The 57,671-nt window shown below is 33.7% G+C and carries 49 protein-coding genes and 3 pseudogenes (1 of these 52 running past the window's edge); 7 read left to right on the top strand and 45 right to left on the bottom strand.

Annotated features, from left to right (window positions below):
• Positions 1–162: 162 nt before the first annotated feature.
• The 14 genes from ADH81_RS01125 to ADH81_RS01190 form a co-directional block, all read right to left on the bottom strand.
• On the bottom strand, positions 163–420 hold the full coding sequence (locus ADH81_RS01125) for a DUF896 family protein (RefSeq protein ID WP_000187071.1): 258 nt from the start codon (positions 418–420) through the stop codon (positions 163–165).
• A 29-nt stretch (positions 421–449) separates the two neighbouring features.
• Complete coding sequence (glyS, locus tag ADH81_RS01130) at positions 450–2,486, bottom strand: glycine--tRNA ligase subunit beta (protein ID WP_049525896.1); 2,037 nt, start codon at positions 2,484–2,486, stop codon at positions 450–452.
• A 264-nt stretch (positions 2,487–2,750) separates the two neighbouring features.
• Complete coding sequence (glyQ, locus tag ADH81_RS01135; RefSeq protein ID WP_049525898.1) at positions 2,751–3,674, bottom strand: glycine--tRNA ligase subunit alpha; 924 nt, start codon at positions 3,672–3,674, stop codon at positions 2,751–2,753.
• A gap of 457 nt (positions 3,675–4,131) precedes the next feature.
• On the bottom strand, positions 4,132–5,319 hold the full coding sequence (locus ADH81_RS01140; protein WP_049525899.1) for a tyrosine-type recombinase/integrase: 1,188 nt from the start codon (positions 5,317–5,319) through the stop codon (positions 4,132–4,134).
• Entirely contained in the window at positions 5,291–5,560 is a 270-nt protein-coding gene (locus ADH81_RS01145; protein WP_000450956.1) for a DUF3173 family protein, read from the bottom strand. Before ADH81_RS01145 ends, ADH81_RS01140 begins: the two co-directional genes overlap by 29 nt.
• 658 nt (positions 5,561–6,218) lie before the next feature.
• Complete coding sequence (locus ADH81_RS01150) at positions 6,219–6,629, bottom strand: hypothetical protein (protein WP_022524909.1); 411 nt, start codon at positions 6,627–6,629, stop codon at positions 6,219–6,221.
• 180 nt (positions 6,630–6,809) lie between these two features.
• Entirely contained in the window at positions 6,810–7,337 is a 528-nt protein-coding gene (locus ADH81_RS01155) for a hypothetical protein (protein ID WP_049525902.1), read from the bottom strand.
• Entirely contained in the window at positions 7,338–8,429 is a 1,092-nt protein-coding gene (locus tag ADH81_RS01160) for a hypothetical protein (protein ID WP_152904366.1), read from the bottom strand.
• 10 nt (positions 8,430–8,439) lie between these two features.
• Entirely contained in the window at positions 8,440–9,669 is a 1,230-nt protein-coding gene (locus tag ADH81_RS01165; RefSeq protein WP_022524912.1) for an ATP-grasp domain-containing protein, read from the bottom strand.
• Positions 9,670–9,693: 24 nt separating this feature from the next.
• Positions 9,694–10,533 (bottom strand): bis-aminopropyl spermidine synthase family protein, encoded by an 840-nt coding sequence (locus ADH81_RS01170; protein ID WP_049525906.1) that lies wholly within the window; start codon positions 10,531–10,533, stop codon positions 9,694–9,696.
• Between the two features lie 22 nt (positions 10,534–10,555).
• Positions 10,556–11,095, bottom strand: a complete 540-nt coding sequence (locus tag ADH81_RS01175) for a hypothetical protein (protein WP_022524914.1) — start codon at positions 11,093–11,095, stop codon at positions 10,556–10,558.
• A 7-nt stretch (positions 11,096–11,102) separates the two neighbouring features.
• Entirely contained in the window at positions 11,103–12,314 is a 1,212-nt protein-coding gene (locus ADH81_RS01180; RefSeq protein ID WP_049525908.1) for an ATP-grasp domain-containing protein, read from the bottom strand.
• A 17-nt stretch (positions 12,315–12,331) separates the two neighbouring features.
• Entirely contained in the window at positions 12,332–14,032 is a 1,701-nt protein-coding gene (locus tag ADH81_RS01185; protein ID WP_022524916.1) for an ATP-binding cassette domain-containing protein, read from the bottom strand.
• A 3-nt stretch (positions 14,033–14,035) separates the two neighbouring features.
• A complete protein-coding gene (locus ADH81_RS01190; RefSeq protein ID WP_049525909.1) occupies positions 14,036–15,784 on the bottom strand; it encodes an ATP-binding cassette domain-containing protein in 1,749 nt (582 codons plus the stop codon).
• 301 nt (positions 15,785–16,085) lie between these two features.
• Here ADH81_RS01190 and ADH81_RS01195 point away from each other — a divergent pair, with 301 nt between their 5' ends.
• The 4 genes and pseudogenes from ADH81_RS01195 to ADH81_RS01210 all read left to right on the top strand — a co-directional run.
• A complete protein-coding gene (locus ADH81_RS01195; protein WP_022524918.1) occupies positions 16,086–16,931 on the top strand; it encodes a helix-turn-helix domain-containing protein in 846 nt (281 codons plus the stop codon).
• A 246-nt stretch (positions 16,932–17,177) separates the two neighbouring features.
• Complete coding sequence (gene mobC, locus ADH81_RS01200) at positions 17,178–17,489, top strand: plasmid mobilization relaxosome protein MobC (RefSeq protein ID WP_239682077.1); 312 nt, start codon at positions 17,178–17,180, stop codon at positions 17,487–17,489.
• Positions 17,476–18,223 (top strand): annotated as a pseudogene (locus ADH81_RS01205) (relaxase/mobilization nuclease domain-containing protein); the annotation flags it as partial. The gene mobC (ADH81_RS01200) and the pseudogene ADH81_RS01205, both read left to right, overlap by 14 nt.
• A gap of 52 nt (positions 18,224–18,275) precedes the next feature.
• A pseudogene (locus ADH81_RS01210) lies at positions 18,276–18,719 on the top strand (IS3 family transposase); the annotation flags it as partial.
• A gap of 516 nt (positions 18,720–19,235) precedes the next feature.
• Here ADH81_RS01210 and ADH81_RS11155 read toward each other — a convergent pair.
• From ADH81_RS11155 to ADH81_RS01285, 15 genes and pseudogenes are all read right to left on the bottom strand, one after another.
• Entirely contained in the window at positions 19,236–19,394 is a 159-nt protein-coding gene (locus ADH81_RS11155) for a hypothetical protein (RefSeq protein WP_161800918.1), read from the bottom strand.
• 196 nt (positions 19,395–19,590) lie between these two features.
• Positions 19,591–21,456, bottom strand: coding sequence for an SAG1250 family conjugative relaxase (locus tag ADH81_RS01220; RefSeq protein WP_049525912.1), 1,866 nt, complete (start codon positions 21,454–21,456; stop codon positions 19,591–19,593).
• Positions 21,443–21,808, bottom strand: a complete 366-nt coding sequence (gene mobC / locus ADH81_RS01225; protein ID WP_000263039.1) for a plasmid mobilization relaxosome protein MobC — start codon at positions 21,806–21,808, stop codon at positions 21,443–21,445. Before mobC (ADH81_RS01225) ends, ADH81_RS01220 begins: the two co-directional genes overlap by 14 nt.
• A gap of 9 nt (positions 21,809–21,817) precedes the next feature.
• Positions 21,818–22,177, bottom strand: coding sequence for an SAG1252 family conjugative relaxosome accessory protein (locus ADH81_RS01230; RefSeq protein WP_049525913.1), 360 nt, complete (start codon positions 22,175–22,177; stop codon positions 21,818–21,820).
• A 333-nt stretch (positions 22,178–22,510) separates the two neighbouring features.
• Positions 22,511–23,914, bottom strand: a complete 1,404-nt coding sequence (locus ADH81_RS01235) for a hypothetical protein (protein WP_049525915.1) — start codon at positions 23,912–23,914, stop codon at positions 22,511–22,513.
• Positions 23,915–24,135: 221 nt separating this feature from the next.
• Positions 24,136–24,228: pseudogene (locus ADH81_RS10560) on the bottom strand (toxin PezT); the annotation flags it as partial.
• Complete coding sequence (gene pezA / locus ADH81_RS01245; RefSeq protein WP_049525919.1) at positions 24,228–24,704, bottom strand: type II toxin-antitoxin system antitoxin PezA; 477 nt, start codon at positions 24,702–24,704, stop codon at positions 24,228–24,230. The gene pezA and the pseudogene ADH81_RS10560, both read right to left, overlap by 1 nt.
• Positions 24,705–24,989: 285 nt before the next feature.
• Positions 24,990–27,380, bottom strand: a complete 2,391-nt coding sequence (locus ADH81_RS01250) for an AAA family ATPase (protein WP_049525921.1) — start codon at positions 27,378–27,380, stop codon at positions 24,990–24,992.
• 444 nt (positions 27,381–27,824) lie between these two features.
• Positions 27,825–28,052 (bottom strand): hypothetical protein, encoded by a 228-nt coding sequence (locus ADH81_RS01255; RefSeq protein WP_000301902.1) that lies wholly within the window; start codon positions 28,050–28,052, stop codon positions 27,825–27,827.
• Positions 28,043–28,675, bottom strand: a complete 633-nt coding sequence (locus tag ADH81_RS01260; RefSeq protein ID WP_049525923.1) for a DUF3990 domain-containing protein — start codon at positions 28,673–28,675, stop codon at positions 28,043–28,045. Before ADH81_RS01260 ends, ADH81_RS01255 begins: the two co-directional genes overlap by 10 nt.
• Before the next feature lie 81 nt (positions 28,676–28,756).
• Complete coding sequence (locus ADH81_RS01265) at positions 28,757–29,032, bottom strand: hypothetical protein (protein WP_049525925.1); 276 nt, start codon at positions 29,030–29,032, stop codon at positions 28,757–28,759.
• Between the two features lie 36 nt (positions 29,033–29,068).
• Complete coding sequence (locus tag ADH81_RS01270; RefSeq protein ID WP_049525926.1) at positions 29,069–29,452, bottom strand: DUF5945 family protein; 384 nt, start codon at positions 29,450–29,452, stop codon at positions 29,069–29,071.
• On the bottom strand, positions 29,449–29,682 hold the full coding sequence (locus tag ADH81_RS01275) for a DUF5965 family protein (protein WP_000152419.1): 234 nt from the start codon (positions 29,680–29,682) through the stop codon (positions 29,449–29,451). Before ADH81_RS01275 ends, ADH81_RS01270 begins: the two co-directional genes overlap by 4 nt.
• Before the next feature lie 50 nt (positions 29,683–29,732).
• A complete protein-coding gene (locus ADH81_RS01280; protein WP_049525929.1) occupies positions 29,733–30,818 on the bottom strand; it encodes a toprim domain-containing protein in 1,086 nt (361 codons plus the stop codon).
• Positions 30,819–30,827: 9 nt separating this feature from the next.
• Positions 30,828–31,469 (bottom strand): hypothetical protein, encoded by a 642-nt coding sequence (locus ADH81_RS01285; protein WP_049525930.1) that lies wholly within the window; start codon positions 31,467–31,469, stop codon positions 30,828–30,830.
• Positions 31,470–32,641: 1,172 nt separating this feature from the next.
• Between ADH81_RS01285 and ADH81_RS01290 the strand changes: the two genes are divergently transcribed.
• The gene (locus tag ADH81_RS01290; protein WP_049525931.1) at positions 32,642–33,526 is read left to right on the top strand and encodes a helix-turn-helix domain-containing protein; all 885 of its coding nucleotides are present in this window, start codon (positions 32,642–32,644) and stop codon (positions 33,524–33,526) included.
• Here the strand turns inward: ADH81_RS01290 and ADH81_RS01295 are convergent.
• From ADH81_RS01295 to ADH81_RS01340, 10 genes are all read right to left on the bottom strand, one after another.
• A complete protein-coding gene (locus ADH81_RS01295; RefSeq protein WP_049525933.1) occupies positions 33,489–34,652 on the bottom strand; it encodes a M16 family metallopeptidase in 1,164 nt (387 codons plus the stop codon). The genes ADH81_RS01290 and ADH81_RS01295 overlap by 38 nt on opposite strands.
• Complete coding sequence (locus tag ADH81_RS01300) at positions 34,645–35,766, bottom strand: HesA/MoeB/ThiF family protein (protein ID WP_049525935.1); 1,122 nt, start codon at positions 35,764–35,766, stop codon at positions 34,645–34,647. Before ADH81_RS01300 ends, ADH81_RS01295 begins: the two co-directional genes overlap by 8 nt.
• Before the next feature lie 261 nt (positions 35,767–36,027).
• Positions 36,028–37,611 (bottom strand): ABC transporter transmembrane domain-containing protein, encoded by a 1,584-nt coding sequence (locus tag ADH81_RS01305; protein ID WP_049525936.1) that lies wholly within the window; start codon positions 37,609–37,611, stop codon positions 36,028–36,030.
• A gap of 394 nt (positions 37,612–38,005) precedes the next feature.
• On the bottom strand, positions 38,006–38,302 hold the full coding sequence (locus tag ADH81_RS01310; protein ID WP_049525938.1) for a DUF5966 family protein: 297 nt from the start codon (positions 38,300–38,302) through the stop codon (positions 38,006–38,008).
• A gap of 13 nt (positions 38,303–38,315) precedes the next feature.
• Positions 38,316–38,600: a DUF5962 family protein gene (locus tag ADH81_RS01315; protein WP_049525940.1), complete on the bottom strand. Its 285-nt coding sequence runs from the start codon at positions 38,598–38,600 to the stop codon at positions 38,316–38,318.
• 74 nt (positions 38,601–38,674) lie between these two features.
• On the bottom strand, positions 38,675–44,905 hold the full coding sequence (locus ADH81_RS01320) for a DEAD/DEAH box helicase family protein (protein ID WP_186822181.1): 6,231 nt from the start codon (positions 44,903–44,905) through the stop codon (positions 38,675–38,677).
• Between the two features lie 47 nt (positions 44,906–44,952).
• On the bottom strand, positions 44,953–45,363 hold the full coding sequence (locus ADH81_RS01325; RefSeq protein WP_049525944.1) for a thrombospondin type 3 repeat-containing protein: 411 nt from the start codon (positions 45,361–45,363) through the stop codon (positions 44,953–44,955).
• A 198-nt stretch (positions 45,364–45,561) separates the two neighbouring features.
• Positions 45,562–46,203, bottom strand: coding sequence for an ABC transporter ATP-binding protein (locus ADH81_RS01330; protein WP_049525946.1), 642 nt, complete (start codon positions 46,201–46,203; stop codon positions 45,562–45,564).
• Position 46,204: 1 nt separating this feature from the next.
• Positions 46,205–48,226, bottom strand: a complete 2,022-nt coding sequence (locus ADH81_RS01335; protein WP_049525947.1) for a bacteriocin-associated integral membrane family protein — start codon at positions 48,224–48,226, stop codon at positions 46,205–46,207.
• A 71-nt stretch (positions 48,227–48,297) separates the two neighbouring features.
• The gene (locus tag ADH81_RS01340) at positions 48,298–48,597 is read right to left on the bottom strand and encodes a lactococcin 972 family bacteriocin (protein ID WP_049525949.1); all 300 of its coding nucleotides are present in this window, start codon (positions 48,595–48,597) and stop codon (positions 48,298–48,300) included.
• A 519-nt stretch (positions 48,598–49,116) separates the two neighbouring features.
• Here ADH81_RS01340 and ADH81_RS11260 point away from each other — a divergent pair.
• Positions 49,117–49,281, top strand: a complete 165-nt coding sequence (locus tag ADH81_RS11260; RefSeq protein WP_000201399.1) for a hypothetical protein — start codon at positions 49,117–49,119, stop codon at positions 49,279–49,281.
• A gap of 1 nt (position 49,282) precedes the next feature.
• A complete protein-coding gene (locus ADH81_RS01345) occupies positions 49,283–49,891 on the top strand; it encodes a hypothetical protein (RefSeq protein WP_049525950.1) in 609 nt (202 codons plus the stop codon).
• A 34-nt stretch (positions 49,892–49,925) separates the two neighbouring features.
• Here the strand turns inward: ADH81_RS01345 and ADH81_RS01350 are convergent, their stop codons facing one another.
• The 6 genes in view from ADH81_RS01350 to ADH81_RS01375 are tightly spaced (at most 53 nt apart) and all read right to left on the bottom strand, a layout consistent with a single transcriptional unit that may run on beyond the window.
• Positions 49,926–52,739 (bottom strand): phage tail tip lysozyme, encoded by a 2,814-nt coding sequence (locus ADH81_RS01350; RefSeq protein WP_049525952.1) that lies wholly within the window; start codon positions 52,737–52,739, stop codon positions 49,926–49,928.
• 11 nt (positions 52,740–52,750) lie between these two features.
• Positions 52,751–55,108 (bottom strand): VirB4-like conjugal transfer ATPase, CD1110 family, encoded by a 2,358-nt coding sequence (locus tag ADH81_RS01355; protein WP_193389821.1) that lies wholly within the window; start codon positions 55,106–55,108, stop codon positions 52,751–52,753.
• On the bottom strand, positions 55,059–55,418 hold the full coding sequence (locus tag ADH81_RS01360) for a PrgI family protein (RefSeq protein WP_001097589.1): 360 nt from the start codon (positions 55,416–55,418) through the stop codon (positions 55,059–55,061). Before ADH81_RS01360 ends, ADH81_RS01355 begins: the two co-directional genes overlap by 50 nt.
• A 53-nt stretch (positions 55,419–55,471) precedes the next feature.
• Complete coding sequence (locus ADH81_RS01365; protein ID WP_049525953.1) at positions 55,472–56,326, bottom strand: conjugal transfer protein TrbL; 855 nt, start codon at positions 56,324–56,326, stop codon at positions 55,472–55,474.
• Positions 56,327–56,342: 16 nt separating this feature from the next.
• Positions 56,343–56,585 carry a hypothetical protein gene (locus ADH81_RS01370; RefSeq protein WP_000627865.1) on the bottom strand — a complete coding sequence of 81 codons (243 nt, stop codon included), beginning with the start codon at positions 56,583–56,585 and terminating at the stop codon, positions 56,343–56,345.
• 28 nt (positions 56,586–56,613) lie between these two features.
• A protein-coding gene (locus tag ADH81_RS01375; protein WP_049525993.1) for a VirD4-like conjugal transfer protein, CD1115 family crosses the window boundary here: on the bottom strand, positions 56,614–57,671 show its 3' portion. 820 nt of this gene lie beyond the right edge of the window; only the last 1,058 of its 1,878 coding nucleotides appear in the window; the start codon falls outside the window, past its right edge — the gene reads right to left on this strand; it ends in the stop codon at positions 56,614–56,616.

Raw genomic sequence — 57,671 nt, forward strand, 5'->3', positions numbered from 1 at the left:
TAGCCGCAGGCTGTACTTGAGTACGGCAAGGTGAAGCTGACGTGGTTTGAATTTGATTTTCGATGAGTATAAAACTTAATACTAAAGGAACCTCTTTAGGTTCCTTTTTTTAAAACAAATACTCGATTAGCATAGGCTAACCGAGTATTTAATTTATTCAACTTATGAATTTGGATCGTCAAGACTACGACCATGCAAACCTTTTTCACGTTGTACCTGACGAAGTTTTTCAGGAGTCACATCATTTCCATCTTCATCAACGATTTTGATTCCTTCAATGTGATGACGAACAGAACGACGATAGCCTTCGATATACTCCTCACGAAGTTTAGCTTGTTCTACTTTTTCTTCTGCAGTCAAGCCTTCTGTTTTTTTCTTTTTCGCAAGCTCATTAATACGAGCGATTTTTTCTGGTGTCATATTTGGACCTCCAATCTACTTTTTAATTTTTATTTTGTATTAAGAAGATTAAAAGCAGCAACTGTTTTCGCTTTATTCACAAGTTCAGTTAGAATAGCTAGACGATTATTCTTAACATCAACATCCTCTGCCATAACCATAGTATTATCAAAGAAAGCATCAATAACAGGACTAAGGGCAAATAGTTGCGTCAATTTATCGTTAGCTGAACCTTTCAATTCAAGACTTTCGACAGCTTGAGCTAGTTCTTTTTCTTGTTCATTTTCAAAGAGGCTAGTATCAACTTTGACGGAGCCTTCTGCTTTTTCCGCTAGGTTAAAGGCACGAGATAAGGATTCAACTGATGATTTGTAGTTTTCAGTTTTTGCAGCTTCAGTTAAGGCTTCTGCTGCTTCAATCATATCTGCAACAACAAAGTTTGAACTTGCAAGAACAGCTTCCTTAATATCTTTTGCAGTAGAACCCATCATCTTATCAACACGAGCTTTGATGAAGTTAAGCACTTCTTCTTGATTATCGTAAGTTAGGCTATCAAATGATAAGGCATAAAGGCTAGCAATCAATTCGTCCATTGGAATATTCCAGCCGAACTCTTCCAAGATACGGACAATCCCTTGTGTTGCTCGACGAAGAGCATAAGGGTCATTTGAACCAGATGGAATCAAGCCAACAGAGAAGAAGGACAAGAGAGTATCCAATTTATCAGCTAGTGCAAGGATAGCTCCGACTTTAGACTCAGGAAGAGCACCATCTGCAGAATCTGGAAGGTAGTGTTCACGAATAGCTTGTGCTACTGCTGCATTCTCACCAGCGAGAAGAGCATATTTCTCACCCATGATTCCTTGAAGCTCATCAAATTCACCAACCATACCAGTCAAGAGGTCAAACTTATAAATGGCTGCAGCACGAGCAAGGTCAACAGTTTCATCAACTGATAAACCTGCTTTTTCTGCCAAAAGGATAGCGATTTGCCCTGTACGAATCATGTGCTCACGAAGTGAACCAATCTTTTCATGGAAGGTTACATGTGATAATTTAGCTACAAGATCTTCAATCTTGAGTTTTTGGTCTTCACGCCAGAAGAATTCACCATCTTCCAGACGTGCAACTAAGACTTTCTCATTTCCTCGGATAACATTATCCAGATACTCTGCATTTCCGTTACGAACAGAAATAAAGTTTGGTTTTAGATTTCCATCAAGGTCACGAACTACAAAGTAACGTTGATGAGTCTCCATTGAAGTGACCAAGACTTCTTCTGGAACCTCTAGGTACTTAGGATCAAAATTCCCCATGAAGGCAGTTGAGTATTCAACCAAATTCAGAACTTCATTCAAGAGTCCTTCATCAATTTGTACCTGAACACCTTCTGCAGCTTCGATAGCCTTAATTTGCTCACGAATCATATTTTCGCGTTCAATGCTATCTGCAATAACATAAACTTTGCGCAGGTCTTCTTCATAGCTGTCAGCATGTTGAATTTCTACTTCGTGACCAAGGAAACGATGTCCACGGCTAACTCTTCCTGAATGAATATCTAAGAAATCCATATCGAGTGCCACATCATCCAAAAGAACTGTCAACGTATGGACTGGACGGATATATTCAAAGGTATTGTTTGCCCAGTGCATACTTACCGGGAAGCTTAAACTAGCCAATACTTCTGGAATTCCAGCCAAAACTTCCTCAGCTGGTTTTCCAGCCTCATGCTTAGTTACGTAGACATATTCTTCACCTTTGATTTCACGGAATTCAATATCATCTACAGTCAATCCTTTACCACGGACAAACCCTTGCGCTGCTTTAGAGAAATTTCCTTCTGCATCCAAAGCAATTTTTTTAGAAGGTCCTTTAAAATCTTCAGTCAAATCCGTTTGTTGGTCTGCCAAGCCAAGTACGCGAACAGCCAAACGACGTGGAGTTGAAAAAGTTTGAATTCCTTCGTATGAAAGGCGGTTATTATCCAAAAAGGCTGCCATTTTTTCACCTAGTTGTTTTTCACTTGGTGTGACAACGTAGGCTGGTAACTCTTCGAGTCCTAGTTCTACTAATAAATTTTTTGCCATGTTTTTTCCTTTACAAAATTTCTTCTTTTTGATAGGCACCTTAGGTACTGGGGACGTTGCTAACTAACTTTGTGAGTCTGTGGGGAAATCTTCTGTCTTCTTGACAAAGATTTCCAACAGTCTCATCAAAGTGGATTTAGGAAACTGATTTTTGAACCTAACGTTTCAAAAATCCTCAGATATCAGTACGGCGGTGCCTATCCCTTTAGCAAGTCTTCAACTCGCCTCTGGGTGCCATACGGGCTCACTTTGTTCGCCCTTTTTCTATTCTCGTAACTGTTCTTCTGCTAGGAGTTGAGCGCGTGTAGCTTCGTCAAGAAGTGGGTAACCAAGTTTCTTGCGTTCAGCTACGAATGTTTTAGCTACGACACGGGCTAAGTTACGGATACGAGCGATATAACCAGCACGTTCTGTAACGGATACTGCTCCACGAGCATCAAGCAAGTTGAAAGTGTGTGAACATTTCAAAACGTAGTCATAGGCTGGGTGAACAAGACCCAATTCCAAGGCACGCCCAGCTTCTTTTTCAAATTTTTCGAAGTTTTCAAGAAGCATATTTTGATCAGAAACTTCAAAGCTGTATTTTGAGTGTTCGTATTCTGGTTGAAGGAAGATTTCTCCATATTTAACACCTGGAGCCCACTCAATATCGTAAACAGAATCTACTTCTTGGATGTAAGAAGCTAAACGCTCTAAACCATAAGTAACTTCAGCGGTAACAGGTCCAGTTGCCAAACCACCGACTTGTTGGAAGTAAGTGAACTGAGTGATTTCCATACCATCAAGCCAAACTTCCCAACCAAGACCTGCTGATCCAGTTGATGGGTTTTCCCAGTTATCTTCAACGAAACGGATATCGTGTTCCAAAGGATTGATACCCAATTTTTCCAATGACTCAAGGTAGAGTTCTTGGATGTTTGATGGTGATGGTTTCATGACCACTTGGAATTGGTGGTGTTGGTAAAGACGGTTTGGATTTTCCCCGTAACGACCGTCTGCTGGACGACGTGATGGCTCTACATAAGCCGCATTCCATGGCTCAGGACCAATAGCACGAAGGAAAGTATAAGGGCTCATAGTTCCCGCACCCTTTTCATTATCATAAGCCTGCATGAGCATACAACCCTGATCATTCCAGTATTGTTGCAAAGTAAGGATAATTTCCTGGAAAGTCAATTTTTTAGACATTATTTACTCCTTTATTATAAATTCTTGCGACCTAGAATACAAAAGGAACCGTGTCTTTGCTCCTAAGTCAAGTGACCTAGGGGCGTCAGAAACGCGGTTCCACCCTAATTTATTACTTCATTATTTTTTAAAATTTACCAAAAGCGCCACACTCATCTCTCAATCACCTGACTCTCACTACCACAGGCTCGCTTGGGATTTACTGATAAGATATTCTTTCTTGCTGTCTATTATAACAAAAAGGAATGAAAAAGTAAAATTATTTTATCACTAGTCCTATATATTTCTTAACTAAATCAATTTAACTGCCCCTTTTTGAATAAAAAGAAAACCGCTACTCCTAAGACTAGCGGTTTAATCATGTTTTTAAGCTACGAATGTAGTTGCTCTATTATTTAAGAGTAACAATTTGCAAATCCTATTTTCTCCCAGTATTAGTGGGTTAATTCCTCAATTTTCAACTCTGGCAGGAATTTGGTAGGTAAATTGATAATCCAAGATTATCTAAACTGTTTGTAATCTCTTCTGAAATTGTTGAATCACCTGAATAATACCAATGACTATATGTATTCAACGTAGTTGACTTATCAGCGTGTCCTAATCGATATGAAACATATAAAGTATCCTTATGTAACACATTTATAAGATAAGATGCATGACTATGTCTTAATCCTTTCCCCGTAATTTCTGGTACACCAGTAATCTTAGCATGCCTTTTTATTATCCTAGAAATTGTAGACTTACACAAGGGGGCACCAAAACGTGATATTACATAATCTTTTTCATCATTCTTGATTTGAACTTCTCGCCATTTTCTAAGTATTGTAATCGTAAAATCATCTAAATCAATTTTACGATTCCCTGCTACTGTCTTTGTTTGTTGTTTAGCATACCATACACCGTTTTTGTCTTTCTCAATTGTCGAATGAACATGAATCCATTTACGTTCAAAATCAATATCTTCCCATTTAAGAGCAATACCCTCACTAACTCTTAAACCAGTCATAAAATATAACCAGATCGTCATGTAATTATGGAGTCCCTCATACTCACTAATATCAAAAGAGTTTATTACCTTCTTAAATTCATCAAATGTCCAAAATTTTGTATCAGGGTGTTTTCCTCTAGGATTATCTAATCCTTTAAAAGGAACTCTATCAATATAACCCAATCTTTCTGCATAGCCCAGACATGCTTTAAATCTAGACCACATATTTTTAGCATAGTTACTAGAATACTTGTCTATAATAGCTAAGCGAAATCTTTCACAGTCAATAGTACTAATATCTGATAATTTTTTACTACCAAATTGCTTAATAAATAATTGATGATGTGGTAAAGCGGTCTGATAAGTTACAAATTGAACTTTTTGTTGATAATATTTTAAATAAATCTCTTCCATAAACTCTCTAAAAGTTAGAAAACTATTATTAGTAGTAGAGTTCACAAATTCATGTTTTAAACGAAGTATCTCTTCATATGCTTCCTTAAAAGAATTAAACGGTAGTCCTTGTTGATTTTTCCTTCCTTTCTTTTGGATTCTTTTCCCAGTTATTGGATCAACTCCTAATTCAATTTGAAAATAAATTTTTCCTTTTGAATCTTTGTATACACCTTTATATTTCTTTGTCTTTGATATAACCATTTTTCTCACCTTCTATATCTGAAAAAGAAATACCAATTAAATTTTCTACAATATTTTTAGGAGCAATGCCTAACCTTTTATTATCGAAAGGTGAACATCCTAATTGTACCGCATTCTTATCATTTTTTCTAGCTTCTTCAAACTTTTTTACAGCAATCTTTTTTGCTTGTCTAATAATATTTCTTGATGTGTGCTCTGGAAAACCAATCGCAACTAAATCTTTATAGTTTACTGTTTCCATGATTTTACTACTTCCTTTCTTAGATTTTTTCACATCCATGGCATGACTGATGAAGTCATCATAAGAATTTCACTTGCTGCTCTTTTACGGTGGCAGTCTGAACGGTCAGAAGTATCATTGTATATCATTCGTATCATGGCATATAAAGTATCGCTCTATTTTATTGATCGTTTAAAAATCGCTCTTATATCAATTTGTCAGCCAGTTTAGTACTAACATTTGTACTATTTTTAATTTTTTTTTGTAACATCTCTGAAAGTAAACGATATTCGTCATTTGTTATTAATTTTAGACTTAAAAGTCTATTTAACATACTACAAAATAAACAATAATCAATTATTGCCTCCATAAAATTTCTCCTAGTTAAAATCAAACTATAGTTTTACGACATTGGCAGGTGTGCTGACGCACAACATAGAAATCTCATCTCTCCTCTATTAACGATTGAGAAGCAACAACGTTTAGAAGTATCATTGTCCCTAGAATGTGTCTTGGCATAGAGTGTCGGTCTATTGTCTCATCAAGATTTATCGCTCGCTTACGGTCTTGGCGTCTTGTGAGATTGCTCGGCAAACTAGGAAAGTCCCACCGTGGTCTATTCAATTTTCAATGAACAATAGGCATTTTTGTCTCTTACTCTTTAAGTGAAAAATATGCCTTACTGTTCAAAAAATTTTCTAAGTTTTTTCAAAATCTTGTCTCTCAGGTAGGCCAGACTACTTGGAGGAATATGTTTTTTCTCTGCTAACGCTCTAATGGATAGTTCTTTAAAATATAAATCCGAAATTAGGGTATACTCTTCATCATTTAACTTTGACAAAGCTAATTCAAGAAGTTTCAACAGCTCCCTAGTCTCAACAATTTTCTCAATATCTATGGACTTGTCTGCTAGTTTATCAAGGATGTCATATTCATAATCTCCAAAACTTGAAAACGGCAATACATTATATTTTGCATCTAAACGTTTCAAATAATTCTCACGATTTGTTAACTGCCAATAAGCCTTATAGACTTTCTCTGATACTTCAACTTTCTTACCATTTACTAAAATGTAATAATCTTTTTCCATCTTGTTGCTCCGAATAAAATGACTTCAATAGCCTTCACTGTATTAGTGAATTTTTATAGGGAGTGAACAAAGTAAGTAAGGTAAAAAGTTTCACATATTTGATTTATTAAAAATATTCGAACCTAAAAGACCTTGCCAGTCTGTATGTATCTGACAAGGTCTGTTTCGGTCTCTTTAAATCTATATAAATTTTTCTAAAAAACTGGGAGTTTCAATTTCTTGACTGAATTTGTTAACTATATCTCTAGTAAATAAACCGAGAAACTCCAGACTCTCATTCGGGTTTATTTCAAACAATGAATAATCAGCTTTTTCAAGGTAATCATGAAGTTCTTGATAATTTTTTATATAACTATATCCCTGAGGTGCAGAAAAATTAGGAGACATCTTTTTAGCTTCCTCTAGTAGAACTGGGCTATCTAAAAGCGATAATGAATGAATAGCGGAAAAATACTTGGCTCCTTCTCGATAATGATTGTTTAAATTCAAACAATAGTCATTATTTAAATCAGAATCATTTAAGAATGACTTAATCTCATTTCGTTTCCCCATAACCATTTTTCCAACAATCATTTTAGCAGGTGCAGATAAATAAAGGTAAGCAACCGTTTGTTGTTCAGGAATTCTTGAACGATATTCAAAATGTTTCTTTTGGGTTAATAAGGCTCTAAAGAACTCCGGTTTAAAACTCAGAATAATTTTCTTCAATTAAAACTCCTCCTTCATTACCTCTAGCAAATAATTTACAGTGTAATCTCTAAAGAAATACTTTGGATCACTTGCCCAAGGTGAAAAGACATTCCATAACTTTTTAATCGCATCATCTCCTAGCTCATCTTTAATCAGTGAGATATTAACAATATACTCATCATACATGCCACGATATGCTGAATCTCCTCCAACATATTTACGTTTTGAAAGTTTTGAACCTGAACGATCTAAAATTTGTGGTGTATATATAAGTGCCGGAATCTGGTTATATCCCATTTCCTTCAATCCTTCATAATAGACACGCAGAGGCCATACGCCACCCCAATCAGCGCCTTCAAATACAATACTCAGTGTATTATTTTGGGCATCATTCTCAATGATAGAGATCCCTTTCATAAGATTTCTCATTGGTACATTGGGATTGACTTCCACTTCATTTGTTTCATCAAATGTCAATTCACAGAAACCATGTTCTGGACATTCTGTGCTAAATTCTAACTTATCCTTATAAACTGTGATTTTAGTATCTTTAGTATTTGTGCTGTACAAACCACACTGGGGACACGCTAGTCTAGTACGAAGTTTATTTTCTTTTGGTGTAATAATTTTGGCAATCCTATCATGATTATTATACATATCAATCAGCGCCCGACGTGCATGACGTTCCTTTTGAAACTCATTGAATGTTCTGATTTTATAATCAACACCAGAGAGTTCACTTAATTCTGACAACAATTCTTCAAAAAACACACGATAGAATTCATAATCACTTAACTTACTATCCTTACTATACGTATGGTTTAAGGGCTTGAAATATACACTTTCCTCATGAACTACTTTTTCTCCTTTAGCATGTTCTAAGAGATCCAATGTTACTTCAACTTCTACCCCATATTTTTTTCTTAAAATATCTGCATATGCAAATCCAAATATAAAGTTAATTAAAGTACCAAAATGAGGGTAACTATTTGGTTGCGCACACAAAAGTATATTGACCTTATTAACTCCATCCATCTTTAAGTCAACAATCTGTGTAGTATCATTTAAAATATAGTTCATTCCTAAAAGTGGAAAATACGTAGCATCCATCATTATCCCCTTATTCTGTTTCAAATTTAAATTCATTTAGTATTTTATCTTTTAAAGAAAGGACATCATCAATATTTTCTGCAGTATATACAGATTGAAATACTTTAGTGGCACAGTGTTTCCCAAGCCCTAAAGAGTCCCCGGCTTTAATATATACATCAGCTGATTTTACTCCATCCAATTTTAAAATTTCATCAACATCAGACACAAATGTCACTTTACCCTTTTTAGGATAAACTATAGTCCATCCTCCCTGGTTGACTTGACTAATTATTTCATTAGGAATTAGTTCCTCATGATTTGATTGGAGGTTATACTCAACTTCAAAAAGATTTGTTCCAAATAACGATTCAATGACTGGGACAACTCCCGCCCCTCCCGGCCTGACCCCAATCTCACAAAAATAGATACCATTGACTGAATTTATAAGCTCTAAGTGGAGTGTCACTTTGTCCATCCCATAGCACGCTATAACTTCATGAGCCGCATCTATAAGTTTATCTCTAAGTTGACTATCACTAACTGACACTGCAGATAAAGATTTATTTGATTTAAACTCAAATTGATTTTCTTGATACATCATCAAGTTATTAATTATTGGGGTCTTATTAATAACAAATGTATCATAGTGAAACACTTGACCTTCTATAAATTCCTGAATTATATAGCTTTTATCTTTACGTATATTTTCTGCAAGTTCTTTCACCTCTAAATCAGACAAATCACTTGTAAAAATTGCCATATCTTTGGAGCCCATACCATCCTTTCTTTTCGCTATAACTTTTTTAAATTTTTTTAGCAGTCTCACAACCTGACTATAATCTATATAGTCCTCTGTATATGGAATTTTAACAGAGTTTATACCACTATTTTCAAGCACATCAATCATGAGCTTCTTATCTCTAAAAGTGATAACATCCTCTGGCTTTTTTCCATCAATTTTGAAATGTTGCCGTAAGTATGCGGCACTTAATAAGCAGTATTCTTCAAAAGCAAAAATATGCTCAATAGTGGCTTTTGAACCGATACAACTGATTAATTCTTCTAGTTTTTTTATTTTTACATTGGTTGAAATAGTGACTTCAGTTTCAACTGTAAGTAAATTTTCCAAGTAGTCCTCTGTGTATTCTAGACTCTCTACAGGTGTTATAATATGTATTCGATCTACATTCTGGGCTTCTTTTATGATAAAATCTAAAAAATTATTTAAACCCAATAAAATAAATATTGATGTTTTCATTAAGTTTCCTTCCTAATTCTAACATTACCAAAACTTTGTTCCATAAATCCAATCATAATTTGGATAACCATAAATCGTTCCATCATCGCTTATATTTTTAGGAATTTCGCGCTCCTTACCATAAAGATTTATTACGTACTCTTTAGGAAGAATATGACCTTCAAATTCAGATGAAGTGTTTTCAACCCTATCAACAATTAATGTTGCTGAAGTTAATCCTGGTGCTTCAGGCAAGTGATAACTGTGCATACCCGTAACCATATCACGAATTACAAAACCACTTTTGATTAAAAAATCTTGAATATTTCTCATAGCTTCAACAGTCCATAAAACATTCTCATCATAGGGTATAACCAAACATCCAGACGACTCTTGTTTACATAACTCCATACATCTATGTAACCAAGCAATCGTACTTAATCCTTTATTTTTAGAACCATAAGGTGGATTTATATAGAAAAAGTCAAATTTTTGTTTTAGATCTGGATCAACTTTATCAATGACATTATAAATGGAAGCTTTCACTGGAACTGAAAACTCGAAATCTTTAGAAAATTTATCAATGTTATTGACCATTCTCTCATCAAAGTCAAGAACAGTGAGGCTCTTAGGTTTAGAGGTAAGTCCTTGTGTTGCAAACAACCCAAACATCATGCTCATTCCATCACCATCACCAAGAAATAGCACATCTTTATCACTTAAAAAACTATGCATTAGCATTGTTTGTTGTATCATATCACCACCATGCATAAAAATCTGGTCAAAGGTTCTGTTAGCTGATGGCCTTCTATATGTTACTTGGTCTGCCAAGTTAACCATTTGTTGTGAAATTGAAGGATTTAAGTTAGCAAATAAATTTTTCAAAACATTTCTCCTATTTTATTTTTTATTTTGTAAAAACTGCGAAGGGGGCTATTACTTCTGCAAGCAGTGTAATTTTTACCGTCTTATGATTAGTGGTGTAACTATCTGTTTTAACTGCACACGCTTTATCCACTCGATAACGGATATAATCACTCAAAATCGTTCCACATTTATTTCCGATTCCAACAGAATATGTATCCAAAGATAAATCAAAATTGCAAACTGTTAAATTTTTGATGCACAAAGCAAATTTTGAACCCAATACATTAATTTTTTCATCTATGGGAGACCAATCTACATTATCAATCGAGAAGTGATGACTCTTATCGGGAGTATTATTCAACTTCGATTCTGTTAAAGACATAACTAGATAAAGCTTTTCTCCTTTTTTATAGACATTCTCTGCAAAAGGTTGAACTTGAGTTAAAGGGTGACAAAAGTTTCCCCCATACCCCCAAAAAGTATATCCAACTTTTGCTATCTCATCTTGTTTACGCCTCACTATACTATCAACTGTTTCACCGGCATGTACACCGTACTTCATGTATATAATGTTATCCATTTAACTATTACTCTCTTTCATACTCAATACAGATCTCACTAAAATATTTTCTAGCTGCCTCTTCTATATCAGTTCCCGACAACATAATATAGCCCCATTTTCTATCAAATGAATTTTGTATAGGGTTGACATCTATTGTTGTAAAATCAAGCCTATCTTTTACATAAATATCATCTGAAAAAGTATGAGAATGCTTTGTAACAGATGATATTTTACCAACCTCAGGGATATAATAAAATATTCCAGACCTCCCTTTATTTGTTACTAAAGGCAGCTGTTCACCATCTAACGCTTTAAAAAATAAATAGTATGGATTATAACCTGATACATTTTCGACTAAATCTGGTATGCAATCTCCCCCAGCTCTTAGATGAGATTCCACGACATATACCTCATTAGTTCCCTTCTCAATTATCATTTCTGTGTGTCCCAATGTAGTATTGACGTTAAGGTGATTAAAGATTTTCCTAACATTATTATAAATATCATTGACAAGGTAAGATTCTAAATTTGCACAGAAGACATGACCACTCTCAACAAATTGTGAGTGAGGTGTCCCTTTCGGAATCTTATACTTATCTGTTATCCCAAATATCTGTGTAACTCCATCATAAGTTAATGTCTCAACGCTTACTTCTTTACCATCAATAAATTTTTCCATAATCAACCATCCATTGGATAACGACTCATTAAGTTGTTTTGGAAAAATATCTTCGAATCTATCTTCAGGTGATATCAAAAGGATATCTTGACTTCCTTGACCTGCAACTGGTTTTATAATTGATTTTCCATTGACCTTTAAAAATTGTCTCACGTCGTCAACAGTTTTGGGAACGATATTAGGCACTAGTTTTAAATTGATTGACTTTAAAAAATCTCTCATTTTCTTTTTATCTATAAGTATATCTACCGATTCTTTGGTTACAAACCGATTTTCAGATAAAAGCTTTTCAGAATAGACAGCTGATTTTAAGACTCCGTCCCTAGTATCAGTAAACGAAACAATACCAGCTACAATGTTAGTAGATACAATTCTATCAATTAAGCCATCTAATTCTGATAAATTATTTATGATCACAGTTTCATCTGCAAAATTACATGCTTTAATAAATGTACTGTGTAACATATTGGATTGAAGTATATTGATAACATAAAATCCTTGTTCTTTAGCAGCCTTTACAACTGCTTTATGTCCAAAAAGTACTATAATTTTCTTCATGTTTGTTTCCCCTCCAATTAAGTTATGTGCGTCTCTAAAATATTTATGTCATTTTCCACATAAATTTTGCTCTGCTTGCTAAACAATTCATAATAAGCACCTTTTTTAGTCATTAACTCATCATGACTACCAGTCTCAATGATTTTGCCACCTTTTAGAAAATAGATAGTGTCTGCAATCTGGCAATTAGCAAGTCGATGAGAAATAAATACCTTTGTCTCAATATCATGCAACTTGGAGACTGTTTCAAATATGGTATGCTCATTTTCAATGTCTAATGAAGCAGTTGGTTCATCTAAAATAAGTAGTTGAGAATCTTGATATAATCCTCGTGCAATTGTTAAGCGTTGGAATTGACCACCAGATAAGCTAATACCGTCAGCATTCACAGTGGGATTTAGTTTTTTCCCTAAAAAATTTTCATCCTGCAACAATATTGACTCTAAATTCACTGATTGAATAACGGACTCAATTTTGCTTCTCTCCTTCTCCTTATCAATAATAATGTTATCTATTATACTTTCTGGAAATTGGATTGACTCTTGTTGAACAAACGCATAATTATGATTTACTCCGTTAGAAACAGATCCAGTTTGTGGTTCTAGAATCCCGGCAATAATACCAATTAAGGTTGTTTTTCCACTTCCATTTTCACCTACTAAAGCTACTGTTTCTCCTTTTTTAATCTTCATTGTAAGGTTATCAATGACTTTATTACTTCCTGTATAGGCGTAAGAAATATTATTCATCTCAATAGCGTACTCACTGGTGTCATCAAAATTACTTGGTACACATTTTAATTTATCTAGGCTATAATAAGACGAAAGTTGGGTGCAGACGGTCAATAATTGTAAGTAAGCTGCAAAAGAGTTTTCAATCATGCCAACAAAAGTAAATAGTGCGGTAATAGCGAGGCTAAGTTCAGAAAAGGCTTGATTTTTTGATAGAGTGATTAACATGATTGAACCGATAACTAGACTAGCCACACCTAAAAATGAACTGACACCATCAAAAAAGGCAACTCTATACATCCCTTTTCGGAGTGTCTTATTTGTCTTTGCTATATACTGATGAAATTGTGAATTTACTAAAATAGATAGATCATAAACTTTATTATCACTTAAAAACAGTCCATTCTTTGCTAATTGTTCAAAATAGTTAAGTCCCTTATTGATGTTTAATAACTTATTTGTTCTCATCAATAGTATTTTCTTTTTTAACTCGTTTATGCCAATAGACAGCCCAACTATCACTACACATGTTAGTGCCACAAAAGGATTGATCTTACTAAGAATAGCAGCACTAAAAAGCAATGTTACAAATGTGTAGACTAGTGTAGTAATAATTTCATAATATCGAATGAAAAGAGACTGGTTATCGATAGCAAATAAGGTATTTGATAACTTTGTTCTAATCTCTGATGATTGTAATTCTGAGTAAGTATGGCTCAACATTTTTGATACAATCTTAGTCTTCTTTGACTCAGATAACACCTGATAGAACATTTCAGCCTTTTTAGTTGCGAAATCTGATATTAAACGACAAATTAAATAGAACAGTATAATAACTAAGATAAAAAACAAATTAAATTGATCACTGTAGGCCGTAAGGAGATAGACTAATACTGTAGGAAAAAGGTTAAAAAGTGTATTTGTCATCACTAACAAAGTCACATAGAGAATAAATACTGGCATGAATTTTCTTTTGATATAATCCATGGATTATTCCTCCCCATATCCCTTGTTCTGTAGTTTGTATAAATCAGCGTAATATCCATTATTTTCTAAAAGTTCTTGGTGCTTGCCTGTTTCAACAAGTTCACCATTATCTAATACTAAAATATCATCAGAAAATTTAGTAGCCAACAAACGATGTGTTACTATAATAGACATCTTTTCTGAAGTTATTTTCAAAAACTCCCTAATTGTTTTTACTTCATTATTAATATCCATGGCTGAAGTGGCTTCATCTAAGATATATAAACTTGAATCTTTCATCATAGAACGAAGTAATAACAGCATTTGGACCTGTCCGCCAGAAAGTTGTACTCCTTCTTCTGATAAATATTTGGTATAGTGACTATCAATTCCTTGTGGTAGATTTCTAATCATATCCTGTATTTCTAATTCTTTTATCAAGGTATCTAATCGTTTGATTTGTGAGCAATCAAATTTCGGTAATACATTTTCTCGAAATGTAAAGGCAAGAAAATCAGTTTTTTGAAAAACAGTTGCAAGTTGCTGGTGATAACTTTTCAAATCGATTTTGTTTAAATCAATCCCATTCACTAAAATCTGTCCGACAGTTGGCCTTATAAAACCACATAATAATTTAATTAGAGTTGTTTTACCAGAACCACTCTCGCCAACAATTGCTACTCGATTGGGAGATTCAAAACAATATTTTATATCCTTCAAAACATACTGGTCACTATTGGGATATTTATAAGAAACATCTACAAACTCTACCTTGTTAATTTCTCCAATACTTACTTTTTGAACTTCATTTTGATAAGTAGTAGTCAAGCATAAAAAGTCTTCATATAAGTCATATAGACGAATATCTGTTTTTATTTTTTCTCCATTTTTCAATAGTTTGCTTATATTATCCTGAACCACTTTAATCATTGATAGATAAAAGATTCCGTCTGTAACTCTCAGATATCCACTATGAACACCTAGTAAAATCAAAATGATTCCTGTTAGATAAGGAAGAGCAGATAACACACTAATATACAATAAATTCAAACCATACTGATTAATTTTATTCGTACTCAATTCATAAAACTGTAAAAGTCTGTCAGACAACTTTTTCTGTACAAAATTTTCATAACTCGATGATTTAACTTCACGTAGCATTTTGCTATCCGTTAAAACACTGGAATAAAATCCTGTATAATTCTTTTGACTTTGTGCTAATACATCAATCGCTAGATTTAATTCAGGAATTTTACCATTAAAATAGTGAACCAACAAAGCTAGTAAAGTCATGACAATCATAAATACTCTAGTCAAATTATCGTTCATGATTGCGATTAAAACTAATGAAGAAATAATTGCGAGAGAGGATGGGACTAACTTCATCAATCGCTGATATCCTTTCCAACTTTGAGCAGAAAATAGTTCCCCATTCCTATTTGTTGTTAAATCTTTCTCTGAGATTGTACTTTCAATTGGTAGATCTATTGTTTTTTCAAAATAAGAAGTTACCAAATAGGATAATCGAAATTCTGCTAACTCTGTTTCAAAAATTTGTGATAGTGGGGGACCCAAGAAGCTCAGAAGGAGATAGAATACAGAACTTACAATCGTTAGTTGAAGATTACTTACTCCTTCAATATAATTTAAAAACCCCTTTAAAAACATAACACTAGATACTGGTAAAATTGCATATATCAGTGTAAAAATAACTGTCAGTGAAATGAGTTTTCGATTTGAATAATGTCTGTAGATACTTCCTATTTTTTTCATAAGTAACCTTCCTTCAGTAATTTTTTCTGTACGTTTAGGAGTGGGAGAGTAGATTAGTATCTACTCTCCCTTATGTACATAAGGGAGAGTAGATTAGTATCTACTCTCCCTTATGTACATAAGGACTCATCCATCCTTATTGCTTTTAGGATTAACCACCTACAATGATTAATATGTCACATATAATAAACAGTAAAATTTTTATGAGCCTCTTCATAAACTTTTTCCTTTCCTTTATTTTAGACTTATTGTAAACTAATATTAGAAAAACCAATTTTTTGTTGTGAAAGTGGGATGATTTATGGACGATTTTGGGAAAACACTACGCTTTATCAGGACGAGTAAGCAAGTTAGTATAAATAAATTAGCCGATGATGTTATATCAAAATCACAACTTTCAAGATTTGAAAGAGGTGAGTCTGAAATATCTTGTTCTAAGTTGAATTATCTTTTAAATAAGTTAAATACTTCCTTCGATGAATTTTTAATTATTAATAGAGGTTTTTCTGATTATGATTTTAAAATCATGATAAATGAAGTAAGAGATTCTACTGCTTCAAATGATATTCAGAATATAATAAAAATTTTAGAGAGTTATCAAAACAAAGACAAAAGCACTTTAAAAAACTTTGAAATCACTCTTTTAAAATCTATTCTTAATAATTACTCTAAAGATATATATCCCTCCAAAAGTGAATTAGAAGAGCTCGTTGATTATCTGTTTAAAGTCGAACATTGGGGCTACTATGAAATTTCTCTATTTGGTAACTGTTTTAGACAATTAACTTATCAAACTATCTTTTTATTAACAAAGGAATTATTAAACAAGATTAGATACTACATTCGAGCAGAGAGTAATAAAAGATTGGTTATTCAACTTACTATTAATTGTCTAATTGTTAGTATTGACAAGGGTCACTTCAAAAATGCGAGGTATCTTTTAAAAGAAGTCGAATATCTTTTAAATAATGAAACCAGTTTTTATGAGAAAACCGTATTCATCTATGCTTCTGGCTATTTACTTTATAAAGAAGGCAACTTAGACGGTAAAGATAAAATGCTAGATGCTTTAAAAGTTCTTAAAATTTTAAGTGAAGATAAATTCTATAAAAATTATATTGAGCACTACAATAAAATAGTGAATTAATTATCTATAATATAAATATAAATTAGCTTACCGCTATCTACTGTTTAGTAGCAAGCACAGTAAGTGTGTACACACTTACGACAAATTGATGAAGCAGCCCCTTGTGGAACTGCTTCTTTTTTATCAATTTAAACTTGTTAGGGAATCCCCTAAGACCCCGAAATACACTGCAAGGAGAAAGTAACTATGGCAAACAGAACAAGAAATATTCAGCTCAAAATATGCCTTAACGAAGAAGAAAAATAAATTTTTGAGAAAAAAATGAAACTTACCAAATGTAAAACCATGAGTCATTTTATACGTAAATCTGTCTTGGAAGGAGATATTTTTGTGATAGACTTACAACCCTTCGTAGACTTACAAGGACTCCTCTATAATGCAACTAACAACATCAATCAAATTGCAAAACGTGTCAATACCACTGCTGTTATCTATAAAGATGACATACAAACAATGAAGGAAAAAATAGACTCCCTCTCAAAAGAAATCTGGCAAATACACTCTCTTTTATTCTCAAGAACACATAAGGCAGGAGAGAAGCAAAATGGCAGTCACTAAGATTCACCCTATCAAATCAACGTTAAATCTTGCTATCGACTACATCACAAATAACGAAAAGACAGACCAAGAAATTCTTATTAGCACGCATAAGTGTCACGTTACAATAGCGCATACTCAATTTTTAAAAAGACGAGAACAAGAACAAGTTCATGGAACTGTTCTAGCAAGACACCTCATACAATCTTTTTTGCCTGAAGAAATCTCCCCAGAATTGGCTCACGAAAATGAACTGGAACTCTGTAAAAGAGTCTTAAAAGATGAATACGAATTTGTACTAAGTACTCATATTGATAAAGGGCATATCCATAATCATATCATCTTCAATAACGTCAATATGGTGACAGGAAAATGTTATCAATCCAATAAGAAAACCTGTCATCTAATCCGCTATCAAAGCGATCTAATCTGTAAGGAAAAAGGGCTATCTATTATAGATAAGTACTACGAAACCTTTAAGAAAAAATACAAACCAAAAGGTAAATCATAGTATGAAGATAATCAACGAAAGCAAGGAACATCTTGGAAAAGTAAACTGCAATTTGATATTGATAGAGTAATTAGACAATCAAAAAATTGGGATGATTTCCTGTCTAAAATGGAAAAAATAGACTATGAAATCAAGCATGGGAAATATATTGCCTTCAGACATAAGTATAATGAACGATTCACCAGAGGAAAAACAATTGGAGAAGATTACTCAGAAAAAAGACTCAAGGAACGAATCACAGAATCACTGTCGAGAAAACGAAAACTGTCTAAGGAACAAGTAGGAAATATCATTAATCTAGTCAAAAACTCTATTTATCAGCTGTTTTAGATGGCTTTAACAGCGAAATTATCGCCCATAATCTTTCAACTTCACCAAATTTAGAACAGGTGAAAGCTATGTTAAACCAGGCCTTCAGTGAGGATCATTACACAAATACGATTCTCCATAGCGATCAAGACTTGCAATACCAACACGATTTTTATCATCGGTTTCTAGAGAGTAAGGGAATTCAGCCATCTATGTCACGCAAGGGAAACAGCCCAGACAACGGTATGATGGAGTCCTTCTTTGGAATTTTAAAATCCGAAATGTTTTATGGTTATGAAAAGCACTTTAGGTCTTTAGAAGACCTTGAACAAACTATTGTGGACTACATTGATTACTACAACAACAAACGAATCAAAGTCAAACTAAAAGGACTTAGCCCTGTGCAATACAGAACTAAATCCTTTCAATAATTATTTGTCCAACTTTTGGGGGTCAGTACAAATCGAAAGACTAGTTTTGTTAATTCACGTACTTCAAGATTGGGAAACTGTGAACCGCTGGCTTCATTGAGAAATTATGCAACCAAGTTAGTTGGGTGTTGAGCCCATTTTCTTCTCTGCCTTTTCGTTTAGGAATGTATTTTCTGCCATGAGAAATCTGACGAATTAAGTCACGACCTCGTATAAACTTTTTGAATTGGACATTTTCTTTGTGGTGAATAAAGAAATCGAAACTTTTTTATAAGAATCCATAATATTCTTCTCCTTTCTTTACAACTACTGAGATGTTAAGAACATCTCTCTTACTAAGAAGCAGCTAAGTGTCCATCTGTTACTGTTGATCCAATCTCGGTTAAAACAGTGGCTGCACTTGCTTCGCTCACACCAGTAATTGTTTGAAGGTATCTTTTTTCTTCAGGGAAACTCCTTTTCGATATAAGCCTGAATCTCACAGGTCAATTTTTAAATGAGATCCTGATACATCCGTTATTCTTCTAAGCTCTGTTCCAAGAGAAAGCGATCGTCTAGTGATAACTTCACATTCATAGCTTCAGCTAATTCTCCAGGACTTTCTTTGACATGCTTATGAATGTAAGGAATCACGTTATCACAGTCGATGACTTCCCCGTTAATAAAGAGAGTCAAGAGATACTGTCCTATCTTGGAGAAGATGTCGGAAAGATAACTAGTCAATTTAGTGTTGGCCCTTTGTAAGAGATTATGATTTTCGTTTTTGACTTGTGTCTGATGTTGCTTATAAGAAACCAGTTAACGAATGAGTAAATGTAATTGAATAACCTTAGATCTAGAAATGTAGTATTTTCTATAGTTATAGAATCTTCTATTCTATAGTAATATCAGTTTGTAATTTCTGATTTGCTTCTCCATTCATATTCAAAATTCTTACAAATGTTTTTAATCTTCTCACCAAATCCTCATACTCATCAAGATAATGACCGAGTTCCTCTTGTAGCTTTCTTATTTCTTCATTCACATACTCTAACGACGCTGATTCTGTCAAGTTCAATTTTGAAAAGTCATATCTTGCAAGCTTTCGACTGCTTATATCTTCACTCTTCAAATTGATAAGTACTTCCGCCATCTTATTTAAGTTGGCGATTTTTTCATTAATTTGATTTAGTTTTATATCTATCTCTGCTATTTCTTTTACTAACTCATCTTTAATGTCTTGGTATTTCTTATCTGCTTCAGTTAATTCAATGAAGAGGTTAATCTCAGTAATCTTTTCCTGTAGACTCTTAACTGTAGATCTTCTGTATGGTATTACTCGACTATCGTTGGTTAGCTGTCTTATCAATGTTCGTCCTTCGACATACTGATTCTTATCCGAATGTTCTTTGTTATATACAAAGTATGAGGTTGTCTCACGTATAAAAATTTTATATTTTGTTTGATTCTCTTCTTCTAGAATATCTAATTGATAATTGGGAATGAAAATGAGACCACTCTGCTTAATACCAAAAGATACTTTGATATAAATGCCCTCATCAACTAGCTTCTCTATTTGGTTCTCTGCAAGTTCCACTTCAAATTCACGAACGGTATCTCGTTTTTCCTTAAATGTCTCAAAGGCTTCCTCAATCTCTTCAGTGGATACTTTATCCTTATCTCGTTCTTCTTGGAAAGCATGGTACTGTTCCTGTAAATTCTCTAATCCTTCTGAAACACCGACTTCCTTATTTTTAAAATAATCTTGAAAAAATTTGACATCATATAATTTCTTATCACTTATTTTTTGATGACCCAAACTTATCTTTTGATTATCTTCTTCCAGGATAAAAGTTACATTTTTTTGTTTTAAGCCAATGGTTAAATTCAATTCTTTTGCTTTTGTTATTAACTCTTCTAAAGAATTGACACGGTTCAACAAAAATTCTAAACGACTTTCAATCTCTTGCTTAGCAAAATGCATTCTAAAAAATTCGTCATCATATAGATCTCGTTTGCTGAGTTGGCGTCCTCGAATTGATTTTGTCATTGCACGATCCGTCATCAAAAAACGGCTATGCTTCTGACTAAAATCAATCTGAACATGCAACTGCTTTGCTTTCTCTAAAAAATCATCAAACGATTTAGATTGCTGCATCAAAAAATAGAGACGTTGTTTCAATTCAAACTTATGACTAGATTCCCTATATTTTTTATAATCACGATAGGAATAACACTTCTCAATAATTTTTGCACCAGCTATTTTTGAAATACGGTCAGAAATCATACGAAAATTTCTTTCTATAGCATAGTTCCATATCAATTTTTTATCTGAATTACGATCTATAGCATTGATTAGGATGTGATTATGAATATGATCTTTGTCTGTGTGAGTTGCCACGATGAAACGAAAACGTCCTCCTGTTAATTCCATCATGGTCTCATAACCAATACGATTAATTTCTTCAGGTGTCAGATTATCTTCAGGAGAAAATGATTGGATGAGATGATGGGCATGAATAGTTTGTTGGTGTTTTTCTTGTCGGTCGTTTCTGAATTCGTACAACTTGTCATTATTGGTGAAGTTGACATTGTACATTTCTACCATTTCTGCATGACTAGGGAAGTCCAAGTAATTGCTCATGCCAAAATCAGATACCAATTTCAAATCATCTGTTTTATCGGGATTGAGGATATACTTAATCAAACGCCTACGATATTTTTTACCGTGCGTCGCAAAGTGTTTAGTAACTACCATGAAACTCCTTCAGTCTTTTCACCTCCACTTGAAATTCTTTGTCCACTTCCTTAATTAACTCTCCGACTCCTTTACTCAATTCTTGTAATTGGTCCTGAGAAATCAGATGGCTTTGATTAATCGCACGCGCAATTTGATTGATGTTATTTCCAATCCGTCTCAATTCAAAAACTAACTGGTCATAAGTATCTGTGTTAATCGTGACAAATGACATATTGGGATTAAGCAAAACTTTTCTGGCATAGACTGAGAAATTTTGACAATTGCTCTTAGCAATCCGTTCATTCAATTGGTGTAATTCTGGATCAGTTAGAAATACTTTTTTGAGATTGGTACGATAGCGATAAACCATTACATCCTCCTAACCCATATATTTTTCATGGAACTCACGACTGAGTGGCTGCACTTGATTCACTTCTGCAATCAATTCTTGAACGCAAGTCAATAAGATTGAGACGTGCTCTTGAGTCACTTGATGATTTTCTCTTGCGACAACCAGAACTTCATACACATCTCGACTAATCTGTTCAAACTTTTGAGACTGCCAGAGGGAGAACCAACTTTCAAAAATTCTATCCTGATAATTCTTTTTCAATAAATTTTGACGAAGAAATTCTGAGAAACTATCCACTTTTTGTTCCCTCATCATTTCTTTTATCTGTTTTTCTTCTTGTCTCGTAATTCTAAATTGCTTTCGGATTGACTTAATTTCTTGTCCCATTCTGATATCCCTTCAATATTCTACTTGTCTGACAGTGTAAGTCTACCTCACATTGTCAGTACGCTTCCTAAAGACCTCACTTGGTTCTTGTTCGGTCTTTGCGAGCTCAGATATTGTGTCCACAATATCCCAAAAATCATATCGCCAACCGATCAAAAACTTCTAGTTTTGACAGCTAACGATAAGATAACTTGGTGGCTTCGCCCCCAAACCCCCAGTAGAAAAATCTTAGTTGGATTTTTTAAAGTTGAAAAAAGTATATCAGAGGAAATTTGGAAAAGGTATCACAGCATGAAGATGAGAGTAAGAAAAAAGAGAGACAGAACTGGCTCTCTAGTGCTTTTTACATTTAAAGTATAAAATAGGTAACCTTAAAATATCCCAATAGTTTTTATAGATGAAAAAAATAATTTTAGGTTCTGTTCTATTTTCACCTACTAAATAAGGAAATTTAACCACATGACACCCGCATGTCTTGCCATTTAATAAATTTTCGATTAAATCTTGCTTTCTGATTTGATATGAAAATTTTTTATAATGATACCTTATCAGTTTTATTGTATCCTTTGATTCATGGAGATTCACCACACAACAATCATAAATAACAATACAAATTAGAAAATAAAGAGCTACTAAAATCGAAAGAACCATTGCTATATGAAATGAATTGTTATTATTAATTTGAAGTAATAACATATCAACAAATCCACCAAATATTACAATGATTAATGGGAAAAAATAAAAATTGGTTAGCAAAAATGTTAAACCAAATATAATAAATCCTATTATACCAGGTAGGATTAAGGATTTTACCGTTTGCATTTCCTTTTCTAGTTTCCTGTATTGATTTGATAAAAATAAATATGATTTCTTTTTCGTAGAATCTTTACTATCCGAAACCAAATCAAAAACATCATCTTGTTCTAATATTAAGAATGTTTTACCTTCAGCTTTATTCACTGTAACACTTTCTTTGTTATTCCTATAAATTTTTATTTTCTCAACTGATGACTCAAATAGCTTTGTTCCTTTTTTTAACTTTATTCTCTGATTATCTATAGGTAAACTATAAATATTATCTTCAATACTGTATAGTGACTGTGGGATTTTGTTTTCAGAAGTCATAACTATATCAAAGTCAGTTTCAGTATCAATCGAATAAACTTTACCATCACTGATATTTTTTAAATAGAACCTTTCGAGAGATTGAAACGGGAACTGTTTTACCTCGTTATCAAAATGATTAATAAAAATAATAAAAATAGAAAGAATTCCTAATAAAATATACACTCCTATTAGAACTGACTTAATAAATGGGAACAAATAAGATTGACTATATTTCCAAAGTTTACCTCTATTCAGTTTTTTGTGAATTGTAAGATATTTTTTGTAAAAAACATAAATTATCTCATCATTCTTGATGTTAGATAAAAATTTTTTTCTTGAATAAATAAAGGAATTCATACTGACTGTTACAGTACATAAGATAAAGAAAAAAACTAAAGTTGGATTAACCAATGACAAAACTGTCAATAAATCTGTTTGAAAATATATTCTTAATAAATAGATACTAAATATCCATAATAAAATGGTAAAGACAATTATTAAGGCAATATTTTTTAAAAATATTTTTTTACGTTTTTCAACTTCTCCATTATCAGAATAGTATATTCCTGCTATAGTAATCGTAGAAACAATCATAGAAATTACTGTTGCTAAATCCTTAATAACATCCATAGTAAAGGCCCTCTATAATTTGGATTCCAATTGAATTCCAAATATCCCTCTCTATTCTTTTTTTAATATGAATCTACTATGATGTTATGAATTGGAAATTTTTTACTTCTATCATATTGTACATAGCAGATAAAATTATCATTTTCTGGAAACAGTTCTCTCTTTCTTCTTAATTCGTTGTGAGAAGCAGTTAAATAAACAATATCAGCAGACATATTAGTTTGCTTACTGGACTTTTTTCCTCTTGTCAGTGAGCGAAGGTTCCTTGCTAAAGCCTGTTTAAATTGACTATCGGTATAATCTTGAATTTCCATCAGGCTACCATCCGTTTTTCAGATATCTCTAACATACGTTCAATTCCATCCAAATAGCCGCTATACCTCTCTATTTCATCAAAAGTTTCTACTAAATAGATATTCGTATGAATCAAGTCAGATAGATCATCACTCATTAAAATCCAAGGATTAGATTCATCATCAATGCTAATTCCCTGACTATCTTGATAACGATAGAGTCGAGATAATAGATTAGCACCTCTTTCTTTCACAATTTCAATTTTTAAAGTCAGTTCATAATCTTCAACAGGATTGAGCATTTTGTCTTCTCCTACAATATCTACATAAGATACATTAAACTTTTGACAAATGATATCTATTAGTTCCGTAGAGACTGAACTAATTCTATTTTCATAACGACTTAAGCTATTTCGAGATATTCCTATAATTCGGGCAAATTCGGGTGGTGTTAAGTCATGTGTTTTACGTAAGGATTTTATGTTTTTTCCAATCATGGCAAACTCCCTTCATTTGATAATACCATTATAACATAAAAAACATAACTCACCAATTTTGGTGAGTTGTGTCTTGTTTTTCTATACTAAACTTTACTTCTAAAAAAGCCACCTAAAAGGGAGCACAACACTCAACAGTATAGAGATAATACTCTTCGAAAATCAAATTCAAACCGCGTCAGCTTCGCCTTGCCGTACCTAAGTACAGTCTGCGACTAGCTTCCTAGTTTGCTCTTTGATTTTCGTTTAGTATAAGTACATCTCTTTAATGAAATGTCGTTATTTTTATCTATCTTCCAGAAAATCGGGGTGAGTTAAATTACTATTATTGAGAAATGATTTAAATTGTTCTGGATCATTTCGATGTAAGGCGCCTAATATTATTCTAGCATCATGCTTAAACTCGCATGTATTAATGGGATTGCGAGTTCTATCAAACCTATCTTCTCCATGAGAGTACTCATTATTTATACGTTGCATAAATGGAGCATTCTCATCTCCGAAATAATTAATAATTTTATCGTCATTCTTTGTTTTATAGTCAGGATATTTAAAGTATAAAAGAGTTTCAATAAATTTTCTACCGTTGTTTGGAAAATTATAAAAAACAGAAAAATTATTTTCGTGTTCATCTTCTGTTGCCACTCTATATATTTGTTCAAACAGGAATACAAATTCTGTGACTTTATTTGATAAATGCGTAGGCAATTTTTTTATATAACTTTTTGACGGGATATTTTCAGCTTCTTTTATCTTTTCTATTAAGTAATAATCTTTTTTATTAGAAAATCTATTTGTATATTTCAAGAAATCTAGATTATGAGTGGACAAGAAGTATTGTAAAAATTCTTTCTTTTCTAGAAGACAAAAAATTAGGTTGTAGATATAAAAAATGTTATTTTCATCCAGACTAGAGACAGGGTCATCAATAAATAAGATTGTTTTTGACTTTTCTTCTGTCGACAAACTTTCTAATCTTGTAATATAATAAGCAAAGGCTATTAATGATTTTTCTCCTTCACTTAGATTATATGCTCTTTCTTCATTACGAGAAACTTCGAAATATATACCTTCCTCATCATCGACTGATTTTAGGGACATCTCTGAATGTGCTAAAGAATTTTGAAGTATCATATTTATACGTTTTGCTGCTTCAGATTCTGACTTTAAACTACCTTCAAGTTCAATAATATCTTGCTCAAATTTTTCTTTTTCTTCCTTTAATTTTTTCTGTTCTTTGGAATTCTCATTTATATATTCTTCAAGTTGGTCAACTTCTTGAGATAGTTTAGTGAACTCAGATACAGGGAACTCTTTTACGATATAATATCTTCGAAGAAAATCTATGCTTTTAGTTTTCCTATCCTCAAATTGTTCTATCTGTTTAATAGTACCATCATATAGTGAGTTAATCTCAACTTGAATTTCGGAAAAATCAATCCAATTTAAATCATTAATTTCAATTTTAGAAAAAATGTCTCGTTGTTTTTCTGAAATTTTTGATTCTAGTATTTCTAGAACTCTTTTTCTATTATTAATATTATTTTCAATCTCTTTGTTTATATTTTGAATATCAGATACAGAGTCTTTAAAATAATCTTCCTTATTAATATTTGGAATAGCATCTAATTTTTGGATTTCTGATTTTATCCTATTATTTTGCAGCACTAATTCGTTTTCCAGAGAGCTTAACTCATCAGAAAAAGCCAACTTTAGATTTTTAATAAGCTCACCATCAATGCCGTTACCACAAAATACACATTTTTCTGGATTATCTCCATGGATATCAACACCATGCTTAATCCAATTTATTTTATCTGGACTATCTTTATATTCATCTAGAATATTACTTACTGAGACAACTTTAGATAAAAGCTTCTTCGTATTTTCTAAAAATAATGTGAAATTAAAATTTTTATCAAAACTAACTAAATCAATTTTTTGTGGTTTATTTATGTTTTTTTCGAGAATTCGTATTTTGGCTTGTTCAACATTCTTTTCTAACTCAGCTACAGCCTTCTCATCATCTTGTAATGGTAAAATAGGAAAATGAGCTGAATATTTTTTAAACTCTTCCTTTATATCTCGTATATCATATTTATTACCAACTACGACCGAGGGATTCTTTAAATTCTTGATTTTTGATGCAGTTGTTCTCAGTTTTGAATTCAAACCATTTTCACTACTCTTAAGCTTTTTTTGTTTTTTAGTTATATCCGATTCAACCTGTGACAATTTTTCATTTCTGGGTTTAAGTTCGTTTAATCGTATATCTTCAATTTTCTTCAAGGTTTCATTAGTATCACTACCTATCGAAATTTGGAAACTATTTAATTTATTGTCATTGTGAAGATAAATATTATCGTCAATAAATTGCTGATTGAAAACTTTACAATCTATTGGTAAGTCGCTACCTATTTCGTTTGACTTAATAATCCTATGATTAGCTAGTTTGACTTCAAAATCTATATTTTCATACTTTTCTGGAAGTTGCTTAAGTTCAATACTTTGAAAAATTTTCGAATAAGTACTTTTTCCTGAATAGTTTCTACCGTAAAAAATATTAATTCTTCCATCATTAAAATCATTACCGATACCTGATTGACTATGCTGTTTGTAATCTTTATAGCAACCAAAATCTTTGATATCAATTTTTTTAATCTCTAAATCTGACATAGTTTATACCTCTTTTTCATTATATCATATAGACATAGCATAAAACAGGATGCGTACTCAAATTACTTTATAAATGAGAATCATTCCAATCGATCTTTGAATTGTGTCGATGAAGCAACTTCTTTCAACTCTGTAAAATGAGATTTTTAAGCCTAATCTATCACATTAAATACTGAAAACTTCGTCTAGATTTGTCAGTCTAACTCATTCCGACAGGAGTTTCATTTCTAACTTGACAGAAAATGATTCACAAGCCGATTGACACGAAACGCAACTGAATTATTCAGATAGACATTTATTACGATTTCATCGGGAAAAAAACAAAATAATGAAAAAGCGAGTCAGTCCGTCTGACTCGCTACTATTAACCCTGATAACTGAACTGCTAGCTATCAACTTGGCTAAGAGTAATTTCTTTCTTTTGAGGTCGCTTATTTCAAAATCCTATACAATAAAATACTCTTGTTTAATTTTTGTAAGCAGATTGTTAGCAACCGAAGTTACACCAACATGCATCAGTTCAGGATCAGAATAATCTAGATTACGAGCATAGCCTTCTGCAACAGTCTGAGCAATACGCTCATCCAATTTATAATTAGAGGCTTTTAATAGTGCTTGAAATAATTCTGAACTATATAGTTTAATATTATTTTCCAATGATACTACTGCCATTTTTGTAACTCCTCTCCTGTCTTTGATTGATAAACCTTCTCTATTTTCATTATATCACAAAAAGATTGGTTGTGAATGGATAATTGTTTAAAAGAATAGGGTTTTCTAAACTCAGAAAGCATTTCTTCTTTTGTAATTTCATTCTGACGAAAACGAGCTAAAGCTTGGGTTGGATTGTCATCAGTCTGAACACCATAGATAAAATCAAAATGGTGTTGTAATTCATCTGGATTTTCCCGATTTTGAAAGACAAATTCCGCAAAATCTAAATCTGACTCTGATTTTTTATGTTTTGCAAAATAGTGACAATGATAGTCTGGGTTCTTAAAAATTTCTACAAAATTTGAAATACGAAATTCTAATATAATTCCGAATTCTTCTTCTGACTCAAAAATATCTTTATTCGCCATAATGTTATTTAGAACTTCAACTTGTTTATTGATAAATTTTCTAGCTTGTTCAAAGTCAGGCGTAATATAGAAACCAGGTCCAAAATCTAGCTCACTCCCTAAGTTAAATTGAACATTGATACCTTTTTTTAACGATTCTAAATGTCGGAACAATGTCGCATGGAACCACTGAGTCTGACCTAGTTGCTTTTCCTGCTTGGTAGTCAACTCCAAAATATTTACTTCCTTCTCTAGTCTATACTAAAAGTATAACACAAGACTTTATGCAAGTAAAAGAAAATTTTATAAAACCATTTATTTCATTCCATCTTTCCTAAATCTCTCTAAATTCTTCTCCAATTGTTCCTTATGAAGTTGATTCTTAGCTTCCTTTAATGTGTCGTCCAAAGTTTCTTCTCTGTAAGTTGATTCTGTTTTTAGTTGTTCTGATTCTTGATTTGTAGTGAAAATGATATCTAGCAATCGGTCTATTTTTTCAAGATCTTGGACAGACATATCAGATAGTCGATGAATTAGCTTCTTAAATATATCACCATTGTCTTGGTTTTTCTTAAAAAATGCTGTAAACATCTATAACCTCTCAAAAAAGCAGCCTACCAGGACTGCTTAGTGTAATTCGGAAATCGCATCATAAATTGACTGCAATTTCTTATTATCTTTATTCTTTGTGTCAATCAACGTATGTAGCTCTTCAATTTTCTTTTGACTACTTTGAATATCACTATTGTTATCCGCAATCAGCCTTTTAAGATGTTGCTGATAACTTGTAGTGATATCTGTCTCTTTCCCTGTTTTAACCTCTATAACTTTGGGTTTAGAACTAGAATTTGATTCCGTCACAGGTGCTTGTTTACGCTTTTGAAAAGCTGCTTCATAATTTACATTATTACCTCCTTGATGATTTCCAAATAAGGCCGCAATTTTATCTGGATCTTCTTGATTTTCTGATTTACTCTCTAATGGTTGATTAAAATTCCAATCTTTTGTCATTCACTCATTTCATCCTTTCTAAATTCAGAATCATCGAATTGTCTTTCTTTACCAAAGGCATGGTCAAGAGCTTCTTCAAAACTCATGTGACTAATGCTTTGACGCCTTTTGAACGTCGCAAACATCGCTGTCTCCAGTTGCTCTTTGTAAGCAGCTAGTTTTTCTGTCTCTCTTGCTACCTTGCTTTCTTGCCTAGTGACCTTTTCTTCTAAGCGTTCGATTATGGTCATATACGATCCTCCTTCATTCTAATATTAGCTAAAACATCTTGATTTTGTTATCACAATTCTAAACATTGAGAGGCTTGTCTTACTGGTGGATTCCCAAACATCTCTTTTGAATTCTCAATCATAAATTGTAAATCTGATTTGTTTTCTCGAAGAGTATCGTTCCAGTCTATTTTTTCTTTCCCAAATTCATTATCAGGTAAGTCCAGTAAAACAGGAAATCCTGATTGAGATAACTTATCAGAAAAATCTTTACCTGCATCATCACAATCTACCGCCAGTGTCAATAAATCAGGATGATTATCAAAATAGCTGGTGGTATCACGAATTGTATTGATTAAAGGCAATAACTTTGAAGGTATTACTGTATCTAAAAATTCCAATTTCTGATTTTCTTCAGCTATCAGTCGTAAAGTTTGATAAGCAACAACAGACCTTTTTAATCCTTCCATAGATACCAAACGAACATCAGATAGACTTTGTTGATGAAGTTCGTAATAGCTCATTAAGTCGATGAACGATTCACAAAAGACCAGTCTATTTGGTTTACCAATGTCAAAGGATATTCCAACATGTCCATGGCTTCCTTTTAGAATCGTTTTTAACCTCTCTCTAGGAAGAGAGTGATTCTTATATATCCCTTGTAAGCTTGCTGCCTGCAGCTTATGACGATGATCAAAGCTTTTAAATACAATAACAGGTTCAACTGTTTCATTTGTTTTCCAACTGGCTTGTGCTATCAAACTTTGTTGAATCATCTTTTGTACGATTTCTTCTGAAATTCCTCTACATTCTGTTAAGTAATATCTGGTCAAACGACAGTCAGAATCTTCTATTGACTTTAAAGGATAATAAAATGGTCTCTCTATATTGTCTTGAACAATGCCTTTTTGAAAAGGTTCTTCAGAAAGAAAGGCTAGAGCTTCTTTAAAGGATATTCCCTTAACTAGTCGAACAAAATCAATGACATCACCTTGAATATCTCTTGAAAACCATTTAAAAGTATTGGTAGTTGAAAAAATCCGAAATGAATCATGTTCAGGATGTTCATAGACACTGCTAGAAACTTGTTTAAAGGAGATACCTAAACGACTTGCTACATCAAGAATTGAAATTTGCTTACATTCTTCTATTTCCATGCAATATCATCATTTTGTCGTAGTATTTGGCAGTGATGGTATTGATGATGATTCTTCTAAAGTTTTAGGAGTTTCCTTATCTAAATCATCCAACCCAGATTTCCAAACCTGTACTTGGTTGACCAATAACTTACCAGGTAGTTTAGAATAGGATAACTTAACTGTTCTTGTTTCTGTCTGATTAGTCTTTGATTGGTTGGCATTCTTTAAATCAGATACATAGGTTACATTATAAGAGACCATGGCAATGGCTTGATTCGTAGTCTGATTGACAAAGATATCAGCTTTTTCAAAATGATAATCCAAAATATAGTCCTTATACACTTGGTTCATGGCATCGTTTTGACTTGTCAATTCTTGAGAATAAGCTGATTCAGTCATATAAGGTTGAATGCGTGTATTATTTTCTCCGAGCTTTTCTTTCGTATAGTACTGTGTCAAAAATTCTTTTACAGTATCCGATGACAAAATACTGGCTTTATCTTCTGCTTGTTTATCTTCCACAAGTTTAGCTGCAGCCAATTCAATCTCTTTGCGACTTTGTTTAGCAGTAGAATGTTGACCAGCAGTATATCCCATCATGAGAATAAAGCTAGTTGCGGCTACTGCTCCAACACTAATTAAGGCTTTAGTTTTGACTTTATTTAACATCTTAGACCTTCTTTCTATAAAAACTAGGTCAAGAATAACAAAAAGAACTTGTAAGTTTTATCACACAACAACTAAAGGTGATTCCTACATTTCAGGCGCAAAATCGTACAGTTCAGAGAAAAAAATAAAACTAGCTGTCTTTGGAGTATAATAGACTTATTGGAAAAAAATAAAATGCATACTGTACTATGCTATACTATAGTTAAGAAAACTATTTACAAAAGATCATGCAACTAACTTCTGAGAACTTTAAATTATTTATTAGTGTAAAAAAGGACACCTTCCCAACGAAGATATCCTGTCTAAATAAAGCTTATAAAGCCAAACACTATAAAGGAGGACGTCCAAAAACGCTAAGTCTATAAAAACAGTTGATGCTAAACTTGCGTTATTTATTCTATTGACCAACTCTACGTCTCCTAGCTTTTGATTTTGGTCTTGGATTAGCGACAGTCACTGAACATTAACATTCGTAGAATATACTCTCCATTCCTCAAGTCTATTTGACTTAGAAAACTTAAAATCAACAAGTGTCACTATAGCTATTGATGTAATAGAAAATCCTATTTCAACGTTAAAAGAAACCAAAGTAAAATTATTCAGGAAAAAAGAGACATAACATAAAGACACAAATCATACTCGATTTAACACCACTTCATGCCTGCTAATTAGTTTTTTAAGAAGGTCATACACATGATTTTACTCTTTTTAAGAAAGGATAGGTCAAGTTTGCCAGAGCAATCACTTGTTTTTCTGGATTTGGATTATTTATGCATTGTGAATACTCATAAGATAACCTTCATTCCTGTTAAAAGTTCTAAAAAGCATCCATTGACTGAAGAGGATAAGAGGTTTAATAGAGATACTTGTAATACGTATTAAAATCGAGCATTTTAATACTAAGTATAAAACTTTTCAATTTATGGAATCATCAACTATGAGTTAAAATAATTTTCGAACAAAGGCTGTCCAAAAAACTTGATATAATGCGTTTTATCGTGGGAATATTCATTTTATTTTCTCCTGAAATTGAGTTTTTACCCAGACTCATTAATTTTATTGATATAATCCAATAATAATGATAATATCAAATAGTAATAAAAGAATTTGATAGTATTTTTTCATAATCTGTCACACTTTCTAATAATTTTTTATGGTAAAGGGAGGTAAATATGATTTTAGGTGAAACTTATAGAAAAATACGAGAAGGAAAAGGTATTTCTATTTCTTCATTAGCAGGTGCAGAAATTTCAAAGTCTCAAATTTCTAGATTTGAATTAGGAGAGACAGAAATTTCATTTTTTAAATTATTATATCTACTTGAAAAAATAGGTGTAACACTAGAAGAGTTTTTACTTTCCTGTAATAATTATGAGCCTTCAGACTTCAATAGCTTGATCCGCTTAGTTCAACAGGCTGCCTACAATCAAGAAATTAAATCATTACTTAATATGGCAAACAAAGAGATAGCACTGTTTAGAGAGACAAATTCTCATTATCATAAGCTAAATGCTATTTTCATTGAAAGCATTGTCTATGGAATTGATAATAATCATAAATTGAGTAATCAAGACACCTCTTACCTTACAAATTATTTATTTTCTGTTGAAAACTGGGGATATTACGAAATTCTTATTCTTGGAAATTGCTGTCGAGCAATATTACCAAATTTATTATTTAGATATGCTAAAGAGGCACTAAAAAAAGGAAAGTTGTATAGTTCCATACCTAGAAATAAACAATCTCTCGTTCAATTACTTCTTAATTCACTTATTATAATGATTGAAAATAGCTTATATGAGGAATCTTTATTTTTAAAACAAGCTACTAAGAATATATTATCTAATTCCACAGATTTTTTTGAACAAACTATTTTTTTGTATTTAGATGGATATTTTGAACTTAAATTTCATCATAATCAAAAATCAATTTTAAAAATAGAAGATGCTTTAAAAATTTTTGAATTATTCAATAAAACAATATACAAAAATTATAAAGAATACTTCGAAAAAAATATTATCAATTTAATACAATGTGGTAATTCCTATTTTGAATAATTGCTTTTTTTGAAAATCTCTTGAACTCATCTAAAGAAATCAACTCTAGCTCTTCAGCAATACTATCCCAACTTGGAATATCAAATAATTTTTCTCTACAAATTGTTTTTAAATATTCATTTTTATTAACTTCACAATTTATGTACAATTCATTGATTACTCTTTTTTTAGCCTTATAAAATAATAGTTCATCAGATAAATCGGATTCATTAACAAGATTGTTCTCTAGTGTTTTAATCAATTTTTTCTTATAGATTGTAGGTGTTATAGTTACGATTTTTAGTAAAGTCATATTACTATAAAATATTGGGTATGATACAATATTATATATCCATTGCTTTTGTGTCCTTAACTTATGGCCTAATAATGAATCTTTAATACCAGTTAACATCGAGTTTAAGATACTTAACATTGCCATATCATGAGATGATGCTACCATACCAGATATATCAAGATACATAGAAATTTCAGAGAGTTCTTGTATTTTATCTAATTCTGTTAAACCACTTGAAAATGTCGGAAAGTTAATTTCTACAGATGATCCACTTAAAGGTAACATATTTTCAATATATATGATTTCACTTTGTAGAAAACTTGGACCAGAAATAGCAATCTGGAATTCTCCTGCTTGAATTTTATTTTTATAAAATTTATATATAGTTTCTAAAGTAACAGACTCAATATTACCTCTAGTACCAATAATATCTATTGACCAAGAACTATTTTTAAAAATTACTCGATTATCATTAATAGATTTTTTACTATTTTCATACTGATTTAATTCAATTAAGACTATTTTCTTTTCCCTCAATAGTTCATCTTCAGTAATAGAAAGATTGAAAATCCTACTTATCAGTATTTTAAAAATTTTATAGAAATCTTCAGCTAGACAGTAACCACTTAAATTAATATAATCTCTAGATGTCTCTCCTTTAATAGCTGCACCATTCATATCAAACAATTCATTTAGTGATTGTTCATTCCCTGCTCGTATTAGTAAATGTTCAATAAGATGTGAAAATCCTAATTCATTTACTTGCTCAATACTAGTACCTGCAACAAACATCAATGAAAAATATGCAAATTTACTTGCTTGATTTTTTTTAAATATAATTTTCTTATTCATCAATTTTTAGAATCTCCCAGAGTTTACTTTTATTGAAATCATGACCACATGTAGGACAATGAGATTGCTTAGAGAAGTGCTTGAATTCATCTTCCCTAAAACTATAAAAATCAAATCTAAATAAAGTATTCCAAACATTACTATTTTTCTCTGTTACACAATCTAACCATTTCTTCACAACCCATGATGACAATAATAGAATATTAGTTAAAATATTTGCAGTTATTAATTTTCCATCATAGTTTGAAAATTTTTTAACTAAATTTTGAAAGTTATCACTATCTTGTTCATAAAGTAAACAATCAACACAGCCTATATTTTGAATATTAGGATTACAAAATAAGAGTTTACCTGCGCTACGTTGGCTAAAACAGTATATACTAGGGATATTAAATAAATAGCATGCTCTATTTACTAATCTTTGTGCTATATAAGGAGGTTCATCCATACAACAAAATACCCAGTCACTTTCAGAAATTTCTTTTTTTACAGCATCAACAGTGCTCATTTTTAACTTTCTTTTTGTGACTACACACTGATAATTACGTTTTAGAATACAATCTTTTACACAGTCAACTTTATATTTACCAATATCGTTAAAGGTAAACATAGATTGCCTATTTATATTATTTTCTTTAACAATATCATCATCGACTAAATGAAGTCGCCCTACCCCTAATTGGGCTAATTGTAATGCGATATGAGAACCACCGGCTCCACATCCTAGTATGGTAACTTTTAAATTACTCAATTTTTCAAGTAATTTAATCCCACCAATACCTTCACTAGAATAATAAGTTTCCAGTGATTCATTAATTAAATAGTGATCAATTTGATTTACAGGTCTATCTAATATTTCTAATAAATTACGATCAGAAAATTTAGATATATATTTTTCTATAATATTTTCGGATATATCATATTTTTTTCTTAATAAATCTTTAATTTCTTCAAAGCTATTAATTCCATTGCAACAAGAAATTAAATCTAACCAAAAATCTGAGTATCCTGTAATTTCTAATACATCAACATCGTCAGCTCCAATTCTTAATCTATCGTTCTTCCATTGGTAAACGATTCTATCCTGGTTCCATTTTGGGAAATAATTATCCATTTTATATCCTCAACTATTTGATAAAAGCATGCAAGATGAACATGCATGCTTTTGTTATACACGAGAAGTCAATTAATATTATTGACTTCTTTTTTATTAATACAAACTAATTTAAACTCTCTTTTTAAGAGTTTAAATTAACTAAATCTAAAATTATCTTAGATAAAGTACCAATTAGTTGTATCTTCTTCACGAATTTCTTCAAATTCTAACTCCAAAATGTTGAAATCTTCCATAATCATGATCATCACCTCCTTTCTATTATAAAACAATTATCTGATCAAACTCTTCCAATATTTCTGGATTTTGATCATGAGTAATGACAATAACAATTGCATCTTTAATGGATAGAATGTAGTCCATTATTTCTTTTGCTTTTATTGGATCAAGGTTACTTGTAGGTTCGTCAAATATATAAACTGAATATGTTTTGACTAAAAACCTAGCTAAATCAATTCGTTGCTTTTCTCCTTCTGAAATGATTTGGTTTGATTGAGCTAGGTTTTTACGAAGGAAGTCTTCATTAAAACCTAAGGATTTTCTTAATTTTTCAGTTAAATGAAGGTTTCTAGCCAATTTGATATTCTCTAGAATATTGCCTTCAATCAGAAAGTCATTTTTTTGCACAAACGCAATATCTTTATATAACTCCTCTGAGGGAATATCAATATTCTGTTTTCCGTTGATTTTTATTTCTCCATCATAAAGATTTTTTGGATAATAATTTAGTATTAATTTTACTAAAGTTGTTTTCCCAGCTCCTGAAGCACCGATAATAGCATAGCGCTTGCCTTTTTTAAATTCATAGGAAAAACAATCAAATAATATTCTATTTTCAATTTCATAATATAATTGGCTAATAGAAATGGTCGAAATATTATCACAATTAATTGTAGTTGTTTTATGAAAAATTTCATGATTCGTCTCATATAGATTTTCTTGGATATTATCAATAATGGACTTACAACTGTTGATTAAATTTTTATTGTAAAGAATAGATTGTAAAGGAGCAAAGACACCGTTTAATAATTGAATACTTGCTACGAGTAATCCAATAGTCAGTAAGTTATTTCTTACAAAAAAGATACCAGCAACCATACAGGATAGTTGAGAGCAAAAACTTAGTAAGGTTCCAGTAGTTGAAGCTATGTCTTTTAAAAATTGATAAGTTTTTCTGGACTCTTCAAATTCTAAACTGATTCCTTGAATTTTTTCTTGAATCCAGCTTTGAACATTTAATAACTTAATTTGTTCAAAACCATCAATAAAGTTTGTCATTTTTGATAAATAGTCACTATTTTGTAGGGAATAATTATTAGTTGCTTTAGTCATTAACTTTCCAGGAATTTGAGATAGAAAAATCGTTATACTTGACAATAAAAGAAAGACTAATGCTAATCGCCATTCTATATAGATAATAGCAACCACACTCATGATAAGGGTCCCTAAATTTGCAATTAGAGAGATTCTAGGAATCAATAAATTTTCTTGAATAAGGTCACTATTTTTGGTGATATTATTTAAGAAATCTGAATGGTTACGGTTGTCAATTTGGTTAAATTCACGCGATAAATAATGTAATAAGAGACCCTTTTTTAGATCTATAATAACTTTTTTTACATATTGATTTTTAAGATAGGAATAAGAACAAGAGATAAAGAACCACAGTAAAATAGAACCTACAGAAATAGTGATATGAAAGAGTAATCCACTATTTGAATTAGATATACTATCAAGTATTCTTCCTAATTGAATAGAGAAGAATGTCATTAAAAGAGCACTTGTCAAACTTAATAAAATAATCAAGAAATATAGTAATTTATATTGTTTCATAATCTGGTTCATATCTTACTCCTTAAGTAACTCTGATGAGAATATTATAATCCAAATATGAAAATCAGAAACAAACCTCCCGTATTTGGGACGCAATGAATGGTTTACACTAAATATAAAAAAAAATTATAAAATAATTATTTTTTAAAATAAGAGGAGAACTCATATTTTTATTTAACAATGAATATATCACACTAAACCAGATAGAATATACAAGTTAATTTGTACCGAAATTACTATATATTATAAGAAAAATAGAAACTCTAAAGCATTCTGTACACTTTAATTTTAATTCATCTCTTTTTATTTCTCACACTAAGTACTAGGACGGGATTATAAGCACATCAATAAAAAAAACTCTATTCAAACTTACCTTTGAATAAAGTCTTTTAACTATCTAAAAAGTTCACATTTTATTCTTATTTATGGAGTTAATGAAGCGCCAACTAAATCCTAGAACCAACATCAGATTGATGAAAAGGTACACAGCTGTAAAACTAGTTAAACCATGTTGTCTGATATCATCAAAATATAAAGTAGGTTCAGTAAAGAACAAATAAATTCCATAAACCTCCACGAAAATAAGAAAACTGACAAAACCAATCAGGAAAAGTCCACTGGCAATAAGAAAGAGTCTCCATAAAAGAATGAGAATTCCTCCAACTGCTAAAAAAATTACTGGGATAAGGAGTAAATCATTCATAACTTTCTCCTTTCTAGTTAATCAATTGACGATAATGGGTGGCAAGAGAGGAATCAAACTCTTCTAATTTTTGAACTAAGTCCAAATACTCCTCTTTTTCATGTTCTTCAAAATCCACACCTCGATGATTCTGAAGAGAGATTTCCAATTGACTAGTGAGTTCTCGTTTAGAAAAACTGTAATCCCCAGTAACTTCCTCATAATGTTCCTTTAGTTCCTTGTAGGCTTGGTATTCTTCAGGTGTTTGAAATCCCTGTACCAAGGCCTCTTCTAATTGATAATAGGTATCTTCCATCATAATCGTTACCTCGTTTCTTTCTATCTTTATTCTACCGCGCTTTTCTTTTCTTGTCCGCTATTTTTATATATTTTTTAATCTAATTCAAAAGAAAGTTGTTCCTGCTTTTCGTTTCCTTTTTCGTGGAATTGCCTTAATGCCTGATCAATAATATCTAAATCCGTTTCTGTTTCAATCAATGGTGCGAGTACATCGTATTCGGCCTTTTTAGTTTGATACTCCTCTTCCTTTGGAAAATTTTTCTCAATTTCTACCTTAGCAGTAGTCCATTTATCCTTTAATTCATCCAATAAGTTCTGAGTTTTCACTTGGTCCTCTTTAATGTAATCAATCGTATGCTGGAGCCTTTGAATTGTCCCCAAAGGAGAATACAAATCTAAACTGACAGAATATTGATTTTCTCCTACAATCTTAACAGAGAAGGTTTCAGGAAGAGGCTGATTTATTGGAAGACTAAGCATTTTAATGTCAAATCCTCGATAGCTTGCTAGGGTACGGAATTCTTTGATGTCAGCTTGATTATGACGGATAAGACGGTGTAGAGATTCACCTGCTTCAGCTCGTTGCTCAAAAACTTGCTTGCCTACTGTCATAGAAAATGCCTGGTCTTTCGATATTTCAGACTGTTGAATATCGCCTTCATACTTGCTTAATCGTTTCTCAAGAATGGGCATATTTTCTTCACAGTAAGAGATTGTATGACGATAGTGATCCTTACTGCGTTGAAAGGCGCGTCTTTGATTTTCTAATAGAGTTAGATCATTCTCTAGTTCCATCTTATATTTGAGATAAGGATTACCTGTTGCTAGTGCCTTAAAATCAGAAGCTGTCATGGTCTGTTCATCAATGTCTTCCGCAGCACGAATCGGCTCCTTAGAAGTCATAATCTGCTTAATATAACGAAGTTTGTTCTCCTGAGTTGCCCATAGATAATTATCAAATGAACCTTTGGTAATGTAGTGGTAAATATCCACTTCCTTGTTTTCATTTCCCTGTCGGATAATCCGTCCATTACGTTGCTGAATGTCACTTGGTCTCCACGGTACATCCAGGTGATGAACTGCTTTCATCTTGCTCTGAACATTTAAACCTGTTCCTCCTTTTTCAGTTGAGGCAAGTAAGATCCGCACCTCTCCTGCATTGACCTTTCGAGACAAACTATTCTTCTTTTCATCACTATTGGCATCATGTACAAAGGCAATTTCCTTACTAGGGACTCCTCTATCAACTAATAAAGCCTTAATCTCAGAATAAACATCAAAGCCATTGTCCTTTTTCTTAGGTGTTCCAATATCTGAAAAAATCATCTGAGTAGCCTTATTTTCCATTCCTTCACGATAAATTCTTTCAACATTATCCACTACCTGAAGCAGTTTATGATTGTCTGCTAGACTATAACTAGAGTCCAACAAACGCATATCAATTGCTAGTTTCCGTGCCTCACCTGTTATCTTTAACATGTTATCCTGACTCGGATCAACTGTTCCACATTTGACCATATCTGACCTCATAACTAATTCTTCTAAATAGAGTTTCTGGTTTTCAGTTAACTCACTCTCAATAGGGATAATATGAGCTTCTGGAACAGGTAAATCCAACATATCTTGTGTTTGAATGTCGGCTGTTTCTTTATAGATTTTCATCAACTCAGGTAGATTGACAAACTTTTTAAATCGTTTCTTAGGCTGGTACTTATCCCCTGTAGGAGCTAATTCCATAGAGTTTTGAATTTCTCCAAAAGCACCTACCCAAGAGTCAAAATAATCAACTTGATAGCGTTTTAAAATATCTGGTTGAATATAGTTCATCATAGTATATAACTCACTAATAGAATTGGAAACAGGAGTTCCTGTCGCAAAGACAATATTTTTAAAATCATGTTCTTCCTGAATCTGTCGAACCTTCATTTCCATATCCACATTCTTCTTAGAAGTTGTATTGGTAATCCCTGCTACATTTCCAAGTCCAGTAATTGGACGTATATTTTTAAAGTGATGTGCTTCATCCACAAAGAGAAAATCAATTCCTAAGTTCTCAAAATCAATAAAACTATCACGATTAAAGCGTTGGAGTTCTTCCAATTGTTTCTCTAGACCACTTATTGATTGTTCTGCTTCTTTAACAGTATACTTATTTTCAGAATATGTTTTAATCTCTCGTAGTTCATTGAGTTTATCCTCGATATAATTCATCTGTCTTTCTTTACTGACAGGTATTTTTTCAAATTGAGAATCCCCAATGACAATGGCATCGTAATCTCCTGTAATAATACGTGACACAAATTGTTTTCTTCTCGCCTTCACAAAATCTTTTTTAGTGGTCACAAAGACTTTTTTAGTAGGGAAAAATTTCATGATCTCTTGGCCAAATTGAGCAGACAAACTAGAGGGCACTACATACAAGGGCTTATGAACCATCCCTAACTCCTTTAATTTAAACCCAGCACCAAGCATGGTCAAGGTCTTTCCTGAACCTACCTCATGAGCTAATAGGGCTCTTTTTTCTTCTACGATTCTTTGAATGGCATTCTCTTGATGAGGACGAAGACTGATATTTTGTGCCAAGCCATCAATGACTAGATGACTACCGTCATACTCTCGACTAACCGTTCGATTATAAAGACGATTATAGCTTTCCTCAATGACTTGTTGGACTTCTGGATACCGTGAGACAAATTCTTGAAAGAGCTCTTGTAAATGCTGCTCTTTTGCTCTTAGAACAGAGGTTTTTTCCAAATCTGTGATGGTCTTTTTCTTTTCTCCTTCCGTAACAGTCATGGTAATCGTCGGTTGGTTTGAATTTAGTAAATTCTCAAAAATCTTTCTTCCTGTATCATAACGTGACCCACTGACTCCAAGACTACTATCTTTAGCACTTGGATAGCGATAAGCAAATGATGTCCTTAAATGAACTTGGCCATCGACAGGATTCACTTCAATGACTTGTTCAACATCAGGCGAAGACAATTCAAATTCACGATTGGTAAAACATTCAAAGGCAAATTTACCATAAACGGATTGAGGAATCCAACGTGACCCTATTTTAAACTCAATATCTGCCAGATGAATCCTCGGAGGGCGAACAGATTCTAACAAATCTAAAGCATGGTTCCAATCATATTCTTGGTTGTTTTCCTCCACTAATAGTTGAACTACTTCTATCTTGTTGAGAATGTCTCCTGATAAAAACTGATTCTTAGAAAGATATTTTCTTTCTCCTCTTAAATAGCTTTCTGGATCCATTAAAATCTGGTCTCCTAACTCATCTAAAATAGCAGCTTGGCTATGTTCGGGATAAATTGATACCATATAGTCTAAATCAACCCCTCTACCATCCGATAAACTGGAATTTAAGGCATCTAAAGCCGTTGAAACTCTTGTAATCTCTCTCTCCGGCCTAACCAATGCTTTCTCAAAGGCTAAAGATTTTTTATATTTTACTTTCTGACTTTTAGAATCAATGTATTCATCTTCTAAACTTGCTAGTAAAGAATACTTATCGTCACTATCAAATAAGTTCCGATTGACTGAGGCATTCAAGTATCCAAATTGACTTACAAAGCGGTCATAGTCATGATTGAGTTTACTAAGTAACACCTGAAAATCAGCCCGACTATAATCTTGATGACGTTGAATTTCAATTAAGGATTGATAGGTCTCTCTCAAATCAACCATGCCCTTAATGCGACTAATATCCTTATCCGATAAGGGACTTTCATAAAAGACAGTTTTTTTGAACAGTCCCTTATATTTCCCTCTTTTACTCGCTTCTTCTGACTTGTAAACATCTAGTGCTTCCTCATCTGTCAAATGAAGTTGCACGAATCGGTCTATTTTATGTTCAGACAAAGAACTGTCCCAAGCTTTAAAATCTCCCTTTTCATCTACATAATAACTAATTTCGTCTACTTTTGAACTTTTCCGAATGCCATGCGTATCTCGGTAATAAATTTGATTTCTCTCATATCCAAAAGAATAGAGCGCTAAGTCCTCACGTATACGACTTGGGATCGAATTATCCACTTCTTCTTGGATAAAAACAGGTGCTTTCAAAGAATTGTCAATTGGTTTAGGTTCTTCCACATTTTCTAACGCTTCCATAATGTCAGTAGCTAATGTTTCTGATACCCCCTTAACATTGAGGGTTCCTCCATTAAAATTACGTACCTCATATTCACCCAAAACTTGTGTATTGTATTTCCCATCAAAATAAGGATTGATCCAGACACGCTTATCCTCCTCAAAGGGAATAGAGCCACTAAAGACAAGCTCATCTTCATTAAGATTCTTTGCTTGGTCCTTTTGAAAGAAGAGGAGATCTGTAGTTACTCGGGTACCTGCAATCTTTTTAAAAGCCGTATCCGGCAAACGAACTCCCCCTAAAAAATGAGTGTTGGATTTAATCTCTTGTAAGACATTATCTGTCCGTTTATCCATTGTGCCAATAGAAGAGATAATCGAAACTTGTCCTCCATCTCTTACTAAATCAAGTGAGTGTTTGACAAAGTAATCATGAATCATATAAGGTTTATCATAGTTTTTATCTGCAATGCGAAAATTTCCAAATGGAACATTCGTTAAGACTAAATCAAAACTATTATTTTGATAGGGCACTTCTTCAAATCCTCGCACTTCAATATGGGTATTGGGGTGGAGTTGTTTTGCGATTGCGCCTGTCACGCTGTCTAATTCAACTCCATAGAGTTCTGACCTCTCTCGTATACTTCTAGGCATAGCCGCAAAGAAGTTCCCAGTCCCCATAGAAGGATCTAGTATCCTTCCTCCCTCAAAACCATCATCCAGTAATTTTTGCCAAATCTGGCGAATAATCATTGGGTCTGTATAATAGGCTGTGAGGGAACTTTGTTTCATGGTGGAGTATTCTGACTTACTTACTAAGCTCCTAAGAGTTAAACGTTCTGCTTCATACTTTGGATTGAGTTCATCAAAAAATTCATTGGCAAGACCGCCCCAGCCGACATACTTGGCTAGTAGCTCTTGTTCTTCTGGATTCGCTTGTCGTCCATCTTTTTCTAATCTTTTAACAATTTCAATTGCGGCGATATTCGTTTCAATTTTTTCTCGATTTGTCTTAGGGTAAAAGTCCTCTAAATCATCTGGAAAAACAAAATCTTTAACGGGGACATCCGTCTCTTCTATATCTGAAATAAGCGTTTCTGTTTCCTTATCTTTTTCCTTTTCATTTTCATTTTCTTCTTCCAGATAGGAATACAAATCTATTTCCAGACTTTCACTTGATGAATCCATCTCAATCTCTGAATTTTCTTTTTCAAGTTCTACCAGAGACAATACTTGTTCAATCTCTTCCAAACTGTTCAAATATAAAATAGGATTTTCTTCAAATAACTGGTTGGAATCATTGAATAGCTCTAGGCGAACTAAGTCATTTATCTGTGCATTTTCAATTGAAACCAACTGAAATACTTGTCCTTTATAACTTACTTGTGAACCAATCGGATATTCCCTCAAAGCTTCTTCTACAATTTTATCTACTTTAGTTAGGGAATGAACTTCCACATTTTCTTCTACCTGGTCAATATTATCTAAAGGTAAGACTGCTTCCTCTACTTGCTTAGACTTTTCTCTTATAGCCTTTACTTCATCAAAATAAGTAATAATCTTCAGCTTTTGTGTCAGTGGGAGTTGTGTGTAGTTTTCTTCATGATGGACAAGATCCGTAACGATATCTAAAGTAGCCGTCAATTCTGAGCCCAAATAGGCTAGAACATCTCCTTCTTTTTCTTCAAAATGAATCTCAAGAACTTCTTTTTTTAGTTCTTTGGAATCAACCATTAGAAGAAACTCCTCTATATCTCTACTAATGCGATCAGATAGATTATTCGCAACCCGATAGACATTGACTAAATTGACATCCTGATTCTGATGAAATACAAGCTCACTTAATGGTGTTAGCTTCTCTTTTTCAGATTGGATGTAAAATCGAGTGAAAAGATTATAGGTTGCGACTTCTAGCACCAAGTTTTTCTCAAAATTACTTAATTGAGATAATTTACTTAGACCTGCTTGTCCAAAATTTCTTGTGTAACTTTCTAAATCTTGGTCATTATTTTCAGAACTGGCCTCTAGGAAAGAAACAATATCTTGATCAAAAGAATATACGTGAGGAATCTCTTCTATCTTGCCCTCTTCAGTCAAAAAATTCACTACCAAATCCTGCCATTTCTCATCAAAATGTTGAGCTTGATAACGAAGAAATAGGTCCATTTTCTCCCTATCTTTTGGAATTGTTCCACGAAACATAGCCAATAATTGCATTACTTCCATACTCACTCCTTTCATCTATACGAAAATAGGAGAATCACATGATTCCCCTACAACTCTATCTCCATTTCAACCTCTTGAGGACTGGTTTCTAAATCACTAGACAAAAGAGAAACAGAATCTGTTCTCATGTAGTAAGTATATAAGTCTTCTAGGTCTTGTTGGTTTTCAATCCCTGTTTCAATACTAATCAGAGCCTGTATAAATTCCTTGTAGTGACTCTCCATCATATCTGAAATCTTTTGTTTCATTTCCATAAATACTGAAGATGGTTCAGTTATACTTGTTTGGTCTATGTCTTGTAAATCCTTTTCTAAGGGATTGGTTCCTTCTTCTACTTCCACTAAATCTGAACGACCATCACCATCAGAATCTGCGCTAATAGGATTGGTTCCTAGCGCTAATTCTTGAGCATCAGTTAGTCCATCTTGATCCGAATCACGTTGATAAATGGCTTCCATATACTTCCTTCTTTCCTAGTTAATCTTTTTTCACTCCAATCCTACCAAATATTCCTTGAAAGAAGTATCACAACAAAAAAAGAGAACGAGCCAAAACTGCGTTCTCAAATAATATTGTGATTATAAACAAGTACTCCAGATTTTCGAAATTTATGCTGTATATAATCAAAAACTTTCTTATTGCTGAATCTTGCCATATCATCTATGTGATAAATCGGTAACTCGAATGACTTGGTCCACTTGCTCCCAAATAAGAGGATTGTGGGTCGCAATAATAATGGTTCGATTCGGATTTTTTAAAGATTCTAGGATAGAGAGTAATTCCTCAGAGTTTTTGGGGTCTAGCGAAGCGGTTGGTTCATCTGCAAGAATCAAAGGCGGATCCTTTAAAATTATCTTCGCTAGTGCAACACGTTGTGCTTCTCCTCCTGATAACTCAAATATAGGTTGCTTTAAATCCAAATAAGAGAGGTTTACACGGTTTAGAGCTTGTTTCATCAAAGAGAGTTTCTCTTTTTCTTTCAACTTTTTACCAACTAAACCCAGATTGAGATTCTCTTTGACGGTTTGGCTTTCAATTAAGCCAAAATCTTGAAATAAATATCCCAAGTAATCTCTAAAGAAAACAGAGGGCTTAATGTCTTTAAGAGAGGTGCCATCATAGATGATTTGCCCTTTGTCATATGGCTCTAATCGTCCAATCATATTCAAGAGTGTTGTCTTACCACAGCCACTTGTACCGATTAAGGCATAAATTTTCCCACCTTCAAAATGAAGATTAATATCTGAAAATAGCTGACGGCTTCCAAATTTTTTAGATATATTCTTTAGTTCAATCATCCTATTTTCCTTTCATAATGGTCATAGAAACACGAGATTCTTTCTGTGCTTGACGGTAGAGAGTCAGTATAGCAATAACGAGGAAGATTGATAAAGTTACCAATCCAATCATCAAATCCCGACTACGCCAAATAAAGAGACTCGCACCGAATACAAAACTAGCAAATTGACTAATCATATACTGAGCGTGTGTTTCAAAAAATCGCAAACCAGAAATTCGTTTAATCAAAATCTCACGACGGAATTGTTCAAAATAAAGAAGATTCACAGAATAAAAGAGAAGCAAAGAACTCGCGATTCCAATAATAGCTCCTAAAATAAGGGTTAGAGTTTCTGTTTGAACCTCATAGTAACGTGCGAGGTAAACACTTCGTCCCTCCTTGAGATAGGAGACTTGATCATAAATTTCTGCATTTTTCAAGAGTTTAATCCCATCTTCATATCCTTTGACAAAAATATTCTTACCAGCATTGATAGACCAACTAGATAAGGATGTAAAACTATCACCTGTAGAAGTCGGCGTGAATACCACTAAAATCGGATCAGTCAAATACTGAGTGGATACGGGATTCTCACCGTTATTATAAACAAACCGCTTTTCTCCCATTGAAAGATAACTAACGTGCGCTTTCATCTCATAATCCAAAGGAGCACTTGCCTCCTCACCAGATTTTCCATAATAACTCAATCTTTCTTCAAAGATTTTTTTTAGTTCTGCTTCTCGAGAGCGCAAATGTTCTGGGAGCAAGAGAATAAACTCACCTTTTTGGAGATGGGCTAACTTCTGTTTGGTCTCAGCATCTACCACGACCTTTTCCTTCTCCAAATAACTGGGACTAACATAGAGCGTATTAGCATCCGGACTATAGGTATCCAATGTCTCTCCCTGTTCATTTTTTCCTTGTGGATTGGCAAAATGGAACAGATTATCCTTTACATAAAGGGCTTGTTCTTCTTCGATTGCTTCCTTGGCAAAGGCATACCACTTGCTCTGATTTTCCGCATTTTTTCCTCTATCACCGATCCCAAAGGAAATTTGGTAATAATCTGCTCGATCTTCCCAAGCTTGCTTGGATAGCTGGAGTTCCTGTAAACGCTGGTAAGAAGTCAAGCCAGTCTTGACTGCATAACCTACTGTAAAGACAGCAACCAACTGACATAGCAAGGTCAAGGTCATCAAACGTTTGAGGGGCAAACGTCCTTTTAACACAGGAACCAAAGCCTTGTAGCTCAAGCTCATCAAGTAGAGCAGGCTCAGTACGAGCGAAATTCCCAATAAAAAGAGAAGATAAAGCCCCACTCCGATACTAAAGGTTGCTAAAAGAACGGAATAAAAGAGCCCTTGGCCGAGGAGTACAGCACCTCCCACTATAAGGGATCCCCCCCCAGCTAAGCAAAGCCACTTGACGTCATCGTATAAGGCGCTTCCTATAATGGACAAGAGGGTCTGTCCTGAAAAGAGCTGAAGCCCTGCAGCCCGCATCTCCTTAATCCGAGTGATAATCACCATAGCAAAGAAAGCTAATCCAAATATAGCTAAACTAATCAACAACAACGGATTTAAAGCAATCCAAAAAGCTAAAAGATACGGAGGAGTTTTGCGGTCTGCAATCGCTTTATAACCTAAATCATCTAATTTTGCAGCTAATTTTTCCTTGGTCAATGAACCAGATAAGAGAAGGTAGCTATTGAGAGGATCGCTCCGTTCTCGGCTTTCTTGGCTGGCCACTTGAAACTCTTTTGGCAAGCTTCCCTGACCATAGGTCGCATAGGTGAAGTTGGTGCTTCCATCCTTACTCGGCTCTACTATCCGTCTGGCAATCAAACTCTGCTCCGAGCTTGCAAACTTCTCCAACTCTCGCTCAAACTCCTCACGAGTCGGCTCTTGTGCCCCCTTTTTAACACGTAGCAGGGTAACGGAGTCATAACTAGTATAGAGATACTGAGGGGCACGTAAGATAATAATCCAAATGAAGAAGCAACTGAGAAAAATAGTAGACAAGCAAATAAATAGTTTCTTCATAGTAGACTCCTTATAAAAAAATGATTCCCCTTGTAGCTCGTACAAGGGGAACGATTTAAACCAATGAACGATTAGTCATAATCATAGTAAAATGATACTTGTTCTCCCCATTTGGTCCAAATCCATGCGTAGGAAGTTTTTCCAGCAGGAGCTTCTCCTTTATCAGAATCACTATCCCATCTGCTCACGATAGATGAATAATGGTATTTTTTACCATGGTAGTAATTTGAAAAAGCCCATCCTCCTCCAGAACCCTCACCATAGGTCCAAACACCACCATCAGGATACTGCACTGCGGCAGATACAGCTCCCATTAATGTAAAGCTTGAAATAAGAGCTAGAGCGAGTAATCTATTTTTTTTCGTTTTCATTTTATTTCTCCTTTCAAACAAAGCACACCCTGAGTAACAATGCGACAAAATAAATCCTCCTCTCTCTTTTTTTGAAACCGGTTTCTTTATAAAACAATGATACCATTTTTACTATTATATGTCAATTAATTATATGTCAATTAATTTTAAGTAAATCAGAAAATTTTTTTCAAATAAACTATTGTAATAATAAAAAATAGATGGCTTACTGAACCTGTAAGCCACCTAGTCAGTCGGTTTATTCTGGTGTCTGCCACCGCTTGGCCCTTACGTCCAAGATTGCTATCGGATTTCGTTCTGGTGTCCGCCACCGCTTGGCCCTTATGTCCAAGATTACTATCAGATTGACCATGAGCCGACCACTCATCTACACCATTATTCTAACGAATATGAGCTACAAATACAAGAGAAAAACTTATTTTGGATTTATACACTATAGAAAACATACACTATCTTTAGATTGAACTTTTTTTCAAAATAAGCTATAATGAATTTAAGTAGAAACAGGAGGTAGAACAAATGGCTACAATCAGTTTAACACGTGACATAAAACTAACAAACGAAGATGCTCTAAAAATTCTTAATCATAAACCATCTAAAAAGCTACAAGCAGTCTTGAAATCTATTGAATCACAAGACGCTACCGCTCCAACGAAAAATAAACTCATTTCAAAGTATCTGTAAGATGACAATTCAAGTAACACCACTTAAGCAATATCTTGAAAATATTCAAGTGCTGGCTCCTGATAAAACTAAGAAACAAGTTCAGGAGCTATTTAAAACTATCATTTTAGAAAATGTTAATTTCAACGGTAATGAAGAGATGTTGACTTATCTATCTGATAAAGCTCCCAATTTTGAAAAACAACATCGTTCTCGTAATTTTATCGTTGAAGAAATTGAAACAAGTAACATCATAGGATTCTTTAGTTTATCTCTCAAAGTTGTTGATATTTCTGATTTAGAGAAATCCCTAAAAAAGAAACTCGTCCTAAAAGGGAAAAGTCCCCAAAATATTGATTATCTCCCTGTGTTACTTATCGGTCAATTCGGCAAAAACACAAAGCTAAATAAACTATCAGGACAAGAGTTATTTGAAATTGTAATTCAAAAAATTGAAGAATTTCGAGCAATTGTAGGAACTCAGATGGTATTTTTAGATAGTATCAATCATCCTAAAGTCATTCAATTTTATGAACAGTTCGGATTTGTTGCTTACAGTCAATTGATTAAAGACGATCATCAAGTAAGTTATCAGCCTATGGCATTAAATATGTCACTCTATAAAAACTAAGAATCATGTCACCTAAACTGATGACATGATTCTTTTATTTCACCGTATAAGCAAAACTAATGGCACTATCTGCTTGAGAGATTTTTCTAAAGGTATAGTTAGGGTTGCTACCATAGTTAGTTTCAGACACAAGGAAAGAACCATCATCATAGACCTTCTCGACAAAAGCCACATGACCATAGTCTGCTGGTGTGCCATGGGTACCTCCGACAAAAGAAACAATAGCACCTGCTTTTGGTGTGGAACCCGTTTCTCCACCAAGACTTGAAGCTGTCGCAACCCAGTCCTGACCATTTCCCATGGTATTAATGATTGAAATCTTCTCTCCGTTTCTACCTTTTAGCTTTAATCCTAACTGGTTCATACGAGCCGCAACACCCCATGTACATCGTCCATAGGCATAGGCCATACCATCTCCACCACCAGGAACAGAATGTTCATACAAGTCCCCACGAACCCCTTCAAGGGATTGCGGGTCACTTTTTGCCTGTCCTCCATTTGTTTGGCTGAAGCCTTTTTCAATTTGGTAATACCATTCCGTTGCTCTGGTTTGTCTTTCCAGTAGTTTGTCACCAGAATTTCCCTCCCAATAGGTAAGGAAGAGTTGGGCTAGATTGGCTGCGCTGCCCGTATTTCCAAAGAAATCCTTTAACCAACTTTGATAGTAAGGACTATCCCCATGAAGCATAAAATCAAGTTGGAGATCTAAATCATACCACTTCTTATTTTTGATATGTGCATAATTCAATAAAGCTGTATGACGTGTTGAACCATCTGCAGTATCCGTCCATTGACCTAAACCTAGACCTCTATGAAGAATATTAGGATAAGCACCACTATAAATGGCTGGCCCTCCTATCGCTAACCAGGTTTCATCATCCCATGAGGAATCGGTAGCGCCAACAGGAGGAGATAAATAATCCCCTTCAGCTCGTTTAGGATTGATAGAAGACTCTACCGACCAATTTCCTAAAATGGCCGCAATGGCTTGGGGGCTTGCCCCTTGAGATTTCAAAAACTCATAAATATGTTTCGCTCGTTCAAACTCATCTCCACCAAACTGACCAATGGCAGGTAAGATAGTGGTCTGAAGTTGAATGACTTTTGGAAAATAAAATTGCGGATTGACATACACCAATTTTTCTTTCTTGTTCTTATATTTTTGATAGGAAACTTTCAAACCTGTATCGTCTGGTGTTTCACCAACAACATCACCCGTTAGGATTCTTGTCCCCTCAATCGCACGGCCATTATGAATGGAATATAAGGTTAAGCGACTCTCATTCTCTCCTTTTCCGTTAGTGAGAATAACATTGTCGCCATCTAGAGATACAACTCCATCCATTGGTGCGACAATTGCTTGGTGAGCTTTAGCTTCTAGTAGAATGTACTCCTGAAGAGTAGGTTTTCCGTCTAAATCATAGTATCCATAACGATAAGTCATGGTTAAACTATCTTCGTTACTTTTCCCTTCAAATGGATTATCCAATTCCTGCATGGAAGCATACATACCCTCTTCTTTTAGTTCCTTCATTTCCTCTTGATCGTCTTTCGATAGTTTATACTTAGGAGTTTCATAGAGGTCTTGCATGGATTTCAAATCATCCCCATCGTTTAAATCATGCCACAAAGTAGACAGATAATCCTTGTAAGTTTCTGAACTAAATAAGTGAACTGGTTTGTGTAACTCATAGTCGTGGAATTTAAAGTTCATATAGCCCATCACATCATCAATTTTTGTGTAATAGGTAATTCCTTTGTCATTTGTGCGAGTATGTTCTGCATCTTCCCAAGTTAGGTGGGTATAAGCTTTTGTTAATTCAAATTCATCTTGTTGAATCAAACTAGCAGATGAAAATCCTAAAAAGAAGCTCATCATCAGTATGAGGATAAAGACTATTCCTCCAACTATCCAGGTTGCAGGATTTCCAGCTGCAAATGTAAAGAAGGAAAAGGCTGCTTTTAGTTTTTGATAGATATTTCGGACACTGGTAAGACCTTGTTTCTTTAATTTTCGAAACCGATTTTTAAAGGAACTTGGGTTATCTTTCGCTAGTTTCCATCCTTTTCCATCCTTAAAATGATGGTATCGCTCTTTTGTGTTGGTCAGTCTTTTCTTGGTAAAACGACCTGTTGCTTGTCCTGTTTTGACACTAGCTTTTCCAAGATTATAAGAAAGCCGACTGTAGCGCTTCCCTTTTCTAATGGTCTCTTGAAGTGTGCGATAGCCTTCTAAATCTTCATTTTCTGAAGCCAACTCTCCACCTTCACGTCCAAGGACATAAAGAAAAGTTTTGGCTTTCCTACTGACTTTTTTGGATTTATAGGCTTGTTTAGTAGATTTTAAATTTTCTTTAGCAGCCTTGACTTCCTTCTTAGCTTTTAATTCTTCTAAACTCTTCCCTTGAAAGAAAAAATTGGATTCTTCTTTCGTTTCCTGACCATAGAGAAATTTTTGATTGATTTTTCTTTCTTTACGACTCTCTTTTCTTTCTTCTTTTGCTTCTACCTTGGCTTCTCTAAATTGCTTCTTGGCTATTTTCAATCGTTTCCTAGCATGAGGCAATCGTCTGTCTCTTAATTCTTTGCGATTCAAAAGAGATGGAGGACTATTTTGAAGAATATGATTGTAGTCTTCATTTGCTTGTTTTACTCTAGCCTTTGAAGCCTCTCTCATATTCTCCAGCTGTTGCTTTATATCATTTTTCCATGCTTTTTCATCCAGTACAGCGGAATCTTTTTTCTGTTTCCTCACCTCCTTCTTTCCTTGTTTCAAGAATTTCTTCTCATCTTTTAGACTTCTTCTAAATGCCTTTCGGGCACGTATAATTTCTCTTTTATCCTTCATTTACCTTCCCCTTAGTTAGAAGCCATTTTATCAGGATCTGTACTCATGATATCAAACAATTGAGTACCTTGAGGAATCTTATTTTTAAAGGGAACGACAACGGAACCAGCTTTTATCAGTCCTGCTCCTTTTTCTGGATTGACTAGGTATTTTTCGAGTTCTTTTGACAAGCCTAATAGTTGAACCAGTTCTTCTCGGTCATTTTTTGCTTGCTTGAGGAGAATCATAAATTCACTATTTGCAATAATCCGTCTACCATTTGGATCTAACAATAAGGTTTCAACATTTTGAGTTATCCCAGTCGGACTAGCTCCATATTTTCTGACACGACTCCACAATTTAAAGAAGAAATCACTGGCATATTTATCTAATAAAAGAAGCTGCATTTCATCAAAATAAATCCAGGTCTTCTTCCCTAATTTTTGGTTGCGAACGACACGATTCCATATCTGATCAAAAACCACCATAAGGGCGATTTGTTTCAGCTCATCTCCCAACTTTTTAACGTTATAAATCAAGAAATTGGAGCCTGTCTGAATATTGGTCTTATGAGAAAAAATATCAAGAGAACCTTCAACATACAGTTCCATATCAAGTGCCAAATTCTGCGCTTCTTCTTCTGGTTGTTGACTCAAGACAAAGACCCATTCTTCCAAAGAAGGCTCTTTAAAAGACTGATAGGTAAGTCTGGTAACTCGGTCGATAATCGATTTTTCTCTTCCATCCATTTTTCTATCCAATAATTTGCCGATAAAGGATAAAAGAAATTCTGATTTTACCTTTACAGGATCCTCATCCATATTTTTTTCAGACAAGTCAAGGACATTGAGATAGGTTTGGGAATCAGGCGCAATATCAATCATTTCTCCCCCAAAAGCCCGTCCAATAACACTGTACTCTGCTTCTGGATCCACGATGATAATTTCTGTATTTTCACCAGATTCCTTGATTTTGGTTGTGATAATCTCATGCTTGGTTGCCATCCCTTTCCCAGCTCCAGATGTTCCTAAAATCAGACCAGACGGTGTATTTAATAGGCTTCGATCAATGGTAATAATATTGCTTGAGATTTGATTGATACCGTAATATTTCCCACTACGGTCTTGTAAGTCTACTGAAGTCCAAGGAGAGTTCACTGCTATATTGGATGTTAATAAACTCCGTGATACGCCCTCTAAAAAATCACAACCAAATGGCAGCAAACTATTAAAGGCTGCTTCTTGCATATATGGAAGTTTATCAATCATTAGATCATTTGAGCCTGCCACTTGTTGGATCGTGTCTAGGGCTTGTTTGAGTTCTTCTTCATCCTGACCAAAGACCCCAATCAAGAAGACCGTTTGAAATAGTTTATCTCCTGTCTCGGTCATGGTTTTTAAGAGTTCCTCAGCTTCATCGATATTGCTTTCTAATACATGACCTACTTTTTCCAAATAGATACCTGTACGAGCAAGTTTTTGTTGCTCCCCAATCTTTTGGGATTCCATTAAGGTCTTCTTTGTTCGTAGTTTCTTCATGGCATCCGCTTTAGTCGAACTTTGAGCATGGAGGCTCACAATCAATTCCAAATCTCCTTGCATGAGGTCTCGGATAAACTGATCACCTAATTCCATGCCGTAGTCTCTCACATAGACAATCTGCAATAAGCGGTCATTGATTTGTAGGTAATTCTTGTTTTTAAAATCCAAGAGATTAGGTGCTATGAAGTGACGAGTTGTCTGGCCAGATCTCGTTAAATCACGGTAAGAAAAAGGAAGATGGTGTTCTCCTCTAAGCATATCTGCCAACAAGTTCACCCGTTCTTCTCCAGCCAAGGATTCAAATCGAGCATCAATTTCCGAGAAACCACTCTTGAAATATTCTCCAATTTGAGACAAGGAACGATAGGCTTGTTTGGGATTAGAATCCTTTCTACCAAAGCTAATCAGTTTCACAACTGAAAAGTTATTTTCACCACTATCTAAATTCTGATTCATCATCCGATTCAATTCTTTACGATAGGTATCATACCCATCTTCTTTTTCCTCATACAAAACACTTTGTCTAAACTTTTCTAAATTCAATCTTTTATTAAAGATAGTCAATTGGAAGTTGGTTTGGTCATCTAGGGAGTTAATCAAATCAGAATACTTCTCAATGATTGCGCCTTTATCTTCTAAACCAACAGTCTGGTAATTGACATCACCAAGTAAATAACTTTGTGAGAAATAATCTTCTTTTACCTGCATCAGACCATTTTGATACAGGGCCTGATAGGAAAGAGTATTAGCCGTTGATGGTAACACTTCCTCTTTTTTTCCTTTAACTACTTCTTTCTGATTAGTCATTGAAGTTTTTTGTTTCTTTAATGTATTTGATTTTCTTTTCATGTTCAGGTCCTTTCTTTCCTGTAATTGTGCGTAGGGGAACCGTTAATTCAAAATGAAGACGGTATTTCAAATAATGTTCAAAATATAAATCATTGGGTTTATAGACTCCAAAAAGCATGAGGGGGATGGTAAAAGCAAACACAAAACCGTAAACAAACCAATCTCCAAATTGCCAGAAAAAGAGATTCAAACCCAAAACAATAATTGTGACAATAAAAGCTGGTAAAACAAAGATGATTTGTCTTGTGGTGAAACCTAACCAAGCCCTGTGTTGGTATTTTGAGATGTCTTTAAAGACACGTGTATTCATGACTTTCCTTTCTAAAAAGGCTAAGAAGCAATCACTTCCTAGCCTTTATTAAATTACATACCTAAGATTGAGCGAGCCGTACGTTGAGAACCAACGAGGGCAATAATCAGTAAGATAGCTTGTATCAAACTACCAAACATAATCGCAAGTGATTGCAAGACTCCTGCACCATTTGAAACAGCTATTTTCCCAGCAGATTCAAACAAAGGAACAAGAGAAACAATCAGAAAAATTAGAACCCCTTGTACCGCATAGACCATAATATTTTTTAAATAGCCAATACCAATAGACTTCCATTCATCGCTTAAAAATGTTGGAATCGTAAGAGGGGCAAATGGGATCATAAGGTAGAGTTGAATAAATCGAATAGATACCAAAAGATTAACCATGGCTGCACTTACTATTCGAACAAGCCAAATGAGGAGAGCGAAAAATCCCACAATCATACGGCCAATAAATCCTGAACCTTTTAATCCAGAGATGGTATCATACTTTGCCCCACCGTGAGCGACAATCGAAGCCACTTGTTCAATGGCGTGACCTGCAATCCCAATGATGGCTTCTACAATAACGGTAGTATTGGTAATTACAACTGCGACCATAATATAACTAATCAACATTGGCGCTAAGGCTTCAAAGGTCATCGCTCCACCAGAGTTAGCAATTTTCTTTGCCATCTTCGAAAATTCTAAGATGAGAACAACTGATAAAATCGCAACTCCAAGTGGTTGCATGACACTTTTAGTAATACTAGACATATAAGTCCAAACAGTTGGATTATAGCTAGATAGAGATTTAATCAGATCTACCGTAGATTGTAAATCTACATTAAATCCTTCAAATAAATTTTCAGCTGATATTTTTTCAGATGCAAGGTAAACAAAGGGTGAGACTAAACTAAGATTCATGTCATTGTTTATCCTCCTAAATTGAAATTTGAGTTACAAAGGCTCCAGCAGCCCCTACCATAACTCCACCGACAATTTCCAGAATAGCATTCCGAACACCTGGTCCACCATCTTTAATGTTGGTTGCAAGATTGACAATTCCCACAACAACGAGAAAGGCACCAACTGCAATCAATCCCTTCTGTAACAAAGACATAGCTTGTGCAAACATGGCACTTGCGTCTACTCCATAAACAAAACCTTTAAAATGCGTAATCATCTATTTCCTCTTTTCTATTTTTATTTTCTTATTTTAAACTAGATTCAAAAGTTAAATCACGAATTCTAAGGCCGTCAAGCTGATTTTCTTGTCTTTGAATCAAAGGATTGATTTGATAGTTCCACCACCGTTCATCGCTTTCTTGATTGGCTAGGTACTTCCAGTTTGGATGCTTAGTGGAATTGTATTTTTTGCTTTTAAAGACAGGCATATTGGCAATTCGAACCAAGCATTCATGTCGTTTCATATTTCCGACTTCATCAGGTGTCATTAAATCACGAGCAATCTTTTGATGAGAAAGGGATCCTGAACCTGTCTGTCCAAAGGAACGACTAGTATTTCGAACATCAATGGTTTGTTTACCGAGTAAGCCACTCATAAATTTAAAGGTATCTTCATCATTACCACCTAGGTAGACTAAGCTATCACAGTTCCCAAGAATGGTTTTCCAAGCTTCTTTTTCTTTATAGAGCCCTTGAAGTTGGGCAATATTTTGTAGAATAGGAACGAGACTCATATTTCGAGAACGGACTGTTGAGGTTTGTTCAGCAAAATCTGGAATTTCTCCGATATTTGCGAACTCATCTAAGTAAACTCTCACATGAAGAGGCAATTGCCCCTTAAAATCAATATCTGCTTGTCTTGTTAGGGTTTGAAATACGGTTGAAAAAAAGAGGGCTGAAAGAAACCGAAAGGTACTATCGTTATCTGGGATAACTAAGTAAACCATTGATTTTTCCTGGCCCCATGTCTTCATATCAAGGGTATCTTTTTTGGTCAAATCCATGACACTTTGAATATTGAAGAGGGCAAATTTAGCAGTGGTTACAGCTATGACAGAATCCAGAGTCTTATCCTTATAATTTTGGAAATCTGCCCAATTTCGCATGGTAAAATTTTCAGTTCCATACTTTTTAGCATAATTTTCAAATAGAATTTCTAAGACACTTTTTTCTTGATTTTCACCCTTGGATAAGTGTTTAATGAGCTTTGAGATTTCAGCAAAACTTGGATAACGCCCTCGTTTTTTTCGCTCTTCCACTTCTTTTTTTTGACGTTTCAACAAGTTTTGGTATTCCTTTTGAC

The organism is Streptococcus pseudopneumoniae, from assembly GCF_001072925.1.
Lineage (GTDB): Bacteria > Bacillota > Bacilli > Lactobacillales > Streptococcaceae > Streptococcus > Streptococcus pseudopneumoniae_Q.

What these genes read in the sequence shown, in the direction of transcription:
- ADH81_RS01320 (WP_186822181.1), bottom strand. Translation starts at nt 44,905, where the DNA reads ATGGAAGTAATGCAATTATTGGCTATGTTTCGTGGAACAATTCCAAAA.
- mobC (WP_000263039.1), bottom strand. Translation starts at nt 21,808, where the DNA reads ATGGTTTATCGCTATCGTACCAATCTCAAAAAAGTATTTCTAACTGAT.
- ADH81_RS01325 (WP_049525944.1), bottom strand. Translation starts at nt 45,363, where the DNA reads ATGGAAGCCATTTATCAACGTGATTCGGATCAAGATGGACTAACTGAT.
- ADH81_RS01345 (WP_049525950.1), top strand. Translation starts at nt 49,283, where the DNA reads ATGACAATTCAAGTAACACCACTTAAGCAATATCTTGAAAATATTCAA.
- ADH81_RS01300 (WP_049525935.1), bottom strand. Translation starts at nt 35,766, where the DNA reads ATGGATAATTATTTCCCAAAATGGAACCAGGATAGAATCGTTTACCAA.
- glyS (WP_049525896.1), bottom strand. Translation starts at nt 2,486, where the DNA reads ATGGCAAAAAATTTATTAGTAGAACTAGGACTCGAAGAGTTACCAGCC.
- pezA (WP_049525919.1), bottom strand. Translation starts at nt 24,704, where the DNA reads ATGATTGGAAAAAACATAAAATCCTTACGTAAAACACATGACTTAACA.
- ADH81_RS01305 (WP_049525936.1), bottom strand. Translation starts at nt 37,611, where the DNA reads ATGAACCAGATTATGAAACAATATAAATTACTATATTTCTTGATTATT.
- ADH81_RS01340 (WP_049525949.1), bottom strand. Translation starts at nt 48,597, where the DNA reads ATGAAAACGAAAAAAAATAGATTACTCGCTCTAGCTCTTATTTCAAGC.
- ADH81_RS01220 (WP_049525912.1), bottom strand. Translation starts at nt 21,456, where the DNA reads ATGGTAGTTACTAAACACTTTGCGACGCACGGTAAAAAATATCGTAGG.
- ADH81_RS01235 (WP_049525915.1), bottom strand. Translation starts at nt 23,914, where the DNA reads ATGGATGTTATTAAGGATTTAGCAACAGTAATTTCTATGATTGTTTCT.
- ADH81_RS01335 (WP_049525947.1), bottom strand. Translation starts at nt 48,226, where the DNA reads ATGAAGAAACTATTTATTTGCTTGTCTACTATTTTTCTCAGTTGCTTC.
- ADH81_RS01295 (WP_049525933.1), bottom strand. Translation starts at nt 34,652, where the DNA reads ATGAATAAGAAAATTATATTTAAAAAAAATCAAGCAAGTAAATTTGCA.
- ADH81_RS01310 (WP_049525938.1), bottom strand. Translation starts at nt 38,302, where the DNA reads ATGAATGATTTACTCCTTATCCCAGTAATTTTTTTAGCAGTTGGAGGA.
- ADH81_RS01275 (WP_000152419.1), bottom strand. Translation starts at nt 29,682, where the DNA reads ATGACCATAATCGAACGCTTAGAAGAAAAGGTCACTAGGCAAGAAAGC.
- ADH81_RS01270 (WP_049525926.1), bottom strand. Translation starts at nt 29,452, where the DNA reads ATGACAAAAGATTGGAATTTTAATCAACCATTAGAGAGTAAATCAGAA.
- ADH81_RS01190 (WP_049525909.1), bottom strand. Translation starts at nt 15,784, where the DNA reads ATGAAAAAAATAGGAAGTATCTACAGACATTATTCAAATCGAAAACTC.
- ADH81_RS01145 (WP_000450956.1), bottom strand. Translation starts at nt 5,560, where the DNA reads ATGGAAACAGTAAACTATAAAGATTTAGTTGCGATTGGTTTTCCAGAG.
- ADH81_RS01355 (WP_193389821.1), bottom strand. Translation starts at nt 55,108, where the DNA reads ATGAAAAGAAAATCAAATACATTAAAGAAACAAAAAACTTCAATGACT.
- ADH81_RS01230 (WP_049525913.1), bottom strand. Translation starts at nt 22,177, where the DNA reads ATGGGACAAGAAATTAAGTCAATCCGAAAGCAATTTAGAATTACGAGA.
- ADH81_RS01150 (WP_022524909.1), bottom strand. Translation starts at nt 6,629, where the DNA reads ATGGAAAAAGATTATTACATTTTAGTAAATGGTAAGAAAGTTGAAGTA.
- ADH81_RS01165 (WP_022524912.1), bottom strand. Translation starts at nt 9,669, where the DNA reads ATGAAAACATCAATATTTATTTTATTGGGTTTAAATAATTTTTTAGAT.
- ADH81_RS01290 (WP_049525931.1), top strand. Translation starts at nt 32,642, where the DNA reads ATGATTTTAGGTGAAACTTATAGAAAAATACGAGAAGGAAAAGGTATT.
- ADH81_RS01370 (WP_000627865.1), bottom strand. Translation starts at nt 56,585, where the DNA reads ATGATTACGCATTTTAAAGGTTTTGTTTATGGAGTAGACGCAAGTGCC.
- ADH81_RS01360 (WP_001097589.1), bottom strand. Translation starts at nt 55,418, where the DNA reads ATGAATACACGTGTCTTTAAAGACATCTCAAAATACCAACACAGGGCT.
- ADH81_RS01175 (WP_022524914.1), bottom strand. Translation starts at nt 11,095, where the DNA reads ATGGATAACATTATATACATGAAGTACGGTGTACATGCCGGTGAAACA.
- ADH81_RS01255 (WP_000301902.1), bottom strand. Translation starts at nt 28,052, where the DNA reads ATGGCAGTAGTATCATTGGAAAATAATATTAAACTATATAGTTCAGAA.
- ADH81_RS01185 (WP_022524916.1), bottom strand. Translation starts at nt 14,032, where the DNA reads ATGGATTATATCAAAAGAAAATTCATGCCAGTATTTATTCTCTATGTG.
- ADH81_RS01160 (WP_152904366.1), bottom strand. Translation starts at nt 8,429, where the DNA reads ATGGATGCTACGTATTTTCCACTTTTAGGAATGAACTATATTTTAAAT.
- ADH81_RS01140 (WP_049525899.1), bottom strand. Translation starts at nt 5,319, where the DNA reads ATGGTTATATCAAAGACAAAGAAATATAAAGGTGTATACAAAGATTCA.
- glyQ (WP_049525898.1), bottom strand. Translation starts at nt 3,674, where the DNA reads ATGTCTAAAAAATTGACTTTCCAGGAAATTATCCTTACTTTGCAACAA.
- ADH81_RS01365 (WP_049525953.1), bottom strand. Translation starts at nt 56,326, where the DNA reads ATGAATCTTAGTTTAGTCTCACCCTTTGTTTACCTTGCATCTGAAAAA.
- ADH81_RS01315 (WP_049525940.1), bottom strand. Translation starts at nt 38,600, where the DNA reads ATGATGGAAGATACCTATTATCAATTAGAAGAGGCCTTGGTACAGGGA.
- ADH81_RS01280 (WP_049525929.1), bottom strand. Translation starts at nt 30,818, where the DNA reads ATGGAAATAGAAGAATGTAAGCAAATTTCAATTCTTGATGTAGCAAGT.
- ADH81_RS01180 (WP_049525908.1), bottom strand. Translation starts at nt 12,314, where the DNA reads ATGAAGAAAATTATAGTACTTTTTGGACATAAAGCAGTTGTAAAGGCT.
- ADH81_RS01350 (WP_049525952.1), bottom strand. Translation starts at nt 52,739, where the DNA reads ATGAAGGATAAAAGAGAAATTATACGTGCCCGAAAGGCATTTAGAAGA.
- ADH81_RS01285 (WP_049525930.1), bottom strand. Translation starts at nt 31,469, where the DNA reads ATGTTAAATAAAGTCAAAACTAAAGCCTTAATTAGTGTTGGAGCAGTA.
- ADH81_RS01330 (WP_049525946.1), bottom strand. Translation starts at nt 46,203, where the DNA reads ATGATTGAACTAAAGAATATATCTAAAAAATTTGGAAGCCGTCAGCTA.
- ADH81_RS01125 (WP_000187071.1), bottom strand. Translation starts at nt 420, where the DNA reads ATGACACCAGAAAAAATCGCTCGTATTAATGAGCTTGCGAAAAAGAAA.
- ADH81_RS11260 (WP_000201399.1), top strand. Translation starts at nt 49,117, where the DNA reads ATGGCTACAATCAGTTTAACACGTGACATAAAACTAACAAACGAAGAT.
- ADH81_RS01265 (WP_049525925.1), bottom strand. Translation starts at nt 29,032, where the DNA reads ATGTTTACAGCATTTTTTAAGAAAAACCAAGACAATGGTGATATATTT.
- ADH81_RS01250 (WP_049525921.1), bottom strand. Translation starts at nt 27,380, where the DNA reads ATGTCAGATTTAGAGATTAAAAAAATTGATATCAAAGATTTTGGTTGC.
- ADH81_RS01195 (WP_022524918.1), top strand. Translation starts at nt 16,086, where the DNA reads ATGGACGATTTTGGGAAAACACTACGCTTTATCAGGACGAGTAAGCAA.